The organism is Burkholderia sp. M6-3 (genome assembly GCF_050858985.1).
Classification (GTDB): domain Bacteria; phylum Pseudomonadota; class Gammaproteobacteria; order Burkholderiales; family Burkholderiaceae; genus Paraburkholderia; species Paraburkholderia caledonica.
This window is the reverse complement of sequence record NZ_CP110090.1, coordinates 3510281-3564883: the sequence shown is the minus strand read 5'-3', so window position 1 is coordinate 3564883 and position 54603 is coordinate 3510281. Positions and strand designations below refer to the sequence as shown.

64 protein-coding genes, 1 tRNA gene and 1 riboswitch (2 of these 66 only partly in view) are annotated in these 54603 nt (G+C 62.5%); of the genes, 47 read left to right on the top strand and 18 right to left on the bottom strand.

From position 1 onward, the window contains the following. Positions 1-670: the 5' portion of a response regulator gene (locus OH764_RS15610; protein WP_020070618.1), read on the bottom strand. The gene continues 71 nt to the left of window position 1, outside the view; the window shows 670 of its 741 coding nt (coding positions 1-670); it begins with the start codon at positions 668-670; its stop codon lies off the left edge, out of view. Between the two features lie 478 nt (positions 671-1148). On the opposite strand from OH764_RS15610, the gene OH764_RS15605 reads away from it, so the two are divergent. The 4 genes from OH764_RS15605 (at position 1149) to OH764_RS15590 (ending at position 3041) form a co-directional block, all read left to right on the top strand. Continuing rightward, complete coding sequence (locus OH764_RS15605) at positions 1149-1340, top strand: hypothetical protein (RefSeq protein WP_498847380.1); 192 nt, start codon at positions 1149-1151, stop codon at positions 1338-1340. A 15-nt stretch (positions 1341-1355) separates the two neighbouring features. Next, the gene (locus tag OH764_RS15600; protein WP_498847379.1) at positions 1356-1553 is read left to right on the top strand and encodes a DUF6726 family protein; all 198 of its coding nucleotides are present in this window, start codon (positions 1356-1358) and stop codon (positions 1551-1553) included. A gap of 3 nt (positions 1554-1556) precedes the next feature. Further along, complete coding sequence (locus OH764_RS15595) at positions 1557-2306, top strand: hypothetical protein (RefSeq protein WP_498847378.1); 750 nt, start codon at positions 1557-1559, stop codon at positions 2304-2306. A gap of 66 nt (positions 2307-2372) precedes the next feature. Then, positions 2373-3041, top strand: coding sequence for a flagellar basal body L-ring protein FlgH (locus OH764_RS15590; protein ID WP_498847377.1), 669 nt, complete (start codon positions 2373-2375; stop codon positions 3039-3041). A gap of 102 nt (positions 3042-3143) precedes the next feature. Here OH764_RS15590 and OH764_RS15585 read toward each other — a convergent pair whose 3' ends face one another. The 5 genes from OH764_RS15585 to OH764_RS15565 form a co-directional block, all read right to left on the bottom strand. After that, positions 3144-3887 (bottom strand): response regulator, encoded by a 744-nt coding sequence (locus tag OH764_RS15585; RefSeq protein ID WP_020070623.1) that lies wholly within the window; start codon positions 3885-3887, stop codon positions 3144-3146. 99 nt (positions 3888-3986) lie between these two features. Further along, the gene (locus OH764_RS15580; RefSeq protein ID WP_498847376.1) at positions 3987-4628 is read right to left on the bottom strand and encodes a hypothetical protein; all 642 of its coding nucleotides are present in this window, start codon (positions 4626-4628) and stop codon (positions 3987-3989) included. 85 nt (positions 4629-4713) lie between these two features. Beyond that, a complete protein-coding gene (locus OH764_RS15575; RefSeq protein ID WP_498847375.1) occupies positions 4714-5175 on the bottom strand; it encodes a hypothetical protein in 462 nt (153 codons plus the stop codon). A 209-nt stretch (positions 5176-5384) separates the two neighbouring features. Next, positions 5385-6227: an SDR family NAD(P)-dependent oxidoreductase gene (locus tag OH764_RS15570; RefSeq protein WP_498847374.1), complete on the bottom strand. Its 843-nt coding sequence runs from the start codon at positions 6225-6227 to the stop codon at positions 5385-5387. Continuing rightward, entirely contained in the window at positions 6224-7975 is a 1752-nt protein-coding gene (locus OH764_RS15565; protein WP_498847373.1) for an ABC transporter ATP-binding protein/permease, read from the bottom strand. The genes OH764_RS15570 and OH764_RS15565 overlap by 4 nt, the downstream gene beginning before the upstream one ends. A gap of 381 nt (positions 7976-8356) precedes the next feature. Continuing rightward, positions 8357-8480, top strand: a riboswitch (TPP riboswitch). Between the two features lie 218 nt (positions 8481-8698). Here OH764_RS15565 and OH764_RS15560 point away from each other — a divergent pair. The 29 genes from OH764_RS15560 (at position 8699) to tatC (ending at position 30954) form a co-directional block, all read left to right on the top strand. Next, positions 8699-9829, top strand: coding sequence for a glycine oxidase ThiO (locus OH764_RS15560; RefSeq protein WP_498847372.1), 1131 nt, complete (start codon positions 8699-8701; stop codon positions 9827-9829). 71 nt (positions 9830-9900) lie between these two features. Continuing rightward, positions 9901-10098 (top strand): sulfur carrier protein ThiS, encoded by a 198-nt coding sequence (thiS, locus tag OH764_RS15555; RefSeq protein WP_006052269.1) that lies wholly within the window; start codon positions 9901-9903, stop codon positions 10096-10098. A 34-nt stretch (positions 10099-10132) separates the two neighbouring features. Continuing rightward, on the top strand, positions 10133-10948 hold the full coding sequence (locus OH764_RS15550; protein WP_498847371.1) for a thiazole synthase: 816 nt from the start codon (positions 10133-10135) through the stop codon (positions 10946-10948). Beyond that, positions 10945-12057, top strand: a complete 1113-nt coding sequence (gene thiE, locus OH764_RS15545) for a thiamine phosphate synthase (RefSeq protein WP_498847370.1) — start codon at positions 10945-10947, stop codon at positions 12055-12057. The genes OH764_RS15550 and thiE overlap by 4 nt, the downstream gene beginning before the upstream one ends. A 93-nt stretch (positions 12058-12150) precedes the next feature. Beyond that, complete coding sequence (locus tag OH764_RS15540; RefSeq protein ID WP_498847369.1) at positions 12151-12972, top strand: ABC transporter ATP-binding protein; 822 nt, start codon at positions 12151-12153, stop codon at positions 12970-12972. Between the two features lie 8 nt (positions 12973-12980). Beyond that, positions 12981-13748: a lipid asymmetry maintenance ABC transporter permease subunit MlaE gene (mlaE, locus tag OH764_RS15535; protein WP_498848839.1), complete on the top strand. Its 768-nt coding sequence runs from the start codon at positions 12981-12983 to the stop codon at positions 13746-13748. Between the two features lie 84 nt (positions 13749-13832). Beyond that, positions 13833-14363 (top strand): outer membrane lipid asymmetry maintenance protein MlaD, encoded by a 531-nt coding sequence (mlaD, locus tag OH764_RS15530; RefSeq protein WP_498847368.1) that lies wholly within the window; start codon positions 13833-13835, stop codon positions 14361-14363. Positions 14364-14374: 11 nt separating this feature from the next. After that, positions 14375-15430 (top strand): MlaA family lipoprotein, encoded by a 1056-nt coding sequence (locus tag OH764_RS15525; RefSeq protein ID WP_498847367.1) that lies wholly within the window; start codon positions 14375-14377, stop codon positions 15428-15430. Between the two features lie 114 nt (positions 15431-15544). Beyond that, positions 15545-16177 carry an MlaC/ttg2D family ABC transporter substrate-binding protein gene (locus OH764_RS15520; RefSeq protein WP_498847366.1) on the top strand — a complete coding sequence of 211 codons (633 nt, stop codon included), beginning with the start codon at positions 15545-15547 and terminating at the stop codon, positions 16175-16177. Then, a complete protein-coding gene (locus OH764_RS15515; RefSeq protein ID WP_408201832.1) occupies positions 16174-16467 on the top strand; it encodes an STAS domain-containing protein in 294 nt (97 codons plus the stop codon). Before OH764_RS15520 ends, OH764_RS15515 begins: the two co-directional genes overlap by 4 nt. A 194-nt stretch (positions 16468-16661) precedes the next feature. Beyond that, positions 16662-17594: an ABC transporter ATP-binding protein gene (locus tag OH764_RS15510; protein WP_020070639.1), complete on the top strand. Its 933-nt coding sequence runs from the start codon at positions 16662-16664 to the stop codon at positions 17592-17594. Beyond that, positions 17591-18355 carry an ABC-2 transporter permease gene (locus tag OH764_RS15505; RefSeq protein ID WP_498847365.1) on the top strand — a complete coding sequence of 255 codons (765 nt, stop codon included), beginning with the start codon at positions 17591-17593 and terminating at the stop codon, positions 18353-18355. Before OH764_RS15510 ends, OH764_RS15505 begins: the two co-directional genes overlap by 4 nt. A gap of 14 nt (positions 18356-18369) precedes the next feature. After that, positions 18370-18609 (top strand): BolA family protein, encoded by a 240-nt coding sequence (locus OH764_RS15500; RefSeq protein WP_006052280.1) that lies wholly within the window; start codon positions 18370-18372, stop codon positions 18607-18609. A gap of 111 nt (positions 18610-18720) precedes the next feature. Continuing rightward, the gene (gene murA, locus OH764_RS15495) at positions 18721-19983 is read left to right on the top strand and encodes a UDP-N-acetylglucosamine 1-carboxyvinyltransferase (protein ID WP_204523740.1); all 1263 of its coding nucleotides are present in this window, start codon (positions 18721-18723) and stop codon (positions 19981-19983) included. After that, positions 19980-20678: an ATP phosphoribosyltransferase gene (gene hisG / locus OH764_RS15490; RefSeq protein ID WP_020070642.1), complete on the top strand. Its 699-nt coding sequence runs from the start codon at positions 19980-19982 to the stop codon at positions 20676-20678. Before murA ends, hisG begins: the two co-directional genes overlap by 4 nt. 61 nt (positions 20679-20739) lie before the next feature. Then, positions 20740-22062: a histidinol dehydrogenase gene (gene hisD, locus OH764_RS15485; protein WP_020070643.1), complete on the top strand. Its 1323-nt coding sequence runs from the start codon at positions 20740-20742 to the stop codon at positions 22060-22062. A 305-nt stretch (positions 22063-22367) separates the two neighbouring features. Beyond that, a complete protein-coding gene (gene hisC, locus OH764_RS15480; RefSeq protein ID WP_498847364.1) occupies positions 22368-23438 on the top strand; it encodes a pyridoxal phosphate-dependent aminotransferase in 1071 nt (356 codons plus the stop codon). An 87-nt stretch (positions 23439-23525) separates the two neighbouring features. After that, positions 23526-24113, top strand: a complete 588-nt coding sequence (gene hisB / locus OH764_RS15475) for an imidazoleglycerol-phosphate dehydratase HisB (protein ID WP_015003873.1) — start codon at positions 23526-23528, stop codon at positions 24111-24113. 51 nt (positions 24114-24164) lie between these two features. Continuing rightward, positions 24165-24785: a MarC family protein gene (locus OH764_RS15470; protein ID WP_020070646.1), complete on the top strand. Its 621-nt coding sequence runs from the start codon at positions 24165-24167 to the stop codon at positions 24783-24785. After that, positions 24782-25423, top strand: coding sequence for an imidazole glycerol phosphate synthase subunit HisH (gene hisH, locus OH764_RS15465; protein ID WP_498847363.1), 642 nt, complete (start codon positions 24782-24784; stop codon positions 25421-25423). Before OH764_RS15470 ends, hisH begins: the two co-directional genes overlap by 4 nt. Positions 25424-25637: 214 nt before the next feature. Then, positions 25638-26390, top strand: a complete 753-nt coding sequence (gene hisA / locus OH764_RS15460) for a 1-(5-phosphoribosyl)-5-[(5-phosphoribosylamino)methylideneamino]imidazole-4-carboxamide isomerase (protein WP_020070648.1) — start codon at positions 25638-25640, stop codon at positions 26388-26390. Positions 26391-26628: 238 nt separating this feature from the next. Further along, complete coding sequence (hisF, locus tag OH764_RS15455) at positions 26629-27402, top strand: imidazole glycerol phosphate synthase subunit HisF (RefSeq protein ID WP_020070649.1); 774 nt, start codon at positions 26629-26631, stop codon at positions 27400-27402. Position 27403: 1 nt separating this feature from the next. Continuing rightward, positions 27404-27814: a phosphoribosyl-AMP cyclohydrolase gene (hisI, locus tag OH764_RS15450; protein WP_020070650.1), complete on the top strand. Its 411-nt coding sequence runs from the start codon at positions 27404-27406 to the stop codon at positions 27812-27814. After that, positions 27811-28203 (top strand): phosphoribosyl-ATP diphosphatase, encoded by a 393-nt coding sequence (locus tag OH764_RS15445; RefSeq protein WP_087751734.1) that lies wholly within the window; start codon positions 27811-27813, stop codon positions 28201-28203. Before hisI ends, OH764_RS15445 begins: the two co-directional genes overlap by 4 nt. Positions 28204-28308: 105 nt before the next feature. After that, positions 28309-28704 carry a DUF4870 family protein gene (locus OH764_RS15440; protein ID WP_458035351.1) on the top strand — a complete coding sequence of 132 codons (396 nt, stop codon included), beginning with the start codon at positions 28309-28311 and terminating at the stop codon, positions 28702-28704. Between the two features lie 81 nt (positions 28705-28785). Continuing rightward, positions 28786-29151, top strand: coding sequence for a histidine triad nucleotide-binding protein (locus OH764_RS15435; protein WP_498847362.1), 366 nt, complete (start codon positions 28786-28788; stop codon positions 29149-29151). Positions 29152-29345: 194 nt separating this feature from the next. Then, positions 29346-29582, top strand: a complete 237-nt coding sequence (gene tatA, locus OH764_RS15430) for a Sec-independent protein translocase subunit TatA (protein ID WP_020070654.1) — start codon at positions 29346-29348, stop codon at positions 29580-29582. Between the two features lie 39 nt (positions 29583-29621). Continuing rightward, positions 29622-30140 carry a Sec-independent protein translocase subunit TatA/TatB gene (gene tatB / locus OH764_RS15425; RefSeq protein ID WP_498847361.1) on the top strand — a complete coding sequence of 173 codons (519 nt, stop codon included), beginning with the start codon at positions 29622-29624 and terminating at the stop codon, positions 30138-30140. A 34-nt stretch (positions 30141-30174) separates the two neighbouring features. Then, complete coding sequence (tatC, locus tag OH764_RS15420; protein WP_027779461.1) at positions 30175-30954, top strand: twin-arginine translocase subunit TatC; 780 nt, start codon at positions 30175-30177, stop codon at positions 30952-30954. Between the two features lie 197 nt (positions 30955-31151). Here the strand turns inward: tatC and OH764_RS15415 are convergent, their stop codons facing one another. Next, positions 31152-32366: a Do family serine endopeptidase gene (locus OH764_RS15415; RefSeq protein ID WP_027779460.1), complete on the bottom strand. Its 1215-nt coding sequence runs from the start codon at positions 32364-32366 to the stop codon at positions 31152-31154. Positions 32367-32385: 19 nt separating this feature from the next. Between OH764_RS15415 and OH764_RS15410 the strand changes: the two genes are divergently transcribed. The 8 genes from OH764_RS15410 (at position 32386) to OH764_RS15375 (ending at position 39029) form a co-directional block, all read left to right on the top strand. Further along, a complete protein-coding gene (locus tag OH764_RS15410; RefSeq protein ID WP_020070658.1) occupies positions 32386-33132 on the top strand; it encodes a Nif3-like dinuclear metal center hexameric protein in 747 nt (248 codons plus the stop codon). Positions 33133-33363: 231 nt separating this feature from the next. After that, positions 33364-33984: a ubiquinol-cytochrome c reductase iron-sulfur subunit gene (gene petA / locus OH764_RS15405; RefSeq protein WP_498848838.1), complete on the top strand. Its 621-nt coding sequence runs from the start codon at positions 33364-33366 to the stop codon at positions 33982-33984. Continuing rightward, the gene (locus OH764_RS15400) at positions 33984-35363 is read left to right on the top strand and encodes a cytochrome b (protein ID WP_027779458.1); all 1380 of its coding nucleotides are present in this window, start codon (positions 33984-33986) and stop codon (positions 35361-35363) included. Before petA ends, OH764_RS15400 begins: the two co-directional genes overlap by 1 nt. Positions 35364-35386: 23 nt before the next feature. Further along, a complete protein-coding gene (locus tag OH764_RS15395) occupies positions 35387-36142 on the top strand; it encodes a cytochrome c1 (RefSeq protein ID WP_027805049.1) in 756 nt (251 codons plus the stop codon). A gap of 96 nt (positions 36143-36238) precedes the next feature. Next, positions 36239-36850, top strand: a complete 612-nt coding sequence (locus OH764_RS15390; protein WP_006052302.1) for a glutathione S-transferase N-terminal domain-containing protein — start codon at positions 36239-36241, stop codon at positions 36848-36850. Positions 36851-36920: 70 nt separating this feature from the next. Further along, positions 36921-37439 (top strand): stringent starvation protein B, encoded by a 519-nt coding sequence (locus tag OH764_RS15385; protein ID WP_498847360.1) that lies wholly within the window; start codon positions 36921-36923, stop codon positions 37437-37439. A gap of 19 nt (positions 37440-37458) precedes the next feature. Beyond that, positions 37459-37534, top strand: a tRNA-Thr gene (locus tag OH764_RS15380). A 367-nt stretch (positions 37535-37901) separates the two neighbouring features. Further along, complete coding sequence (locus OH764_RS15375; RefSeq protein ID WP_498847359.1) at positions 37902-39029, top strand: class I SAM-dependent methyltransferase; 1128 nt, start codon at positions 37902-37904, stop codon at positions 39027-39029. A gap of 30 nt (positions 39030-39059) precedes the next feature. Here OH764_RS15375 and OH764_RS15370 read toward each other — a convergent pair whose 3' ends face one another. Then, positions 39060-40352, bottom strand: a complete 1293-nt coding sequence (locus OH764_RS15370; protein WP_498847358.1) for a Rossmann-fold NAD(P)-binding domain-containing protein — start codon at positions 40350-40352, stop codon at positions 39060-39062. 433 nt (positions 40353-40785) lie between these two features. Between OH764_RS15370 and OH764_RS15365 the strand changes: the two genes are divergently transcribed. Next, positions 40786-40995, top strand: a complete 210-nt coding sequence (locus tag OH764_RS15365) for a DUF1059 domain-containing protein (RefSeq protein ID WP_498847357.1) — start codon at positions 40786-40788, stop codon at positions 40993-40995. A gap of 117 nt (positions 40996-41112) precedes the next feature. Here OH764_RS15365 and OH764_RS15360 read toward each other — a convergent pair whose 3' ends face one another. Continuing rightward, entirely contained in the window at positions 41113-41433 is a 321-nt protein-coding gene (locus tag OH764_RS15360; RefSeq protein WP_013589753.1) for a type II toxin-antitoxin system HicA family toxin, read from the bottom strand. Positions 41434-41817: 384 nt separating this feature from the next. Between OH764_RS15360 and OH764_RS15355 the strand changes: the two genes are divergently transcribed. Further along, positions 41818-42660, top strand: a complete 843-nt coding sequence (locus OH764_RS15355; protein ID WP_027779452.1) for a class I SAM-dependent methyltransferase — start codon at positions 41818-41820, stop codon at positions 42658-42660. 1 nt (position 42661) lies between these two features. On the opposite strand, the gene OH764_RS15350 is transcribed toward OH764_RS15355, so the two are convergent. Continuing rightward, on the bottom strand, positions 42662-43216 hold the full coding sequence (locus OH764_RS15350) for a DUF1415 domain-containing protein (protein WP_498847356.1): 555 nt from the start codon (positions 43214-43216) through the stop codon (positions 42662-42664). Positions 43217-43381: 165 nt separating this feature from the next. Beyond that, a complete protein-coding gene (locus OH764_RS15345; RefSeq protein ID WP_498847355.1) occupies positions 43382-44050 on the bottom strand; it encodes a TetR/AcrR family transcriptional regulator in 669 nt (222 codons plus the stop codon). A gap of 151 nt (positions 44051-44201) precedes the next feature. Between OH764_RS15345 and OH764_RS15340 the strand changes: the two genes are divergently transcribed. Both OH764_RS15340 and OH764_RS15335 read left to right on the top strand, forming a co-directional pair. Next, a complete protein-coding gene (locus tag OH764_RS15340) occupies positions 44202-45485 on the top strand; it encodes an MFS transporter (RefSeq protein ID WP_020070669.1) in 1284 nt (427 codons plus the stop codon). Between the two features lie 164 nt (positions 45486-45649). Then, a complete protein-coding gene (locus tag OH764_RS15335) occupies positions 45650-46243 on the top strand; it encodes a nitroreductase family protein (protein ID WP_498847354.1) in 594 nt (197 codons plus the stop codon). 70 nt (positions 46244-46313) lie between these two features. On the opposite strand, the gene OH764_RS15330 is transcribed toward OH764_RS15335, so the two are convergent. Further along, positions 46314-47789, bottom strand: coding sequence for an MFS transporter (locus tag OH764_RS15330; RefSeq protein ID WP_498847353.1), 1476 nt, complete (start codon positions 47787-47789; stop codon positions 46314-46316). Next, positions 47786-48016 carry a hypothetical protein gene (locus tag OH764_RS15325; RefSeq protein ID WP_498847352.1) on the bottom strand — a complete coding sequence of 77 codons (231 nt, stop codon included), beginning with the start codon at positions 48014-48016 and terminating at the stop codon, positions 47786-47788. The genes OH764_RS15330 and OH764_RS15325 overlap by 4 nt, the downstream gene beginning before the upstream one ends. Between OH764_RS15325 and OH764_RS15320 the strand changes: the two genes are divergently transcribed. Further along, positions 48015-49265, top strand: coding sequence for an Hsp70 family protein (locus OH764_RS15320; protein ID WP_498847351.1), 1251 nt, complete (start codon positions 48015-48017; stop codon positions 49263-49265). The genes OH764_RS15325 and OH764_RS15320 overlap by 2 nt on opposite strands. Before the next feature lie 114 nt (positions 49266-49379). Here OH764_RS15320 and OH764_RS15315 read toward each other — a convergent pair whose 3' ends face one another. Continuing rightward, positions 49380-49583 (bottom strand): cold-shock protein, encoded by a 204-nt coding sequence (locus OH764_RS15315; RefSeq protein ID WP_007180251.1) that lies wholly within the window; start codon positions 49581-49583, stop codon positions 49380-49382. A gap of 427 nt (positions 49584-50010) precedes the next feature. Between OH764_RS15315 and OH764_RS15310 the strand changes: the two genes are divergently transcribed. Continuing rightward, a complete protein-coding gene (locus OH764_RS15310) occupies positions 50011-51606 on the top strand; it encodes an APC family permease (RefSeq protein WP_498847350.1) in 1596 nt (531 codons plus the stop codon). A 130-nt stretch (positions 51607-51736) separates the two neighbouring features. Here OH764_RS15310 and OH764_RS15305 read toward each other — a convergent pair whose 3' ends face one another. The 4 genes from OH764_RS15305 to prmC all read right to left on the bottom strand — a co-directional run. After that, entirely contained in the window at positions 51737-52522 is a 786-nt protein-coding gene (locus tag OH764_RS15305; RefSeq protein ID WP_498847349.1) for a DODA-type extradiol aromatic ring-opening family dioxygenase, read from the bottom strand. A 213-nt stretch (positions 52523-52735) separates the two neighbouring features. After that, complete coding sequence (locus tag OH764_RS15300; RefSeq protein WP_498847348.1) at positions 52736-53335, bottom strand: UbiX family flavin prenyltransferase; 600 nt, start codon at positions 53333-53335, stop codon at positions 52736-52738. A 40-nt stretch (positions 53336-53375) separates the two neighbouring features. After that, positions 53376-53687, bottom strand: coding sequence for a Grx4 family monothiol glutaredoxin (grxD, locus tag OH764_RS15295; protein WP_006052757.1), 312 nt, complete (start codon positions 53685-53687; stop codon positions 53376-53378). A gap of 138 nt (positions 53688-53825) precedes the next feature. Next, positions 53826-54603, bottom strand: partial view of a HemK/PrmC family methyltransferase gene (gene prmC, locus OH764_RS15290; protein WP_498847347.1) — the 3' portion only. Its footprint extends 92 nt past the window's final position; 778 of the gene's 870 nt are visible here — the last part of the coding sequence; the start codon falls outside the window, past its right edge; its stop codon occupies positions 53826-53828.

Below are 54603 nucleotides of genomic sequence, written 5' to 3'. Positions count from 1 at the left end.
CGCGCACTGTTTGCACATAGCACGGATTGGACGGATCGTCCTCGATCACGCGGCGCAGCCGCCAGATCGGCACATCAAGACTGCGGTCGCGGAATGCGAGATTGTCTCGATGCACGAGGTCGTGAATCAGCACGCGCGACAACACCTTATAGGGATTGTTCACGAAGATCTTCAGCAGCGCGAACTCACTGTCGCGCAACGGGAGCTTCGAGTCCGCACGCGAAAGCGAGCGCGTGGCGAAGTCCAGTTCGAACGGACCGAACTTGTACGGTTTGCGCGCTTCGGGTGCACTGGTAGTCGAAGGGCCGCGGCGGCGCAGAACGGTGTGGATGCGCGCGAGCAATTCACGCGGATCGAAGGGCTTGGTCAGATAGTCGTCTGCTCCGAGCGAGAGCCCGACTATGCGGTCCGCCACCGTGCCGCGCGCCGTGACGAAGATCACCGGAATGTCGTCACCGGCGGCGCGCAGCGCGGTGAGCGCGCGTAGGCCGTCGGTGTTCGGCATCATGATGTCGAGTACGACAACCGATGGCCGTTCGCGCTCGAGCCTGCGCTGGAGATGGGTGCCGTCATGCAGCACCGACGCGTCGAAGCCGTTCGACTGCAAGAACTTGCAAAGCAGATCGCGTACGACCGGATCGTCGTCGACGATAAGGACCTGTGGATTCATGGCGAAATTCTAGACTGACGCGCGCAACGCGCGGCCGACTGTTTTCTTACCAATGCTTACCCGGCGCTGCGCGGAATCGACGCGTTGGCGCGTAAGTCCCGTCACCCAAGGCACACAGCATATTTCACCGCTGCCATATTTGGCAACGCGGTTGCCAACGCGGTGACTCTGCGATGACCACGCGATGACCACGCGATGACCACGCGGCCGCCAACGTCGCGCATCGCGTCGAACGGCTTTCTCATGCCGCAGGCCGCTTTCCGGAAACAGTTTGCGCACACCGGGAAGTAGTGGCAATCGTTCGAAACCGGTCGTAAGAACCGCCGGAAAGCGCGTCTTTCTTCGTGCATCGCCACGGCCCCGGCGGCGCGAAGATTCGTCCTGCAATACGTAGCGCCACACGCCGCAAATGCTTAACGGCCCTGTCCGGCATAGACGGCGCAAGACCGACATTCCGCCAAACCATGCGAGGCTCATCATGACCGTTCCAGGCAACCTCAGTTCCACCCACTTCTCTGCAGTCGCGCCCACCAAAACGACGGAAAAGCCCACGTCTGCAGGCAATTCCGCAAGTATCGGCGGCGCGGCGCAAGCCAAGGCTTCCGCAACGCAGCCGCAGCCTTCGGCGCCCGCGGGCCTCGTCGGTCACCACGTCAACACGACGGCCTGATCTGCCGAGGCCCGCGTGTCGACTCCGAAAATCGTTGAGCGTTTCGTCCGCGCCGCTGTGTGGCTCGCGCTCGGCGCGGTGCTGTTGCCGCTCGGCGGCTGTGCCGTTGCCGCGCTGCCCTGCCGGCTCACTTCAGCCACGCTGAAAATCATCCCGGTCGTCGGCCATGCGGCGGCCAGCCCGTTCGACATGTGTTCATCCGCGATCGACTGAATCATGACTCCCCAACGGATTGCCTGCGCGTTGGCGCTCGTTTGCAGCACGTTTTCGCTGGCTGTGCCGGCGCAACCGGCGGCGCGCGAAGCCAGCGCGGCGGCTCCTGCGTCGAAGGACGCTTTGGCCGACGCGCGGCGGCGCGCGCAGGACACACCGTTCGCCTTCCGCGGCATTGCGCTTGGCATCACGCTCGACGAATTCCGCGCGGGCTCGAAGGTGCGCGCGACGCCGATCGGCAGCGTGCCGGTCTGCGAGACGGATGTGCAGGCGGGCGTGCTCGGCATGCGGCTGAAGTCGCACGAGAGTTTGACGGTCGCGTGCCGCTGGGCACATCGCGACGACAACGGTTGGGCGCTGTCGCAAGCGGTGGTCGATGGCGCGCCGGCGTCCGAGCACGTGCTGCGCTTCGCGCGTATCGGGGGACGAAGCGAAAGCAGGACCGAAACGCAGCGCGAAGAACAAAGCGCGCTGCGTCTGTACGAAATCTCATTCGTGATCGACGAAGTCACTGCCGAGGACTTGCGCGAGGCGCTAGCGGAGCGCTATGGCCCGCCGCGTCACGCGACTCAGAACGTGACGGCGCCAGGCGCGCTGCCGGTCTACGTATGGGAGAACGCGGTGAGTTCGATCACGTTGTGTTTTTTGCCCGGCACTCGCAACGGCACGCTGACTTACCTGCTCAAGGGTTCCGACGCGTGGGTCAAGTCGGTAGTGCGGCAGTGGCAGGCAAGCGATGCGGAAGCCGGTTGAGGCGCCATGCGCCCTTGACAGCCAATCCACTCGAAGATGAGGCCGATCAGGCCAGGGAGTAAAACAATGCCTAAGCTTCGTTTTTCCGCGGCGATGTGCGCGGTGGTGGGTCTATCGGCTTGCTCCAGCGGACAGAAGTCAATCGTCGAAACGCCGATGGCGCCGCCGCTCGTGTCCGCGCCGCTGAACGTCAACACGCAGGGCGCGATCTACCAGGCCGGCACGCTGATGGTGCTGTACGAGACGCCGCGCGCGCAGCACATTGGCGACGTGCTCACGATTCGCCTGTCGGAGTCATATAGCGGCAACAATAGTTCGACTGCAGCGGCAAGCCGTGCAAGCAGCATCACTGCGGATGCCGCCGATCATTCGACCGGAGCCGCCGCCCGGCTCGCAAGACTCTTCAACGTCGGTTCAGCAAGCACCGAGTTCAAAGGGCAGGGCAGCCTGACCGACGCGAGCGGCATGACCGGCACGCTCGCCGTCACGGTGATCGGCACGATGCCCACGGGCAACCTGGTCGTGTCCGGTGAAAAAATCATTTCGATGAGCGGCAACCGTGACCGGCTGCGACTGTCGGGCGTCATCAATCCTAAGGATATCGAAGCAGGTAACTACGTGGCTTCCAGCAAGGTCGCAAATGCACGCATCGAACAGGCGGGCGTGGGGATGCTCCCCGATGCGACCACCATGGGTTGGCTGCAACGAATGTTTCTTAGCGTGCTGACTTTTTGAAGTGGGCGCGACGCAACGCGGCGGGCTGTATTTGCGCCGCCTCTCTGTTATGTCCGCGTCGTGCTTGAGTCTAACCTCGTGTCGCTGCGGCGCTTGTCACGCTTACTGTGAAAGCGCAGTTGGGCCGCGCTCAGCCGCGCCGATCTCGCCGTCCGGGACGAACACGTAGCCGCGCCCCCACACCGTTTGCACATAGCGCGGCTCTGACGGATCGACCTCGATCAGACGGCGCAAGCGCCAGATCGACACATCGAGACTGCGGTTGCGATGCGCCTCGCTATTGCCGTGCAGTTTTTCGAGCAGCTGCGCGCGCGTGAGCACTGTCATCGCGTGCGTGACGAACACTTTCAGCATCGCGAATTCGCTCGAACGCAGCGTGATGCGCTCGCCGTCGAGGCGCAGTTCGCGCGCCGGGAAGTTGACTTCGAAGCGGCCAAAGCGATACGGCGCGCGCTGTTCCGGTGCGCTCGGCGCAACCGAGCCGCGACGCCGCAGCACCGTGCGAATTCGCGCCACCAGTTCACTCGGTTCGAACGGCTTGCCGAGGTAATCGTCCGCGCCGAGTTCCAGACCGATCACGCGGTCGATCGGATCCGCGCGCGCAGTGAGAAGGATCACGGGAATATCGTCGCCCGCGACGCGCAACGCGCGCAGCGCGCTGATGCCGTCGAGCTCGGGCATCATGATGTCGAGCACGATCAGCGCCGGGCGCTCGTCCTGAAGCTTGCGCTGCAGTGCCATGCCATGCTCGAGCGTGGCGACCTTGAAGCCGCGCCCTTCCAGATACTGGCTGACGAGCTCACGTACGACGGGGTCGTCGTCGACGACCAGAATGGATTGGTTCATTCAGATCATCTTAGTGATCGGCGCGAGCGCAGCAAAGCGGTTGATGCTTTCCAAACCTTTCCTGAGTAAGACAAACAGTGCGCGAGCAATGAGCGCTGTTCAATTGACCTGCGAGGTCTGAACTGTTTGCAGCGTCTGGCGGCTGAAGTCGGTCTGATCGACGACCATCTTGTCGATGAGGCCATTGAGCTTGGTCGACGCCGAAGAGAAACGGTCGGTGTTCAGGCCGCCCGTCTGATAGCGCGCGGTGACGAGGACGCGACCGCTCTGCACGAGCGTCAAGTCGATGATCGACAGGTACTGGATCGACTCGTCGCTGAACGAACGGCGGCCATAGTCGATCGCGGCGTTGTAGACGAGGCGCGCCTCGCAGCCGGCGGGCGAAGTACCGGGGTTGTAGACATCCGAACGAATGCCGCGCCGATCCAGCGCGAGTTGCAGCGCCGGCACGAAGTCGCCCACCGACACCGTCTGATTCACTTCGATGCAGACATGTCGCACATCGGCGGGACGGCCGTTCACGAAGGTCGGCGACGAATAGTTGGCGGCGATCGCATAGCCGGCCTGGATCACGGAGCCGGTGGCGTCGGCTGCCTGGATCAGCGTCCACGCGCAGCCGTTCAGCCCCACCGTCAGCGTGGTGCAGGCAACGAGCTTTGCGCTCGGCCGCCGCAACCTGGTCCAGGCCGCACGAGGTGCTCGCGTGAAGGCGTTAGCGCGTGTGCCAGGCAGGAAGGTCATGAAGCAGAGCCAGATGGCGATGAGGACAGGCAACAGAGATCGACCGTCTGCGCGAGACGCAGGAAGGCGCGCATCGTCCCGACGCCTAGCGCGAGACGCGAAGACGCAATTCGTTCTGCCCTTGCACGCTCGCCGTCACGTTGACGCGTCGCTCGGCGGTCGTGACGACGAAGTGCTGGCGTGTCGGCGTATTGACGTCGTGCACGACGTTCGGAAAGCAGGCGGCGATGTCCGCGCCGATTTCTTCGAGCGGATCGTTGACCACTCCGTCGGCCTGCCAGTGCGTGCGCCAGTGGCAGTCGTACGCGTGCGCGTTGGAGCGGCAATCTTCCGCACTTGCGACGCCCGGCAGTTGTGCGGCCGGTTGCGTATGCAACTGCTTGAAGTCGGACGCCTCGACGATGTGCTTGAGCGCAGGGCACACGTCAGCCGGTTCGTTGGGCGAAGTGGTTTGTGCTGCTTGCGCGGCGCTCGCGAGCAGCATGGCCGTGCCGAGAGCAAGCGCGAGGCGGTGAGTGAAATGAGGAGAGCGGCGATCGAGTGACATGAGCGAAGAGTCCGTTAGCAGTGAATGACTGCGGGCCGCGGGGACGGCTCGCACGACTATCGTCGCTGTTGTCGGCTCTTTTCAAAGGGCGGAAAAGCTCGCTCGCTTCGCAAATGCTTTCGAACGGTTCTTTCGTGTTTCCGGATCTTGCGCGGATGTGCGCCCGCGAGACGATCGCGTCGGTGGCGTCGGTGACTCAGCCCGGTGGTTCAACCCAGGGTCAAACCGCCGTCGACGTGAATCACCTGGCCGGTGATGTGACGCGCTTCGTCGGAAAGCAAAAAGGCAATCAGTGCCGCGACATCGGCCGGCTCGGCGATGTGGCCAAGCGGCGTCGCCTCGGCCGCGTGCGTCCACACCGCGGCGTTATCGGGGCTCGGCCCGCGATCCTTGCGCGTATAGCCTGGCGCCACGCAATTCACGGTCACGCCATGCGGCGCGAGTTCGGCGGCCGCGGTTTTCGCGAGCGATTCCAGCGCCGCCTTGGCGGCAGCTGTGGCGGCGAATGGCGCGTCGGCGCGATAACGGTGTGCGACAAATGAACTGAGCGCGACCACGCGTCCGCGCCTCGATGTTTCGAGTGCCGGCGTGGCGCGTTTCACAAGCGCTGCGAACGCGGCGGGCATCGCTGCGAAGGCCGCGCCCAACGTGTCGAGGTCGAGTGTCTGCAGCGTTTGGCGCTGCGCGTGGCCTGCGTTGGCGACCAGTTGATCCAGCGCGCCAAAGGTCGCGAGCGTTTGATGCACCACATGTTCGGCTGCGCCTCGCTCAGCGAGGTCGCCGAAGACGGTGGCGCAGGCCGCCCCGTTCGCGCTGCACTCGGCGGCAACTTGCGCGAGACGCTGACGCGATTCGTGATCGGCGCCGCGTGCGTGCAACATCAGCGCAGTGCGTGGAGCGCCGATCGCGGCGCTTGTCTCCTGCGCGACCATCCGCAGGGCGGCGAGCCGTCGGGCGAGCGCGGCCCCGATGCCCGACCCCGCGCCGGTGATCAGTACGACGCGCTCGAAAGCCGCGTTGCTGCCGCTCGTCGCACCGCTGCCGGAAGTCATGCGGCGACCGCTTCGCTGGCACGCTCGACTTCGAGCGTCTCGTCATGGAACGCAGCAAGCGATTCGCGGTGCGCGACGCTGACAATCGCCGCCTTCGGCAGGCGCTCGGTGAAGAGGCGATAGAGCCGCGCTTCGTTTTCGGCGTCGAGCGCGCTCGTCGCTTCGTCGAGGAACAGGTAGTCCGGCTTGTGCAGCAGCACGCGTGCCGCGGCAAGGCGCTGTTGCTCGCCCGGCGACAACATGCGCGTCCAGTGCCCAGATTCCTGCAAACGGTCCGCGTACTGCGACAGATGGCAGGTGACGAGCGCCTCGCGGCATTCCTCGTCGGTATAAGTGTCGGCTGCCGACGGATAGGTGAGCGCAGCCTTCAGCGTGCCGATCGGCATGTAGCTGACCTGCGGGATGAACATCATGCGGGCGTTGACCGGTGCGTCTATCGAGCCGTCGCCAAATGGCCAGAGGCCGGCGAGCGCGCGCATCAGCGTGCTCTTGCCCGAGCCCGACGGGCCGCGCACGAGCCACCGTGAGCCGGGTTCGATCGCGATATCGCGGATGCGCGATAGCGGAGTGCCGTTGGGCAGCGCGAGTTTGAGGCGGTCGGTGGTGAGCGAGTCGGCGTCGACGAAATGCAGGTTGATGCCGCCGTGCGCGGTGGCCGGCGACACCGATTCCTTCAGGTGCGGCGCATGCACGACCCGCTTGAATTCGCGCAACCGGTTCACGGTCGCGCGCCACTCGACGAGTGTCGAGTAACTGTTGATGAACCACGAGAACGAATCGCTGACGGTGCCGAACGCGCTCGAAATCTGCATCAGCACGCCGAACGTGAAGGCGCCCGCGAAATAACGCGGCGCGGCCACGACGAGCGGGAAAATAATTGCGATCTGGCCATAGAAGCTGAGCACGAAGGTCAATCGCTTCGTGTACTTCATGACCTGCCACCAGTTGTCGCGAATCCGGCCGAACAGCGAATGCGCGTTTTTCTTCTCCGTGTCCATGCCGTTGTAGAACGCGATCTGCTCCGCGTTTTCGCGCAGACGGATCAGGCCGAAACGGAAATCCGCCTCGACTTTCTGTGCCTGATAGTTGATCGGCACGAGCGGGTGGCCGACTTTCTGGATCACGAGCGATCCGACCACCGCGTAAAGCGCGGCCGCCCACACCATATAGCCGGGGATCTGCAGCGGTACGCCGCCGAGCGCGATGGTCAGCGCGCCGGCGAGCGACCACAGGATCGTGATGAACGACACTAGCGTGACGACCGTGGACAGCAGATCGAGCGTGAGCGACAGCGTCGTGGTGGCGAACGACTGAAGGTCGTCGCTGATCCGCTGGTCGGGGTTGTCGGCGAGGCGGTCGCGCTCGATCCGGTAGAACGCGCTGTCGTGCAGCCACTCGTTCAGATAGCGCGTGGTGAGCCACTGACGCCAGCGGAACCCGAGCATCTGCCGCATGTAACGCCCGTAGACCGCGAGAATGATGTAGCCGAAGGCGAGGCCCGAAAACACCATCAGCAGATGCGGGAAGTCGCGCACGTTCTTGGTTTGCAGCGCGTTGTAGAAGTCGGCGCTCCAGCGGTTGAGCCGGACGTTGATCCACACGACCAGCAGATTCATCACGATGATCGCGAGAAGCAAGGCCCACGCCGTCTTGCGTTCTTCCGACACCCAGTAGGGCTTGATCAGGCTCCAGGCGGAGACTTTCTCGTCTGGCGGCAGCGCGCGGCTGGCGGATGTATTCGTTGTCATGAGCGTCCTGAGGAGTGCTGTTCCATTCGGGCCGACCCACGCAGGCCGGCCCGTTGCGAATATTCGTGCGTGTGCGGGTGGCGTCACCCGGCAAGCACCACCGGTGCGATTGCCGATTCTGGCGCGAAGCCCTTAAGCGAAAATTAATGATCGGCGCGAGTTTTCCGGCGATCGCGCCGCGGGGGTTTCGCCTGCGTCGCCGCGACTTCGCGCCGCCAGGACTCGCGTCGTGCCGCGTTCGCCGCGCCATCTCTGCTGGCATTGTGCCAGAGCGCCGCGCCGCCGATATGGGTGACGCCCAACCCGGTGCCGGATCAAGGCGCGTGCAATGCCGCGCGCCGCTCGTTTGCGAGCGCCGCGCCTTTTATGGTCTAATGACCTTCGACGAAACAGGGGTGCTTCGCACTTGAGCGGCGTGATTTTCACGCTGCGGCAGCGAGGCTGAGAGAGACCCTTTGCACCCGATCCGGGTAATACCGGCGCGGGAAGTTTCCGGAAGCAACCAGTCTTCCATTCCCCGCCGGGCGGCGTTCTTCATTGAAGCACGCTATTGCCTGGCCGGCCTTGCCCGCCGGTTTCGTCCTGGGTACGCGCTTCTTTTTGGCCGTACGGAAAGGACTCGATGACCGCCTATTCTTCAGTTATGTTTCTTGCTCCTTGTCACGTCGCCGGTGGCGTGCACTGCGTTGCCGTTGCGCGGTGCATTGGATGGGAGTGCGCACGATGAGCCGCTCTGCACAACCCGATTTCGCAGTGCTCGGCGGCGGCCTGTGCGGACGCCTCGTCGCGTGGCGGCTCGCCGGGCAAGGGCATCGCGTCGCGCTTTATGAACGCGGCGACGCAGCCGGTTCGCAAGCCGCCGCGTGGGTCGCCGCCGCGATGCTGGCGCCGCTCGCCGAAGCCGCGAGTGCCGAACTTCTGATCACGCGATTGGGCGCGACTTCGCTCGATACGTGGCCGCAAGTGCTGGCTGAACTGCCCGAACCGGTGTTCTTTCAGCGCAATGGCACGCTCGTCGTCTGGCATCACGCGGATCGCACCGAGGCGCCATTGTTCGAACGACGCGTGCGCTCGAACGCGCCGGCCGAATTGCTGGACGGCGGCTTCGTCCCGCTGGCCGGCGCCCAGCTCGGTGCAGCCGAGCCGGCGCTGGCGGGACGCTTTAGTCAAGGGTGGCTCCTGCCGCGCGAGGGCCAGCTCGATAACCGCCAGGTGCTTCGCGCGCTTGCAGCGGGGCTTGCGCAACGCGGCGTTCAGACTCACTGGAATACACCTGTTAGCGACGCTGCGCTGCCGCCCGCTCGCGTCACGATCGACTGCCGCGGCCTCGGCGCAAAAGCCGCGCTGCCAACACTGCGGGGCATTCGCGGTGAAGTCGCACGCGTGCATGCGCCAGGCATTGACCTGACGCGCCCGGTTCGGCTGCTGCATCCGCGCTATCCGCTCTACATTGCACCGAAGCAGGACAATCTCTACGTGATCGGCGCAACCGAGGTGGAAGGCGAGGACATGTCGCCCGTCAGCGTGCGTTCCGCGCTGGAGCTTCTGAGCGCTGCGTTTTCCGTGCATCCGGGCTTTGGCGAGGCGCGCATTCTGGAGTTGAATTCGCAGTGCCGCCCGACCTTGCCGGATCATCGGCCGGCATTGCTGTGGGACGGCGCGCAGACGCTACGGGTGAACGGCCTTTACCGGCACGGCTACATGATCGTGCCCGAAGTCGCCGACGAAGCCGTGCGCTTCGCGTCGGCGCTGCTGGAGGGGCGCATCGGCAACGCCGACGCATTCGCGGACTGGCAGCGCGGCGCGCGCTGGAGCGAGCTTTTCCAGCACGATTGTGCGCGGGAGCCGGCATGAGCGCCGAACCGTGCAGCAGTGCCGTTAGCACGCTTGTGCTTTAGCCATCGACTGAACCGTATTCGAACATCATGGACATTCACATCAACCAGAAGCCGCTGTCGCTGCCAGAAGGCGCGACTGTCGCCGATGCGCTCGCTGCCTACGGCGCGCGGCCGCCGTTCGCCGTCGCGCTCAACGGCGATTTCGTCGCACGCACGCAGCACGCGGCGCGCGCGCTGCAACCGGGCGACAAGCTCGATGTCGTGCAACCCGTGGCCGGCGGCTAAGCCGCCACGCATTGCAGGAGACCAGGACATGCAAATGACTACCCCACAGGCCGCCGACGCGCTCGCGCTGTACGGCCAACCCTTCGCGAGCCGCGTGCTGCTTGGCACGTCGCGTTACCCGTCGCTGCAATCGCTGTCGGATTCCATCGACGCAGCCCGACCCGGCATGGTGACGGTCGCGCTGCGCCGGCAGATGAGCGAAGGCGGCGCGGAAGCCGGCTTCTTCGATCTGCTCAAGCGCCATGGCGTGCCGCTATTGCCCAATACGGCAGGGTGCCTGACCGTCGGCGAGGCCGTGGCGACTGCGCACATGGCGCGTGAAATTTTCGAGACCGAGTGGATCAAGCTCGAACTGATCGGCGACGATTACACGTTGCAACCCGATCCGGTCGGTCTGATCGAAGCGGCCGTGAAGCTCGTCAAAGACGGCTTCAAGGTGCTGCCGTATTGCACCGAAGACCTCGTGATCGGCCGCCGTCTGCTGGATGCCGGTTGCGAAGCGCTGATGCCGTGGGGCGCGCCGATCGGCACCGGCAAGGGTGTCATCAATCCGTACGGCTTGCGCGTGCTGCGCGAGCGGCTGCCGGACGTGCCGCTCATTGTCGACGCCGGACTTGGCGTGCCGTCGCATGCGGCGCAGGTGATGGAATGGGGCTTCGACGGGGTGCTGCTGAACACGGCCGTGTCGCAGGCCACGCATCCGGACGCGATGGCGCGCGCTTTCGCGCTGGGCGTCGAAGCGGGGCGCCAGGCGTTTCTCGCGGGACCGATGGCCGAGCGCGAGAGCGCGCACGCGAGCACGCCGGTGGTCGGCATGCCGTTCTGGCATCAGGACGGGAGCGCGGCATGACGCAAACATTGGCTTTGAAAGACCGCGACCTGTTCTGGCCGCCCGCCGACGAACTCACCGAGGCGACCGAGCGCATCCGCGCGCGCCTTGGCGACTGGCCGCCTACCCACGCGCCGTGGCGTATCTGTCTGACCGCGCCGGACGAGCCGAACGGCGGCGACCTGATCGTACTCACCGATGCCGCCCGACACGGCGAGCAGATGGCGCACTGGCTGGTAAAGGGCGCGGCGGTGGTCGAAGCCGCCGAGAACAAGGCCACGCTGCACCTGGGCGGCGAGAAATATCGCCTTGAAGGGCATCTCGCGGAAGACTGGATTCCCGCGCTGGCCGCATTTCTCGATTGCGGTTTCGATCCGCACGACGCGTTGGTGCTGGCGCTCGCGTGGCGCGACGGCGACGAAACCCGGACCAACGCCGCGGGTGACGCTTTCCCGTGCGATCTGGCCACTTTCCCTCGCCTCGCCGGTTTGCCGCAAGCGCCGGCCCAAGCCTTTCCGCGCTGCCCGGAGCGGCTCGGGCTCTATCCGGTTCTGCCGAGCGCTGAGTGGGTCGAAAAGGTGGTCGGCTTCGGCGTGAAAACGGTGCAACTGCGCCGGAAGTCCGCCCATCCCGCCGACGAACTTGAGCGCGAAATCGCTCGCTGCGTTGCTGCGGGGCGTCAACACGACGCGCAGGTGTTCATCAACGACCACTGGCAGGCCGCGCTCGATGCAGGCGCCTACGGCGTGCACCTCGGCCAGGAAGATGTGCATACCGCGGATCTGTCGGCGCTCGCCGCGGCGGGGGTACGGCTCGGACTCTCGACGCACGGTTTCTACGAAATTCTGAAAGCGCTGCATTTTCGCCCCAGTTACATCGCGTTGGGCGCGGTGTTTCCGACCACGACCAAGGTGATGCCCACAGCGCCGCAGGGCCTCAAGCGCCTCGCCCGCTATGTCCGGCTGCTTGACGGCGTCGTGCCGCTGGTCGCAATCGGTGGGATCGACCTGCAGGTCTTGCCCGAGGTGCTCGCGACCGGCGTGGGGTGCGCCGCAGTCGTGCGCGCAGTGACCGAAGCCGCCGATCCCGCTGCCGCAGTTTTCGCACTGCAGCAAGGGTTTACGCGATAATCCCGATGATTCGTTAAGGGACAGGGCACCTCACGGCAACTTTTGCATGATGGCCCTATAATTCGGCCTTCCGTGTAAAAGGACTGTCAGTCAGTGTCTTCCCCCTCCGAGACCTTACTCGAGCTGCGCAATGTCGACTTCGGTTACGGCGACCGGCTCGTCCTGTCGAACCTGAATCTGCGCTTCAAGCGCGGTCAGGTCGTCGCGGTCATGGGCGGCTCGGGTTGTGGCAAGACCACGGTGCTGCGGCTGATCGGCGGTCTGGTGCGCGCCCAGCGCGGCGAGATCCTGTTCGACGGCCAGAACGTCGGCGCACAGTCGCGCGAGGGCCTGTACGCGTTGCGCCGCAAGATGGGCATGTTGTTCCAGTTCGGCGCGCTGTTTACGGACATGTCGGTGTTCGAGAACGTCGCGTTTGCGCTGCGTGAGCACACGGAGCTTCCCGAGGAATTGATTCGCGACCTCGTGCTGATGAAGCTCAACGCGGTCGGCCTGCGCGGCGCGCGCGATCTGCTGCCCTCGGAGATTTCGGGAGGTATGGCACGGCGGGTGGCGCTGGCGCGCGCCATCGCCCTCGACCCCGAACTGATGATGTACGACGAGCCGTTCGCCGGCCTCGATCCGATCTCGCTCGGCATCACGGCGAACCTCATCCGGGCGCTCAATCAGGCGCTCGGCGCGACGTCCATTCTGGTGACGCACGACGTGCCGGAATCGTTCGCGATCGCCGATTACGTTTATTTCCTGGCCAACGGCGGCGTCCACGCCGAGGGCACACCTGCGCAACTGCGTGCGTCCACGGACCCGACGGTGCGGCAGTTTATCGACGGCGCGCCAGACGGCCCGTTCAAATTTCACTATCCGAGCAAGACGCCGTTGGCGGCGGACTTCGGCGTCGGCGGAGGTCAGTCATGATCGGTTCACTGATCAGCTCGGTCGGCCGCTCGGTGCTCGACGTGCTCGGCACGGCCGGCTATGCGACGCGCTTTTTCCTGCGCCTCGTGCTCGAGTTTTTCCCACTGCTGCGCCGCCCGCGTCTTGTCACGAAGCAGATCCACTTCGTAGGTAATTATTCGCTGGTGATCATCGCGGTGTCGGGGCTGTTCGTCGGCTTCGTGCTCGGCCTGCAGGGTTACTACACGTTGAATCGCTACGGCTCCGAGCAGGCGCTTGGGCTGCTAGTCGCGCTGTCGCTCGTGCGCGAACTCGGGCCGGTAGTCACGGCGCTGCTGTTCGCCGGTCGCGCGGGCACCTCGCTCACTGCTGAAATCGGCCTGATGAAGGCCGGCGAGCAATTGACCGCGATGGAAATGATGGCGGTCGATCCAGTCAAGGTCGTGGTCGCGCCGCGCCTGTGGGCCGGCATCGTTGCCATGCCGATTCTCGCCGCGATTTTCAGCGCGGTAGGCGTTGCGGGTGGCTATGTGGTCGGCGTGCTGCTGATCGGTGTGGACGCCGGTGCGTTCTGGTCGCAAATGCAAGGCGGCGTGGATGTCTGGCGCGACGTGGGCGCGGGTGTCGTCAAGAGCGTGGTGTTCGGTCTCGCGGTGACGTTCGTGGCGCTCTTTCAGGGCTATGAAGCCAAGCCGACGCCGGAAGGCGTGTCGCGTGCCACGACGAAGACCGTTGTGTACGCGTCGCTTGCGGTGCTCGGCCTCGATTTTCTGCTGACCGCGCTGATGTTCAGCTAAGACTGCGCTGCATGTTTTCCGCTGCGGCGCGTCAGTGGCGCGCGCGGCGGAGTAACGGCGCGGCAGATTCACTTTGGGATGACGATGAAAAAGACTGCTCTCGACTTCTGGGTCGGCCTGTTCGTGGTGTTGGGTTTTGTGGCGTTGCTGTTCCTCGCGCTCAAGGCCGGCAACATGAGCTCGCTGTCGTTCCAGGCGACCTATCCGGTTAAGCTGAAGTTCGACAATATCGGCGGATTGAAGGCGCGCGCGCCCGTGAAGAGCGCGGGCGTGACGGTTGGCCGCGTCGGCTCGATTGGTTTTGACAGCAACGCCTATCAGGCGGTCGTTACTATCGACATCGACAAGCAATACCAGTTTCCGAAAGACACGTCGGCAAAGATCCTGACCTCGGGCCTTCTCGGCGAGCAATACATTGGCCTGGAGCCGGGCGGCGACTCCGAGATGCTCAAAGCCGGCGACACGATCTCGATGACGCAATCGGCAATCGTGCTCGAAAACCTGATCGGACAGTTCCTCTATAGCAAAGCGGCTGATTCGGGGGCGTCGAAGCCCGGCGCGGGATCCGCGGCCTCTGCGGCGGCTTTGCCTGCTTCCGGCTCCGCCGGTCAATAAGGAGAACAATAATGCAGACCACACACGCTGGGAGCGCTGGCGCCTTCCGGGTGGCCAAACTGGCCGTCGCTGCCGCGCTGCTCGCGGGCTGTACCACGGTGCAGACGCCCACCAAGGGCGATCCGCTCGAAGGCTTGAACCGCACGATCTTCACGGTCAACGACAAGCTGGACCAGTACGCGCTGAAGCCGGTCGCAAAGGGTTACGTGTTCATCACGCCGCAGCCGATTCGCGACAGCGTGACTAACTTCTTCTCGAACATCGGCGACGTCTACATCGCGGCGAACAATCTGCTGCAGTTGAAGATCACCGACGGCGTGCAGGACATCATGCGGATCGTGATCAACACGGTCTTCGGTGTCGGCGGTTTGTTCGACGTGGCGACGCTCGCCAAGCTGCCCAAGCACGACAACGACCTCGGCCTGACGCTCGGCCACTATGGCGTGCCGGCAGGTCCGTACCTGGTGCTGCCGCTGTTCGGGCCGAGCACGGTGCGCGACGCGGTGGGTTCCATCGGCAATTACTATGTGAACCCGCTCAGTTATGTGGATCCGGCGGGTTTGAGCTGGGCGCTGTACGGCCTCAACATTGTCAATACGCGCGCGAATCTGCTTAACGCAAGCGATGTGCTGGAAGGCGCTGCGCTCGACAAGTATTCGTTCGTGCGTAACGCGTATTTGCAGCGTCGTCAGTATCTGCTGTCGGACGGCAAGCAGTCGCAGGCGTTGCCGAACTATGGCGACGAAGCGCCGCTGCCGAAATACGAAGACGTCGACGGCACGGCCGCCGGTGCGCCGGCAGGCGCGGTGACGGGAACGGCGGGCGCGGCTGGAACGAACAGTGCTGCCGCAAAGGCGTCGGCCGCGTCGGGTGCGAGCGCCGCCACGCCGCCGCAAGCCGCTTCGGGAACCGGAACGGCTAACAACGCCGCGGCGCCCGAGTCCGCTTCGGGCAGCTCGGAAACGCCGCCGCTCGATTTGAACGGCGGCCCCGAAACCACGCAGATCCCGGCGGGACAGCTTGTGCCGCCCACACGGTTCAACATCCCGTCATTCAAATTGCGCTGACCGCGTGGCCGTAACAGATCGATACGACTCTCGCAGTTTGCGCATGGATTGCCGCTGAACTCGCGTGTTAATGTCGGTTCAAACGGTTGCACTATTTTTTACGCAAGGCTCGATATGAAAAAATTTTTCCTGATTCCGTTGTTTGTTGCGCTGTTCTCGTTCACGAGTTTGGGTGCCTCTGCGCAGACTGTCGACAGTAGCGCGCCGGACGTTCTGGTCAAAACAGTCACGCAGCAGGTGATCGACGCCGTACATGCCGACAAGTCGATCCAGCAGGGCGACATCTCGCACATCACGCAACTCGTCAACCAGAAGATCCTGCCGTACACGGATTTCCGCCGCACCACGCAGCTGGCAATGGGCCGCAACTGGCGCACGGCGACGCCTGAGCAGCAGAACCAGGTCGTCGAACAGTTCAAGATGCTGCTGATTCGCACGTATTCGGGCGCGCTTGCTCAGGTGCGCGACCAGCAGATCCAGTACAAGCCGTTCCGCATGAATCCTGATGACACCGACACGGTGGTTCGCTCCGTCGTGTTGAACAACGGCTCGCCGATCCAGCTCGACTATCGTCTTTACAAGACGCCGCAAGGCTGGCGTGTCTATGACATCAACGTGCTCGGCGCGTGGCTGATCCAGGCGTATCAGCAGCAGTTCAACGAGCAGATCCAGCAGAAGGGCGTGGACGGGCTGATCCAGTTCCTCACGCAGCGCAATCAGCAACTCGCCGCGGGCAAGCAGTCGTGAGCGAAGTGCTGAGCCCCGTCGCAAATCGCTTTGCGAGCGGCGCAACGCTGACCCACGCGAGCGCGAATGCCGCGCTTGCGGCGGGTCTTGAGCGCATTGCCGCGGGCGCGGGCGCGGTCGATTGCGCGCCGCTTACGCAGTTCGATTCGTCGGCGCTCGCCGTGCTCCTCGCATGGCAGCGAGCCGCTCAGGCTCGCGGCGCCGCCTTCCAGATCCTCAATTTGCCGGCTGGCCTTGCCAGTCTTGCGCAAGCCTACGGCGTCGATACGCTGCTGTCGGCGCGACATTGACGCTCTCCTGAAGCGTTCATCGCGCCGTTCCGCACTCCCCGCTACTGAGATAGGGCCTTTGCGTTTTGCCCTATAATCAAGCGTTTTTTGGGGCGCGGTTCGGACCGCCTAACCGGCCCCAATTCCGTTTCTTTCCCGCATTTTGCGCCCGCCCAGGGCTCCTTTAAGCGCCGCGTCGCACGTGGCGCACTGTCATGTCAGCCATAGAAATTCGTAACGTCAAAAAGCGCTACAAAGACTTGCAGGCGCTCAAGGGCGTCAGCCTCTCGGTGGAAGAAGGCGAGTTCTTCGGGCTCCTCGGTCCGAACGGCGCGGGCAAGACAACGCTCATCAGCATTCTCGCTGGCCTCGCGCGCGCCGACGAGGGCAACATTGCCGTGCGCGGCCACGACGTGGTCGGCGACTTCCGCGCGGCTCGCCGCGCGCTCGGCGTGGTGCCGCAGGAACTGGTGTTCGATCCGTTCTTCACCGTGCGCGAAACGTTGCGTATCCAGTCGGGCTATTACGGGCTGCGCAACAACGACGCGTGGATCGACGAGATCATGGCCAATCTCGATCTCACCGACAAAGCCGACGCCAACATGCGCGCACTGTCAGGCGGCATGAAGCGCCGCGTGCTCGTCGCGCAGGCGCTGGTGCACCGCCCGCCCGTGATCGTGCTCGACGAGCCGACGGCCGGCGTCGACGTCGAGTTGCGCCAGACGCTGTGGAAATTCATCTCGCGCCTGAATCGCGAAGGCCACACCATCGTGCTGACCACGCACTATCTGGAAGAGGCCGAATCGCTGTGCGACCGCATCGCGATGCTGCGCCGCGGCGAAGTGGTAGCGCTCGATCGCACGAGCACCTTGCTGCAACGCTTTGCCGGCATGCAGTTGTTCGTGCGCTTCGCACAAGGCGTGCTGCCGGCCGAACTGCGGCCGCTCGAAGCCGAGGGCGGCGCGGGCAATGGCAACGGCCGTCAGCACTTGCTGCGTCTCACGAGCTATGACGAGGTCGAGAAAATCCTCGCGCAATGCCGTGCGGCGGGTTGCACATTCGAAGAAATCGAGGTCCGCAAAGCCGACCTCGAAGACGTTTTCGTTCAGGTGATGAACGGTCCGGAAGTGATCGAGGGGCTCGCATGAGCGGCTATAGCGGTTTCGGCACGCTGTTCTACAAAGAAATTCTGCGCTTCTGGAAGGTGTCGTTCCAGACGGTGTTGGCGCCCATCATCACCGCGCTGCTGTATCTGACCATTTTCGGCCACGCATTGCGCGACCATGTACAGGTCTATCCGGGCGTCGAATACACGAGCTTCCTGATTCCAGGCCTCGTGATGATGAGCGTGTTGCAAAACGCGTTTGCGAACAGTTCGTCGTCGCTGATCCAGTCGAAAATCACCGGTAATCTGGTGTTCGTGCTGTTGCCGCCGTTGTCGCATTACGAGATGTTCGGTGCCTACGTTCTCGCGGCGGTCGCGCGTGGGCTTGCGGTCGGCTTCGGTGTGTTCATCGTGACGATCTGGTTCGTGCCGATCAGTTTCGTCGCGCCGCTATACATCATTCTGTTCGCCATTTGCGGCGCTGCGATTCTCGGCACGCTGGGTCTGATTGCGGGTATCTGGGCCGAAAAGTTCGACCAGCTCGCCGCGTTCCAGAACTTCCTGATCATGCCGCTCACGTTTCTCTCGGGCGTGTTCTACTCCACACATACGTTGCCGCCGGTATGGCGCGAGGTGTCGCGGCTCAATCCTTTTTTCTACATGATCGACGGCTTTCGCTACGGTTTCTTCGGGATGTCGGATATCAATCCGCTCGTGAGCCTCGCGATTGTCGCCGGTTTCTTCGTGGTGCTGGCCGTGGTGGCGATGCGCATGCTCGCGTCCGGCTACAAGCTGCGCCACTGACAGGAGCTTTTCTCATGTTGCCGACTCCCGAACAGGTCAAGCAATACATCGCCGCTGGGCTTGCCTGCCAGCATCTCGAAGTCGAAGGCGACGGTCAGCATTTCTTTGCGACCATCGTTTCCCCGAGCTTCGAGGGCAAGCGGCTGATCCAGCGTCATCAACTCGTGTATGCGGCACTCGGTGACCGCATGCGCGAAGAAATCCACGCGCTCAGCATGAAAACGCTGACGCCCGCCGAATGGCAGAACGCGTAATCTGGAAATTTAGTGCGAATTACTCAGGAAGGGCGCGACGCCGGCAGCGGCGCGTCGAACACATTCAAAGCAGTCCCGGCTGAAGTCCGGGTCGATCAGGAACAGACAGGCATGGACAAACTCGTCATTGAAGGTGGCTACCCGCTGTCGGGTGAGGTCGTTGTCTCGGGCGCGAAGAACGCGGCGCTGCCGATCCTGTGCGCCAGTCTGCTGAGCGCGGAGCCGGTGGAACTGGATAACGTGCCGGATTTGCAGGACGTGCGCACGATGCTCAAGCTGCTCGGCCAGATGGGCGTGCGCATTGAAAGCGGCAACGGGCGCGTGTCGCTCGACGCATCGAAGGTGGATAACCTCGTCGCGCCGTATGAGATGGTGAAGACCATGCGCGCGTCGATCCTGGTGCTGGGCCCGCTGGTCGCGCGTTTCGGCCACGCGCGCGTGTCGCTGCCAGGCGGTTGCGCGATCGGCGCGCGCCCGGTGGATCAGCACATCAAGGGCCTGCAGGCCATGGGCGCCGAGATCACCATCGAGCACGGCTTTATCGAAGCGCGCGCGGAGCGCCTGAAGGGCGCACGCATCATCACCGACATGATCACGGTGACCGGAACCGAAAACCTGCTGATGGCGGCGGTGCTTGCGGAAGGCGAGACGATCATCGAAAACGCGGCGCGCGAACCCGAAGTCGGCGACCTTGCGCATCTGCTCGTGCAGATGGGCGCGAAGATCGAGGGCATCGGCACTGACCGCCTCGTCATTCAGGGCGTGGACAAGCTGCACGGTGCAAAGCACACCGTCATTCCGGACCGGATCGAAGCCGGCACGTTCCTGTGCGCGGTGGCCGCGGCGGGCGGCGACGTCACCTTGCGCCACGTGCGTCCACAGATTCTGGAAGCGGTGACCGACAAATTGCGCGAAGCCGGCGTGACAATCGAGGAAGGCGACGACTGGATGCGCGTGCGCATGGACAAGCGTCCGAATGCCGTGTCGTTCCGCACTTCCGAGTACCCGGCGTTTCCGACCGACATGCAGGCGCAGTTCATGGCGCTGAATACGGTGGCGGACGGCAAGGCGCAGGTTGTCGAAACGATCTTCGAAAATCGCTTCATGCACGTGCAGGAGTTGAACCGTCTCGGCGCCAACATCACAACCGACGGCAAGACCGCGCTCGTGACCGGCGTCGACAAGCTCTCCGGCGCCAAGGTGATGGCAACGGACCTGCGCGCGTCGGCCAGTCTCGTGATCGCTGCTTTGCGTGCGGAAGGCGAGACGCTGATCGACCGCATTTATCACCTCGACCGCGGCTATGACCGCATGGAAACCAAGCTCAACGCGATTGGCGCAAAGGTGCGCCGCATCGCCGGGAGCCAGGCATGAGTTCGATGCCGCAAACGTCGAGCTCGCCGGCGGTCAGCGCGCCGCTTACGCTTGCTTTGTCGAAGGGGCGTATCTTTGAGGAAACGCTGCCGCTACTGGCTGCAGCCGGCATAGAAGTAGCCGAAGATCCGGAGACCTCGCGCAAGCTGATTTTGCCGACTACCGACGCTAATCTGCGCGTGATCATCGTGCGCGCGACCGATGTGCCGACCTATGTGGAATACGGCGCGGCCGATTTCGGCGTGGCCGGCAAAGACGTGTTGCTCGAACACGGCGGCAGCGGCCTGTATCAGCCGGTGGATCTGGACATCGCGCGCTGCCGGATGTCGGTCGCGGTTGCGGCGGGTTTCGATTATGCGAACGCGGTGCGCCAGGGCGCCCGCTTGCGCGTGGCAACCAAGTACGTCGAAACCGCACGTGAGCATTTTGCCGCCAAGGGTGTTCACGTCGACCTGATCAAGTTGTACGGTTCCATGGAACTGGCGCCGCTCGTCGGACTCGCGGACGCCATCGTCGACCTGGTCAGTTCGGGCAACACGTTGCGCGCCAACAATCTCGTGGAGGTCGAGGAGATCATGCAGATTTCGTCGCGCCTCGTTGTGAACCAGGCGGCGCTGAAGCTCAAGCGCGCCGCATTGCGGCCGATTCTCGACGCGTTCGAACGCGCGACGAAAGCCGGTCTTGCCGCGGCCTGACAGGCGGATCGAGCCAGTTTGACTTTGCTCTAAAGCGCGCCTTACCGAAACGGATACCCGTATGTCTATCAAGATTCGCAAACTCGATTCCACTGCTCGCGACTTCCAGAAGTCACTGCATGCGGTGCTCGCGTTCGAGGCGAGCGAAGACGAAGCAATCGAGCGCTCGGTCGCGCAGATTCTCAGCGACGTCAAGGCGCGCGGCGACGCGGCGGTGCTCGAATACACGAACCGCTTCGACCGCCTGAGCGCGAACAGCGTTGCCGCGTTAGAGCTGCCGATGTCGGAACTCGAAGCGGCGCTCGAAGGTCTCGAGCCGAAGCGGCGCGCGGCGCTCGAAGCGGCGGCGGCGCGCGTGCGCGGCTATCACGAGAAGCAGAAGATCGAGTGTGGCAGCCATAGCTGGCAATACACGGAAGCCGACGGCACCGTGCTCGGCCAGAAGGTCACGCCGCTCGATCGCGCGGGCATTTACGTGCCGGGCGGCAAGGCAGCGTACCCGTCGTCGGTGCTGATGAATGCGATTCCGGCGCGCGTGGCCGGTGTGCGCGAAATCGTCATGGTGGTGCCCACGCCGGACGGCGTGAAGAACCCGCTCGTGCTGGCGGCGGCCTTGCTCGGCGGCGTGGATCGAGTATTCACGATTGGCGGCGCGCAGGCCGTCGGCGCGCTCGCGTACGGCACGCAAACCGTGCCGGCTGTCGACAAGATTTGCGGTCCGGGCAATGCGTATGTGGCATCGGCCAAGCGGCGCGTGTTCGGCACAGTCGGCATCGACATGATTGCGGGGCCATCGGAAATTCTCGTGCTGTGCGACGGTACGACCGACCCGCGTTGGGTCGCGATGGACCTGTTCTCGCAAGCCGAGCACGACGAGCTCGCGCAGTCCATTCTGCTGTGCCCGGACGACGCGTTCATCGGCCGCGTGAACGACGCGATCAACGAACTCTTGCCCACCATGCCGCGCCGGGATGTTATCCAGGCGTCGCTGGAAGGGCGCGGCGCGCTCATCAAGGTGCGCGATATGGCGGAGGCTTGCGCGATCGCCAACGACATCGCGCCGGAACACCTCGAAATTTCGGCGCTGGAGCCGCATCAGTGGGGGCAGTTGATCCGCCACGCGGGCGCAATTTTCCTCGGTCGCTATACGAGCGAGAGTCTCGGCGACTACTGCGCGGGGCCGAACCACGTTTTGCCCACGTCTCGCACCGCACGGTTCTCGTCGCCGTTGGGCGTCTACGATTTCTTCAAGCGCTCGAGCGTGATCGAAGTGAGCGCGGAAGGCGCGCAGACGCTTGGCGAGATCGCCGCCGAACTGGCTTACGGCGAGGGCTTGCAGGCGCACGCGCGCAGCGCCGAGTACCGGATGCGGCATAGCGGCTGAGCGCGGCTGGAGCGGCAAGGCGGCTACGCGAATCGGTTGACCGGCTGATCACAGCGGCGGCGATCGAAGCGGCCTATGCAACTCGAGTGACCGGCGCCCGAACTGCGCACAAGGCGGGAACGGTACGCAGCCAATGCATCGATGCCGCACGGTTCGCCGCTTACCGCGCAACTCCTGTTGACGAACTCGTATCCAATAACGACAACGCAGACCAACCCGACGCGGCGAGCCGCTGCAAAACAAGGCGCGTCCGACGCGTTTCATGCGCCAGACGCGTGCGACACGCGCGGCCAGCCAACTGACCTATGACGACACCTCAAGACATCATCCGACGCGACGTGCTCGCGATGACGAGCTATCCCGTTGCAGACGCGACCGGCTACATCAAGCTCGACGCAATGGAAAACCCGTTTCCGCTGCCGCCGGTGCTGGCCGCGCATCTTGGCGAGCATCTGGCGGGCGTCGCGCTCAACCGTTACCCGGCGCCGCGCCCCGAAGCGCTGATAGAGAAAATCAAGCGCGTAATGGGTGTGCCGGCCGGCTGCGACGTGCTGCTCGGCAACGGCTCCGACGAGATCATCAGTATGGTGTCGATCGCGTGCGCGAAGCCGGGCGCCAAGGTGCTGGCGCCGGTACCGGGCTTCGTCATGTATCAGATGTCGGCGAAGCTCGCGAATCTGGAGTTCATCGGCGTGCCGCTGAACGCCGACTTCACGCTCGACACGCAAGCCATGCTCGCGGCAATCGCGGAACACGAGCCAGCGGTCGTCTATCTCGCCTACCCGAACAACCCCACGGGCACGTTATTCGACGATGCCGACATGGAGCGCATCATCGCCGCAGCGACGAAAAGTCTCGTGGTGATTGACGAAGCGTACCAGCCGTTCGCGCAGCGAAGCTGGCTGCCGCGCGCCGACGCGTTCGACAACGTCGTCGTGATGCGCACGGTGTCGAAGCTGGGTCTCGCCGGCATCCGTCTCGGTTATCTGGTCGGCAAGCCCGCCTGGCTGACCGAACTGGACAAGGTGCGCCCGCCCTACAACACCAACGTGTTGACCCAGGCGGCGGCGGACTTCCTGCTGGATCACGTCGACATGCTCGACTCGCAAGCCGCGCAATTGCGCGACGAGCGCACGAAACTCGCGCAGGCCGTGGCCGAATTGCCGGGCGCCGAAGTGTTCCCGAGCGCCGGCAACTTTCTGCTGGTGCGCGTGCCCGACGCTTCGGTTCTGTTCGAAACCCTGCTCGCCGCGCGGGTTTTGATCAAAAACGTGAGTAAAATGCATGCACTGCTCGCCAATTGTGTGCGTTTGACCGTCGGTTCTCCCGAAGAAAACGCCCAATTGCTCGCCGCGCTGAAACTCGTGCTGCACTGAGCGAACGGCGACAAGCCGCGGCAAGCAGCGGCTCGCCGCTCCCACCCCACACTACTATCGCTTCACAGCTAGATTCGAGGAATTACCATGCGCCTTGCGGAAGTCGTTCGCAATACCAGCGAAACGCAGATCCGTGTCAAGATCAATCTGGACGGCACCGGTCAGCAAAAGCTGGCCACCGGCGTGCCGTTTCTGGACCACATGCTCGACCAGATCGCGCGGCATGGCCTGTTCGATCTCGACATCGAAGCGCATGGCGACCTGCACATCGACGACCACCATACTGTCGAAGACACCGGCATCACGCTCGGTCAGGCCGTGGCAAAAGCAATCGGCGACCGAAAGGGCATTCGCCGCTATGGCCACTCGTATGTGCCGCTCGACGAAGCGCTTTCACGTGTCGTAATCGACTTTTCCGGCCGTCCGGGACTCGAATTTCACGTGCCGTTCACGCGCGCGCGCATCGGCACGTTCGACGTCGATCTGTCGATCGAATTTTTCCGCGGCTTTGTGAACCACGCGGGCGTCACGCTGCATATCGACAACCTGCGCGGCCTGAACGCTCACCATCAACTGGAAACGGTGTTCAAGGCTTTCGGTCGTGCGCTGCGCATGGCTGTCGAGCTGGACGAGCGCGCGGCGGGACAGATTCCGTCGACCAAGGGCAGCCTTTAAGCGACGCATTTACCAGGACCGGGGTCGCGCAATCCGCGCGCCCGGTGTTCAATGGATATTCTGAAGTCGTTTATCTCGCTGCTCGCGCTGATCAATCCGATCGGCGCCATTCCGTTTTTCATGAGCCTGACGGCGAATCAGAGCGACGTCGAGCGGCGCAGAACGATTCGGATCGCGGCGATCTCGGTGTTCTGCGTGATTGCGATAACCACGATGCTCGGGCAGCAGATCATCAGCTTCTTCGGCATTTCGGTCGGTTCGCTCGAAGTAGGCGGCGGGATCATCATGCTGCTGATGGCGATCAACATGCTGAACGCGCAGATCGGCAATAGCCGTTCGACGCCCGAAGAACGCCACGAGGCAGAGCAGAAGGACAACATCGCGGTCGTGCCGCTGGCGATCCCGCTGTTGACCGGCCCGGGCGCGATCAGCACCACGATCATCTATGCAGCCGGCTCGCCGCACTGGTACGACCGGATCAGCCTGATCGTGATCGGCGCGGTTCTGGCGGCGATCTGCTTTTTTTCGCTGCGTCTTGCCGAACCGATTGCCCGCTGGGTTGGTCGCACGGGTATCAACATCGGCACGCGGCTCATGGGTTTGATGTTATCGGCGCTGGCGGTGGAATTCATCGTCGATGGATTGAAGGCTTTGCTGCCTAACTTGAAATGAAAACTTCGATAGCGATTGTGGATTACGGAATGGGCAACCTGCGCTCGGTGGCGCAGGCCTTGCGCAAGGCCGCGCCGGAAGCGGATGTGGCGATCGTCGACAAGCCCGAAGCGATTCGTGCGGCCGATCGCGTGGTGTTGCCGGGCCAGGGCGCAATGCCCGATTGCATGCGCAGTCTCGCGGAGTCCGGCTTGCAGGAAGCAGTCGTGGAAGCGTCGCGCGTGAAGCCGCTGATGGGCGTCTGCGTCGGCGAACAGATGCTGTTCGACTGGAGTGCGGAGGGCGACACGCCAGGCCTCGGACTGTTGCCGGGCAAAGTGCTGCGTTTCGATCTGGAAGGCCAGGTGCAGGACGACGGCTCGCGCTTCAAGGTGCCGCAAATGGGCTGGAACCGCGTGCGTCAGGCGCTGCCGCATCCGCTGTGGGACGGCGTGGCGGACAACGCATTCTTTTACTTCGTGCACAGCTACTACGTGGTGCCGGAAAATCCCGCGCATACGTCCGGCGAAACCGTGTACGGTGTGCCCTTTACCTCGGCGGTGGCGCGGGATAACATCTTCGCGACCCAATTTCACCCGGAAAAGAGCGCCGACGCGGGGCTGCGCGTGTATCGCAACTTCGTGCACTGGAACCCGTGAGCGCCTTTGTCCGTTCCGTTGCCGTGCATCGTTCCGCCACGAGCGGGACCCCTGCCGCGCGCCACAGCTTTTGCACCGTGATTTCGCGCGGCCCTGCCAGTACGCAAGGCCGCCGAAAGAGTTGTACTAAACTAGCGAGACGGCGTTCTGGCGAGCTGACCTACCAGCCGCTGCCGCCGACCTTCAACCCCTTCCCACACAACACCCGATTGCTATGCTGCTGATCCCCGCCATCGACCTGAAAGACGGTCAGTGTGTACGCCTCAAACAGGGCGATATGGACCAGGCGACGATATTCTCCGAGGAACCGGCGGCTATGGCCCGACATTGGGTCGAGCGCGGCGCGCGCCGTCTGCACCTCGTCGACCTGAATGGCGCGTTCGCCGGCAAGCCGAGGAACGAAGAAGCGATTCGCGCAATCATCGAGGAAGTGGGCGGCGAGATTCCCGTGCAGCTCGGCGGCGGCATCCGCGACCTGAACACGATTGAGCGCTATCTCGACGACGGTCTGGAGTACGTGATCATCGGCACCGCGGCGGTGAAGAATCCGGGCTTCTTGCAGGACGCGTGCACGGCGTTCGGCGGCCATATCATCGTCGGTCTGGATGCGAAAGACGGCAAGGTCGCGACCGACGGCTGGAGCAAGCTGACGGGCCACGAAGTCGCCGATCTCGCGCGCAAGTTCGAGGATTACGGCTGCGAGTCGATCATTTACACGGACATCGGCCGCGACGGCATGCTGCAAGGCATCAACATCGAAGCGACCGTGCGTCTTGCTCGCGCGGTGAAGATTCCGGTGATCGCGAGCGGCGGGCTGTCGAACCTGACCGACATTGAATCGCTATGCGAAGTCGAGGACGAAGGGATCGAAGGCGTGATCTGCGGCCGGGCAATCTACTCGGGCGACCTCGACTTTGCGGCTGCGCAAACACTGGCGGACCGGCTGCGCGAATCGGACGACGCCTGAACCGTGGCGCCGCTGTCGTCGCGATGCGACTGGCAGGTTTGACGCGTTCGCGCCCGGATTTCTTTCCGGCACTCGAGCGCACTTGGCGGCGTGTTCCAGCGGCGCGCTCCCGTAGCGGTTCGAGGCTCGGTTGCGCGGAATACATCCGGCGTGGCGCGGCCTCCCGCGCCGGACCATGCCGCTCGCTTCAGTCCGAAGTGAGCGGCCTCATCAGCGGTATTGGCAGAATTGCAAGATCATGGCTCTAGCTAAACGCATCATTCCCTGTCTCGACGTCACCGCTGGCCGCGTGGTCAAGGGCGTCAACTTCGTCGAATTGCGCGACGCGGGCGACCCGGTCGAAATCGCGCGGCGTTACGACGATCAGGGCGCGGACGAACTCACTTTCCTCGATATCACCGCTACCTCGGATCAGCGCGACCTGATCCTGCCGATCATCGAAGCGGTCGCCTCGCAGGTCTTCATTCCGCTGACGGTCGGCGGCGGCGTGCGCGCTGTCGAAGACGTGCGCCGTCTGCTGAACGCGGGCGCGGACAAGATCAGCATGAACTCGTCGGCGGTCGCGAATCCACAGCTTGTGAAAGACGCTACCGACAAATACGGCTCGCAATGCATCGTCGTCGCGATCGACGCCAAACGCGTTTCGGCGGACGGCGAGACGCCGCGCTGGGAAGTCTTCACGCACGGCGGACGCAAGGCCACCGGCCTAGAAGCGGTCGAATGGGCGCGCAAGATGGCCGAACTCGGCGCGGGCGAAATCCTGCTGACCAGCATGGACCGCGACGGCACGAAGAGCGGCTTCGACCTCGCGCTCACGCGCGCGGTGTCCGACGCGGTGCCGGTTCCGGTGATCGCGTCGGGCGGCGTGGGCAATCTGCAGCATCTCGCCGACGGCATCACGAGCGGCCACGCGGACGCCGTGCTTGCCGCGAGCATCTTCCACTATGGCGAGCACACAGTGGGCGAGGCCAAGCGCTTCATGGCCGAGCAAGGCATTTCGGTGAGGTTGTGACGTGGTGAATCCAACGGCAGTCAATTGGCTCGACAAGGTCAAATGGGACGCGAACGGCCTCGTGCCGGTCATCGCGCAAGAAGCGTCGACGAACGACGTGCTGATGTTCGCGTGGATGAACCGCGAGGCGTTGGCAAAGACCATCGAACTGGGCCGCGCGGTGTACTTCTCACGCTCGCGCCAGCGCTTGTGGTTCAAAGGCGAAGAGTCCGGCCACGTGCAGCATGTGCATGAAGTGCGGCTCGATTGCGACGAAGACGTCGTGCTGCTGAAAGTGGAGCAGGTGTCCGGCATTGCGTGCCACACCGGCCGTCACTCGTGCTTTTTCCAGAAATTCGAAGGCACGGCCGAAGATGGCGACTGGATCGCCGTCGATCCCGTGCTGAAAGACCCCGAACACATCTACAAATGACGCAGACCACGCAAGTTACACCGTCCACGCCGTCCACGACCGACACGCTGATGCGCCTCGCGGCGATCATCGACAGCCGCAAGGGCGGCGATCCCGACGTGTCGTACGTCTCGCGCTTGTTCCACAAAGGCGACGACGCGGTGCTCAAGAAAATCGGCGAAGAGGCCACCGAAGTCGTGCTGGCAGCCAAGGACACGCGCCATGGCGGCGCGACGAAGGCGCTCGTCGGCGAGGTCGCGGACCTGTGGTTCCACTGCCTCGTGATGCTTTCGCACTACGATCTGAGCCCGGCCGACGTGCTCGCCGAACTCGAGCGTCGCGAAGGTATGTCCGGCATCGAAGAAAAGGCGCTGCGCAAGAGCCGCGAGCGCGAACAGAACGGCGACTGAACCTCATTCTTCGTCGATGTTTTCCCGTACTGTCTTGAAGTGGCGCGCGCCGGAGCCCACATTGCACTGAACGCATCGCAAACGCATCCTCGGGAGGACGCAAGCATGGAACAGTCGCATGAGAGTTATCCGCGGCCGGCGTATCGCCACGCGATGGAGCCGGAGCGGGAACGCAGCCTGCGCACGCTGACGCACGTGCTGTACGCGCTGTATGCGGTGCATTGGCTGACGGGCGGGCTGACCATCCTCGTCGCGATCATCATCAACTATGTGAAGCGGAGCGACGCCGCGGGCACGCCGTATGAAGCCCACTTCGAGTGGCAAATCCGCACGTTCTGGATCGGCCTGCTGGGCTATGCGATAGGCGGGCTGCTGCTGTTCGTGGTGATCGGTGTTGCGGTGCTGTGGGCGGTGAGCATCTGGATGTTGTACCGTATTATCAAAGGGTGGCTGTATCTGTACGATAACAAGCCACTCGCGAATCCGCGTTCGTGGTTCTGAATTCGTCTGACGTTAAGGACGATTGCGGAGCCGCGACGGACCGCGTCCAGTCATGCTTGGCATTACCGCGTTAGGAATACGATGAGCCACGACCCGAACTGTCTCTTTTGCAAGATCGCCGCCGGCGAGATTCCGTCGACTAAAGTCCACGAAGACGACGAGTTCGTCGCCTTCCGCGACATCCGTCCGGCGGCCGAGACCCATGTGCTGGTGATCCCGCGCAAGCACATTGCCACCCTCAGTGACTGCACCGAGAGCGATGCGCCGCTGCTTGGTAGAATGCTTGTTTTGACGGCGCGTCTTGCCGACCAGTTGGGCGTGTCGTACACAGGTGGCGAAACGGGCTTCCGCACGGTCATCAACACGGGGCCGGGCGGTGGGCAGGAGGTTTATCACCTGCACGCGCACATCCTGGCGGGGCCGCGCCCGTGGCAGCGCATGGGCTGACTGCGAAGATCGGGCGAGCGGCCCATGGGGTCGGCGTTGTTTTTGCTGCGTTGTAATTTCGGCGACGCGATCGCATGGCCACAATATGCACTGTGCCGCTGTAACGTAGAAGAAGCGCATCTGCTTCGATTCACGCCGCAAGGCAGACGATTTTTGCCGCATCACGTGCGGCGTCGGGGTTAAGGAGAGTAGTCATGGGTTCGTTGAGTATTTGGCATTGGTTGATCGTGTTGCTGATCGTGGCACTCGTGTTCGGCACGAAGAAGTTGCGCAATATCGGCGGCGACCTGGGTGGCGCCGTAAAGGGCTTCAAAGAAGGCATGAAGGAAGGCGAAACACCGGCCGAGACGCAGCAGCGCGAACTGCCGCGCAACGGCGCCGTCGATGTGGAAGCAAAGGAAAAGGCCCCGCGTTCGGGCGACTACCGCTAAGCCGCGGGCCAACCGCGTTACTGACGGACATTTCCCTCCATGCTGGACCTCGGTCTAACCAAGATGGCGCTGATTGGCGTCGTCGCGCTAGTCGTGCTCGGCCCTGAGCGCTTGCCGCGCGTCGCCCGCACGGCCGGCGCCCTGTTCGGTCGCGCTCAGCGGTATATCAACGACGTCAAGTCGGAAGTCACGCGGGAAATCGAACTCGACGAACTGCGTCGCATGAAAACCGAGTTCGAGACGGCGGCCAGCAATGTCCAGACCTCCGTGCAGGAAAACCTGCGCAAGCACGAGACGGAACTGAACGACGCGTGGAACAGCGGCACGTCGGTGTCGCCGAGCATTGCGGGCGGTGCGGTCGAAGACGCCGTCAATACTCCGTGGCAAGGCAGCGCGCCAGCCGGTGCGCTCAAGCGCAAGAACTGGCGAGTCAAGCAAACCGCAATGCCAACCTGGTACAAGCGCGCAACCACGCGCCGCACGCGCGTGCAGTCGGGCGCGGCGCGCGTCGCGCGGCATACGCCCGCCAGCATGCGTCGTCCGACGCGGTTTTTCTGATGACCAGAACGACAATCTCTAACCGAGGGCCGGTGTGAGCGACCCCCAGAAAAGTCAGGACGAAGGCGCTGAAGAGACCTTCATTTCTCACCTCGTTGAATTGCGCGACCGGATTATCCGCGCGGGCCTTGCCGTCATCGTGGTGTTTGTCGGCCTGGTGTATTGGGCGCCGGATATCTTCCGGCTGCTGGCGCGGCCGCTGATGCAGAACCTGCCCAAAGACGGCAAGATGATCGTGACCGACGTCACCGGCTCGTTCTTCGTGCCGATGAAAGTGACCATGCTGGTGGCTTTCGTGATCGCGCTGCCCATCGTGCTTTATCAGATCTGGGCGTTTGTCGCACCGGGTCTTTATCAGCATGAAAAGAAGCTGGTCGGGCCGTTGGTCGGCAGCAGCTATACGCTCTTTCTGTGCGGCATGGCGTTCGCGTACTTCGTCGTGTTCCCGACGATCTTTCGCGTAATGGCCCATTACAACGCGCCATTGGGCGCGGAGATGACGACCGATATCGACAACTATCTGAGCTTCGTGCTCACTATGTTCATTGCGTTTGGCGTGACGTTCGAAGTGCCGATCGTCGTCGTGCTGCTGGTGCGCATGAACGTAGTGACGCTGAAGAAGCTCAAGGAGATCCGGCCGTATGTGATCGTCGGCGCGTTCGTGATTTCGGCGGTGGTCACGCCGCCAGACGTGTTCTCTCAACTTATTCTCGCCATTCCGCTGATCGTGCTGTACGAGGCGGGGATCATCGCCGCGCGGTTGATCGTCGGCAAGCAGCCCGCGGTTGTCGAAGACGCGACGCCGCCGGCCTGAAGTGAACCCGCTACGGTGTTGCCGTGGCTCTGTCGATCGGTGACAGGCTAGCGGTGAATTGGTGTCGATCTTGCGGTAGTACCGCGGCAGCAATTACACAGCGCGGCCAAAACAAAAAGGGCAGTCCGTCATGGGCTGCCCTTTTTTGTGTTCCGCGTTCTGCCTCAATCCCACATGGCTTCGGCACCCGGCAGAGCTCAACCGCCGTCGTCGTCCTGCTGGTCGCTGTCTTCGACGGGTTGTTTCGGCGGCGGCGGGCGCTTGCCGATGGTCACGTCGAGATCGAGCTCGCGGTTCTTGCGCACCAGGTGCACCTTCGCGGCCGTGCCCGGCTTGATCTGCGCGATCACATTGAGCAAGCGGGTCGTGTCGGTGATTTCCTGGCCGTTCACGCTCATCAGAATGTCGCCTGGCTTGATACCGGCGCGGTCGGCCGGACCGTTCTTCAACACGCCCGCGACGATCGCGCCCGACTTCTGTTCGAGCCCGAACGACTCGGCAATTTCCGGTGTGACATCTTGAGGTTCAACGCCGATCCAGCCGCGCGTGACCGAACCCGTGGTGATGATGCTCTCGAGCACGCTGCGCGCCGTTGACACCGGAATCGCGAAGCCAATGCCGAGCGAACCGCCGGAGCGTGAATAAATGGCGGTGTTGATGCCGAGCAGATTGCCGTTCACGTCGACCAGTGCGCCGCCCGAATTGCCGGGATTGATCGCCGCGTCGGTCTGAATGAAGTTTTCAAATGTATTGATGCCGAGATGGTTGCGACCGAGCGCGCTGACAATGCCCATGGTGACCGTCTGCCCGACGCCGAACGGATTACCGATCGCGAGCACGACGTCGCCAACGCGGGTCTGTTCCATGCGACCCAAGGTGATGGTGGGCAGGTTGGTCATGTTGACCTTCAGCACGGCCAGATCCGTTTCCGGGTCGATGCCGATCACCTTGGCGTTCGTGGTGCGGCCGTCGGCCAACGCGATTTCGATCTGATCGGCGCCGTCGACCACGTGCTGGTTCGTTAGAATGTAACCTTCCGAACTCACTATCACGCCGGAGCCGAGGTTCGCGGCCGGCTGCTCGCGCTGCTTGCGATTGTTCTTGTCGCCGAAGAAGTAGCGGAACAGCGGATCTTTCGCGCGCGGATCCGGCGGCAGCGAGCCATCTTTGCTGGAAAAGACATTGACGACCGCAGGCATGGCCTTTTGAGCGGCGTCTGCATAAGACGCCGTTGCGGGCCCGCTACCCATGCCAGGTGCCACTTCCCGCAAGGCGACGATCGGTTCGGCAAGTTGCTTGCCGAATTGCCCTTGACGCTGGAGCCACTGCGGTTTGAGGGTCGCGATGATGAACATCAGCGCCAACAGCACAGTCACCGCTTGGGCAAAGAACAGCCAAAAGCGTCTAAGCATCTGAAGACTAGAGGTTTATATGGATCGGATCGAACTTGAATTGTACTTGAACAATCTCCTTGAAACCGCGCGCTTCAAGGACTATTGCCCCAATGGCCTGCAAGTCGAAGGGCGTCGCAAGATCAACAAGCTCGCAACGGGCGTGACCGCCTCGGTGGCGTTTCTGGAGGCCGCGCTGGACTGGGGCGCGGACGCCGTGCTTGTCCATCACGGCTATTTCTGGCGCAACGAGGCGCCGCAGATCACCGGCCGCAAATACGCGCGCCTGAAACTGCTGCTCGCGAACGACCTGAACATGTTCGCTTATCACTTGCCGCTCGACGACCATCCCGAACTGGGCAACAACGCGCAGATAGGCGCGAAGATGGGCTGGATCAGCGACGCGCGCTTCGGCGAGAACGACCTCGGCTGGCTCGCCACCTTCGCGATGCCGATCACGCTCGCGCACTTCACCGCCGAGATCGAACAGACGCTTGGCCGCACGCCGCTCGTGTTTGGCGACCCGGATCGCAGTCTGCGCCGCGTCGCGTGGTGTACGGGCGCTGCGCAAGGCATGTTCGACGCGGCGATCAACGCGGGCGCCGACGTTTATCTGACCGGCGAGGTGTCGGAGTCGGTCATGCACACGTCGGCGGAAAGCGGCGTCGCGTTTCTCGCGGCCGGGCATCATGCGACGGAGCGCTTCGGGGTGCAGGCGGTGGGCAAGCACTTGTCCGAGCAGTTCGATATCGAACACCTCTTTATCGATATCCCTAATCCGGTTTGATTCGCTTGAATCAGCAAATAGGCATTAGCTAAGCAAAAGGCACGAATAACGGAGGGGACACTTAAAAGGAGGTGCGAAAAAGTTTGCGATCCGTACGGAGAAACCCTTACCTATCAAGGGCTTCGCACGGTTTTTGGCAATCGGCCCTTGTAAATGGCGACTCCATTCGAGCAAACTAGCGGCGGTAGAAGCGACGTGAAGGAAAAATCCAACTCAGAAGTGGGGCGTGTGATGCGAGACAAGGAAGATGAACGCGTCGACGGCAGCCGCCGTAGCTGGCTGATAGCGACGACCGTAGCAGGTGGCATAGGAGGCGTTGCCACTGTCGTACCCTTTGTTAGTTCGTTTGCACCATCTGAAAAGGCCAAGGCAGCAGGTGCCCCGGTCGAAGTGGACATCAGCAATCTGAAGCCCGGCGACATGATGACCGTTGCATGGCGCGGCAAGCCGGTGTGGATCATCAACCGCACCGACAAGATGCTTGCCGATGTCCAGAAAGCCGATAACGAAGTAGCCGATCCCCACAGCAAGAACGTCTTTTCGATGCCATTGCCGGAGTACTGCAACAACGAATTCCGTGCACGCACCGACCGCAAGAACATATTTGTCGCCGTTGCCGTGTGCACCCATCTGGGCTGCACGCCAACGCCGCGCTTCATGGAGGGCGCGCAGCCCAATCTTCCTGACGACTGGCCAGGCGGCTTTCTGTGCCCGTGCCACGGTTCGACCTATGACATGGCCGGCCGCGTCTTCAAGAACAAACCTGCGCCGCAGAACCTCGACATCCCGCCTTACATGTTCACGGGAGCCAACGGGCTCGTGATCGGCAAGGACGAGAAAGGAGAAGCGTAATGGCGATCGAACACGAAGTAGAGACGACCGGGCTGGTCGGTTGGATCGACCGGCGCTTCCCCCTAACGTCCACCTGGAAAAAGCACGTCTCCGAATACTACGCACCGAAGAATTTCAACTTCTGGTACTTCTTCGGCTCGCTGGCGCTGCTGGTGCTGGTCAATCAGATCGTCACCGGCATTTTCCTCACGATGAACTACAAGCCCGACGCGACGCTCGCGTTCGCGTCGGTCGAGTACATCATGCGCGAAGTGCCGTGGGGCTGGCTGATCCGCTATATGCACTCCACGGGCGCGTCGATGTTCTTTGTCGTCGTGTATCTGCATATGTTCCGCGGCCTCATGTACGGCTCATATCGCAAGCCGCGCGAACTCGTATGGATTTTCGGCTGCGCGATCTTCCTGTGCCTGATGGCCGAAGCGTTCTTCGGTTACCTGCTCCCGTGGGGCCAGATGTCGTTCTGGGGCGCGCAGGTTATCGTCAACCTGTTCTCGGCGATTCCGTTCATCGGGCCGGACCTGTCGCTGTGGATTCGCGGCGACTACGTGGTGTCGGACGTCACGCTGAACCGCTTCTTCGCGTTCCACGTGATCGCGATACCGCTGGTGTTGCTTGGGCTCGTCGTCGCTCACCTGGTCGCGCTGCATGAAGTCGGGTCCAACAACCCGGACGGCATCGAGATCAAGGCGAAGAAAGACCCGGACGGCATTCCGCTCGACGGCATCCCGTTTCATCCGTACTACTCGGTGCACGATTTCTTCGGCGTGTCGATCTTCCTGATGATTTTCGCGGCGATTATTTTCTTCGCGCCGGAAATGGGCGGGTACTTCCTCGAGGCCAACAACTTCGTCCCCGCGAATCCGCTGCAAACACCTCAGGAAATCGCGCCGGTGTGGTACTTCACGGCCTTTTACGCGATGCTGCGCGCCACGACCGATCCGTTCAAGATCGTGCTGATGATCGTGATCGCGTTGCTCGGCCTGCTCGCGCTGGTGCGCGCCCGCGGCAAGTGGAAACTGGGTTTGCCGGTGCTTGCGGTGCTCGTGATTCTGGCAATGGCCTTCACCGAGTCGAAGTTCTGGGGCGTGGTTGTGATGGGCGGCGCGGTGATTTCGCTCTTCTTCCTGCCGTGGCTGGACCGCTCGCCGGTCAAGTCGATTCGTTACCGGCCGTTCTTCCACAAGGTGTTTTACGGGATCTTCGTGCTCGCTTTCCTGACGTTGGGCTTCCTCGGCACTAAACCGCCGTCGCCGGCCGCCACGTTGATTGCGCAGGTGTGCGCGCTGATCTACTTCGCGTTTTTCCTCGGCATGCCGTTCTGGACGAGGCTTGGCACGTTCAAGCAGCCGCCCGAGCGGGTGCGGTTCAAGTCCCACTAATGGCGAGCGAGGAGAACACGAAGATGAAGAAACTGCTTTCGACGTGCGCGCTGATCGGCGCGACACTGCTCGCGGTGCTGAGCGGCCCGGCGTATGCGGACGAGAATGTTCATCTCGACCGCGCGCCGGATAACGCGGACAATTTCGCTTCTTTGCAGCACGGCGCGCAATTGTTTGTAAACTACTGCCTGAATTGCCACAGCGCGAATCTGGTGCGCTACAACCGGCTGACCGATCTCGGCATTGCGCCAGCCGAGATTCAGTCGAACCTGCTTTTCACTACCGACAAGGTCGGCAACACGATGACCGTGGCAATGCGCCCGGACGACGCGAAGGCGTGGTTCGGCGCAAGTCCGCCGGATTTGTCGGTGGAAGCGCGGGCGCGCGGCAAGGACTGGCTCTACACGTATCTGCGCAGCTTTTATCGCGACAATACGCGGCCGACTGGCTGGAATAATCTGGTGTATGAAAACGTGAGCATGCCTCACGTGTTGTGGCAGCTTCAGGGGCAACGTACCGCGAAGTTCGGTGAAGAAGTCGACGAAAAAACGGGCGAAACGGTGCACAAATTTGTGGGTTTCCAGCAGGTCACTCCGGGGACGATGTCGCCGGTAGATTATGATTCTGCTGTGGCCGACCTTGTGTCGTATCTGTCCTGGATGTCCGAGCCGACTCAGAAAACCCGCAAACAGCTTGGCGTGTGGGTGCTGATGTTCCTCGGTATTTTGAGCTTTTTCGCCTGGCGACTGAACGCCGCGTACTGGAAACATATCAAATAATCACGCCGCTACACGGCGTGGGGCCGGCGCCAGGAAAAACCTGTTGAACGGTTTTTCCGCGCGCTGGCCCTTCAGCTTTTTGAGGAAACGTAAATCATGATGGTTCTGTATTCCGGCACAACTTGCCCGTTCTCCCAGCGTTGCCGGCTGGTGTTGTTCGAAAAGGGCATGGACTTCGAGATCCGCGACGTCGACCTGTTTAACAAGCCGGAAGACATCGCCGTGATGAATCCGTATGGTCAGGTGCCGATTCTCGTCGAACGGGACCTGATTCTGTACGAATCGAACATCATCAACGAATACATCGACGAGCGCTTTCCGCATCCGCAACTGATGCCGGCCGACCCGGTTCAACGCGCGCGTGCCCGTCTGTTCCTGCTGAACTTCGAGAAGGAACTGTTCGTCCACGTCGGCACGCTCGAAAACGAAAAGGGCAAGGCCGCGGAGAAGAATCACGAGAAAGCGCGCCTCGCCATCCGCGATCGCCTGACGCAACTCGCGCCGATCTTCCTGAAGAACAAGTACATGCTCGGCGAAGAGTTCTCGATGCTCGACGTCGCGATCGCGCCGCTCCTGTGGCGTCTCGATCACTACGGCATCGAACTGTCGAAGAATGCGGCGCCGCTGATGAAGTACGCCGAGCGCATTTTCAGCCGTCCCGCTTATATCGAGGCGCTGACGCCGTCGGAAAAGGTGATGCGTCGTTGAGTGTGGCTTTGGGTTGCGGGCTTCGCGCGGCGTCTCGCGCGCGGGTCCGCGCCCGGTAAGAGGACTGCTGATGCAAGAGATTTCCACCAAGCCGTACCTGCTGCGAGCGCTGTACGAATGGTGCACGGATAACGGCTACACGCCGCATATCGCAGTGCGCGTCGACAATCAGACGCGTGTGCCGCGGCAATTCGTGCGCGACAACGAGATTGTGTTGAACATCAGCTTCGAGGCTACGAGCCAGCTGCAAATGGGCAACGAGTGGGTCGAATTCAGCGCGCGTTTCTCCGGCAAGTCGCACAAGATTGAGGTGCCAGTCGCCAATATCCTCGCGATATACGCGCGCGAAAACGGGCAGGGCATGGCATTTCCGGTCGAGTCGACCGGAGGCGAGGCGCAGGATTCGGGCGCCGACGCCGAGACGGTCGAGCCGGCCGCCGCGCCGGTCGCTCCCAGTGCGCCTCGTGCGGTCGAAAGTCCGTCCGCACCTGACAGCGCCGCCAAAGCTGACCAGACGCCGGAGGGCGACCAGCCCGACGACGACGGTTCAAAAGGTGGCGGTAGGGCTCGCCTTAAGATCGTAAAATGAAGTAGAATCACGGCCTCATGCCGGCTTAGCTCATCAGGTAGAGCGCTTGACTTGTAATCATGAGGTGGCGGGTTCGAGTCCTGCAGCCGGCACCAGTAGTACGAAACGGGGTTTCTGTTCAGTCAGAAACCCCGTTTTTTATTTGGCGCTCATTGGGCACCTGGTCGGTCGCTACGAGGCCCACACGCGAACCATCACCGTTTTTCGCTTCTCGGTGAGCGGTTTTTAAGCCTCAAAATCGCCATATCTCTTTCACCTTGTCGATCGTGGACAAAATCGTCTACGTTCGCTGCGAACGGCGTGGCGAATACGATGCCGTGAGGCGGGGCGGCAGGGGTTACTATTCGGGTCGGGCCGGCACTACAGTTCGCTCATGCACGCTGCCCGCGCACACCAGCGCATAGCGCCGTCCAACCAAGCCACGTCTTACCGCGTCGCTCTCGCAACACGACCCACCTCATCATGACCAGCCCTGCAAGTATCACCTGGCCCGAAGCCGACGGCCCCCGCACCGCGCGTTGGCGCTCCGAAGCGGCGGTGCCCCCGCCCAAACGCGTGATCGTCGCCGACGACCGGACCACCGCCGACTCCGCCTACCGGCTCGCGTGCGAAGGCACCGCGCTTCTGTGGAACGGGGATTTCCAGAACGCGCGGCAACTGTTGCAGGCGGTGACGCGACGTCTGGAACGCAAGCCGCGCAAGCAAGGCGCAACGCCGCTGGAGGCGTTCAATCTGCACCGGCAGACGCAGTCGCAACGTGCGCGCACGCTCGGCATGATCCTGATACCGCTTGACGCGTCATATGTGATTCCGCTGCGCCGCGCGCCCGACGTGCAACAGGCGTGCATCGAGACCTATGGACCGCCGACCAATGAAGCGTCGGTCGTGTCGTTGCGCGAACTGCTCGGACTGATCGGCGCGCACGAGTGGCGCAAAAAGGGCGTGGAAATTCCCGCGCTCGGCGATCGCATTCATCCTTATTACGGCGTGTTTTCGCCGGTGCGCGGTGAATACGTGGATCTCGTTGCTCGGACTGCGCTGCCTTCGTTGAACAAGGCGTTCGATATCGGCACCGGTACTGGCGTGCTGTCGGCGTTGCTGGCAAAGCGCGGCGTGAAGAAGATCGTCGCCACCGACCAGGACCCACGAGCGCTTGCTTGCGCTCGGGAGAACATTGCGCGCCTCGGCTACGAACAGCAGGTCGAGGTCGTTCAAGCGGATCTGTTCCCTGAAGGCCGCGCGCCGCTGGTGGTTTGCAACCCGCCGTGGGTGCCGGCGCGGCCCGCATCACCGATCGAATATGCGGTCTACGATCCGGAAAGCCGAATGCTACTGGGCTTTCTCAACGGCCTGGCCGAGCATTTGTCGCCGGGCGGCGAAGGCTGGCTCATTTTGTCGGACTTCGCGGAGCATCTCGGTTTGCGCACCCGCGAGTGGTTGCTCGCCGCGATCGACGAGGCCGGCTTAACTGTGATCGGGCGCGAGGACATTCGTCCGAGGCATCCCAAATCTACCGACGAGACGGACCCGTTGCATGCAGCGCGGGTGGCCGAAGTTACGTCGCTGTGGCGGTTGAGGGCGCGCCCCTGACGCGAGTTTGAATCTGACGCGGCGCCCGCTTTACTGCGACGCGCCGCGCGCCCCTGCGAACGCTGCGGCGCCGCGCCCAGCGACGAGACCGCTCGCAAAGCACGCAGTCAGCAGATAGCCGCCTGTCGGCGCTTCCCAATCCAGCATTTCGCCCGCGCAGAAAACACCGGGCAAATGCTGGATCATCAAATGATGGTCCAGCGCTTCGAACGGAATGCCCCCGGCGCTGCTGATCGCTTCTGCAATCGGCCGGGCGCGTAAGAGTTTCACCGGGAGCGCCTTGATAGCGTGCGCGAGACGTGGGGCATCCGCGAACACGTCTTTCGGCAGCATCTCGTGCAGTAATGCGAGTTTGACACCGCTAATCCCAACCCTTCCCTGCAGATGACTTGATATCGACCGCGAGCCGCGCGGCCTCGTGACTTCTGACATCACTCGCTCCAAAGGCAAGCCTGGCGCCAGGTCCAGGGCGATAGTGAGTTCTCCGTCAGCACGAATTCGCTCGCGAATCGCGGCGGAAAGCGCATAGATCAGGCTCCCTTCGAGGCCCGTTTCCGTCAAAAGTATTTCACCTTGTCGATTGTGGACTTTTCCGTCTACATCGGTGAGTGAAATGGCGACGGACTTCACCGGCTGACCGGCGAAACGCTCGCGCAGGTAAGGGCTCCAGTCCGCGTCGAAGCCGCAGTTTGCAGGTTGCAGTGGCCGAACGGGTACGTCGCGGGAGGTGAGCAACGGAACCCAGGCGGCATCCGATCCGAGGCGAGGCCAACTTGCGCCGCCAAGTGCCAACACGACAGCGTCATAGGTCACGGCCCGCTCGCCGTCGGGCGTGGCGAACACAAGGGTATGCGCGGAGTGCGCCGCCGACGGCGCGTCGGCGGTCGCATCTTCGATCTGCCAGCCGATCCATTTTTGCCGCATGTGGAAGCGCACGCCTGCATCCCTCAATCGATGCAGCCAGGCGCGCAACATTGGCGCCGCTTTCATGTCGGTGGGGAAAACGCGTCCCGAACTGCCGACGAACGTCTCGACCCCAAGCTCTCCCAGCCAGCCGCGCAACGCGTCCGGCCCGAACGTCTGCAGCAGCGGCGCAATCCATTCGCGGCGGCGGCCGTAGCGATCGAGAAACGGCTCGAGCGGCTCCGAATGCGTGATGTTCATGCCGCCTTTGCCAGCCATCAGGAATTTACGGCCCACCGAGGGCATCGCGTCATGGACGTCGACCTGTACGCCTTGCAGGCGAAGCGCCTCGGCGGCCATCAGGCCAGCGGGTCCGCCGCCGATGACGGCGACGCGGGCGGAATCGAGGGAAGAGGACATGCGAGCCTGCAGATGAGCGAAAGAGGCGGCGCGCCGGCAGCGCTAACGCGTGCACGGTGCGAAGGGTGTGACAAACGACTACGGTGGCAGTGCGGAGGCGCTGGACCCTCAACAGCCCACGAAGCCCGCTATTTTCACACCGCATCCAGCGCGGAGCAAACGCACCTATCGCTAACCGGGCGTCAGAACGCTACATTCAGGCGCGCCTGGTCCCGGGCTTGTCCGCTCCACGGCTTTGTTATTCAGCATCGCCAACTATAATTTTTGGACACCTTCCATTGGGCGCGTTCGTGTCATTCCCCGCGCCATTCCCGCGTCAATACAAGCGACCGCGCTGTCCGGGCGCCGCATGCCATGGCATCGGGAGCGGTGCGCTTCGGTTTGAGCCTTGTGCCAGCGTGGATGGTCACACATATCGATCAAGGAGACTGCCATGACCCGCAAATACATCGACTGCCGGGAGTTCCCGAGCGAAACGAACTGCACGGTCGCACTATCGGCCGATAGCGAAGACGAGTTGCTCAACGCAGCCGTGCAACATGCCGTCAGCGTGCACAAGCACGACGACTCGCCTGAACTGCGCCAGCAATTGAGGACGCTTTTCCACGATGGCACGCCGCCGGTGGAAGCGCCGCGCGCGTGAATCGAGTGTTCTGGAAGAAGGAGCCACCACGGTGACTCGCAGGGGAGGCGAGCGGCGGGTGGCCGCTCGCGCGAGTCGCTATGTGGGTTCGATATGTCCGCGATTCCTCGCCGGACCTCAGCTCGGATAAGCCTCGTCTACCTTGAGGCCCGCAAGCTTGAAGATGACCCGCAGCGTTTGCGGTTTGATATCGCGCCGTGAAGCCAGCGTCGTCATCACGAAGTCGAGCACTTTCGCGTATTTGAGCAGTGTCAGACACGTTTCCATGTCGACGCTCCCGTCCCGCATGACTTCCGCGAGGCGAAGCATTTCGGTGGAGATGTCGCGGGCCATCTCGAGTTCAAGCTGCTGCTTTTCCGACCAGGCGGGCATGGCGGTGAGCTTCGCCATCATTTCCTGGAACTTCTGTTCGACGTTTCCGTTGGGTACCGTATCCATTGCTGCCTCTTCTATTATCCGGGCGCACGTTCAGTTGAGATCGCGGCGCGCTGCCGGTGACGTAACGTTCGGCCCATCTCACTGGGCCGCCCTCCCCACTTGCATCAGGGTCGTGTGTCCGTTACCACGACCGACAGCTTATTGTTATAGGCACCACGGCTTACGTTCTTGGGACTCCGGCAGCGCGAATCGGTTTCTGCGCCATACGTGAACGTCCCGCGTCGTGCCTGGCGAGCAGGAAGTGTTCCAGGATTGCTGCACTTCCTGCAGGTTTTTCGCGGCTCTTCGGTGAGCGGGCCGCGGTTTGGGTAAACTGGCAGCAACTTCTTCCTTTTTCCGTCACCTGACGCACGTTCGCGTCGCAATTGACGCCGGTCCCCCACGATGTCCAGCAAAACCCACGAAATCCGACCGAACCAGTCCATCGAATTGCTCAAGGAGCTTCACATCCTGACGCGCGACGGCAAGATGAACCAGGACAGCCGCCGCAAGCTCAAACAGGTCTACCATCTGTTCCAGTTCATCGAGCCGCTCCTCAAGGATCTGAAGGACCAGCAGGGGGCAATCACCCTTGTCGATCACGGCGCGGGCAAGTCATATCTAGGTTTTATCCTGTATGACCTGTTCTTCAAGGAATTTCAGGATGCCGCGGGTGGGGCGTCGCACATTTACGGCATCGAAACGCGCCAGGAGCTTGTCGCGCGGTCGGAGGAATTGGCGGCGCGCCTTGGCTTCAAGGGTATGTCGTTCGTGAATCTGTCGGTGGCGGAATCTATTACGTCCGACCGCTTACCGTCGCGGATCGATATTGTTACCGCGCTGCACGCCTGCAATACCGCAACGGACGACGCGATTCGCTTCGCCCTCGAAAAGAACGCGAAATATATCGTCGTCGTGCCGTGTTGTCAGGCTGAGGTAGCGGGCGTCTTACGTCAAAACAAAAGTAAATCGCTCGCCAGTGCGTTGACTGAAATCTGGCGGCATCCGTTGCATACGCGGGAATTCGGCAGCCAGATTACCAATGTGCTGCGCTGCCTTCAATTGGAGGCGCACGGTTACCAGGTCAGCGTAACCGAACTCGTGGGTTGGGAACATTCGATGAAAAACGAGCTGATCATCGCCCAATTCAAGGACCTGCCGCGGCGGCGCCCGGCGGAGCGGCTCAACGAGGTCATGCAAACGCTCGGTATCGAGGAATTGAAAGAGAGATTCTTCGTTTCCGCTTGAATCACGTTTTCATTAATTTATTCCAGCCGACCAGCCCTATTCGCCGAAGCGTTTCCTGATTGCGCTCATAAATAGCTTCCGGATCGGGAAATGCCTCAACCGCGCGTTCAATACTGTCTTCTCGAAGCAGATGAAAAATCGGGTAGGGCGCGCGGTTGGTGTAATTCTCGATATCGTCCGGCTCGGTGCCTTCAAACTGATAAGACGGGTGAAAGCTGGCGATCTGGATAATGCCAGTCAGGCGAAGCTGCTTCAGCATTCTTTCTGCGAAAAAAAGTGCGTCGTTATATTGCAGAAAATCTTCTAGCGCTTGAGGCACGATCAGTAGGGTGGTATCTACAGCGGCGGGGTCGCCGGCGGCGAGACCGTTGAGCTCGGTTTCTAGGTCGGCTAGCACACCTTCCAGATCGGTCGCGGCGCTAACCGCGTAGCGGATTTGTCCCTTCACATGGACGGCCTTTGTGAACGGACACAGATTGAGTCCGATCACGGCTTCCGTCAGCCAGTGACGGGTGGCGGCAACGACAGCGTCGTGCGATTCAGGGGACAACGTCATGGCAGGCTGCGAAAAGGGAAAAGACGGCAAAGAGCCATTCTAACGGCGCGTGTGCCGAGCCAGTGCGCGATTGCCTCGAGCAACGCCGCGGAATAAACGGCACAACGAAACGGCCAACGAAGCCGCGAAAGAGCCAAAGCCGGGCCACGCGCAATCCGCTGCCGGCTAACGCCCCGTTTTCCCGCCACACGCCGCGGCGATAAGCTGCGCGGCGGCTTTCGGCGCGGCGTGCACGGGACTCGATCCAGCGCGGTAGGTCTGACTCGCCGCATACACGCCCTCGATCAACAAAGCCAGGGAACTGGCGAGCATCTCAGGATCGTCAGCGCCTGCGGCACCTGCTAACTCCGTCAGGCGTGCCAGCAAACGCTCCTTGTTCCGGAACACGAATTGCCGTGCAGGATGCGCGGTATCGGGGAACTCCACCGCGACGTTCACGAACGGACAGCCGCGATAGCCTTCCGCCGACGCCCGCGCGGCGAGATCGTCGAAATATTGCTGCAGCTGCTTTGCGGGCTCTCCGGAATGCTTCGCGAAGCTCGCTTCGACATAGCCGAAGAACTGAGCCTCTTTGCGCTCCAGATAAGCCATCACCAGATCGTCTTTCGACGAGAACTGGCGGTACAGACTCATCTTGTTCACGCCAGCGCGCTCGACGACCGCATCGACGCCGACCGCGCGCACGCCTTCACGGTAGAACAGTTCATCCGCCGCGCGTAACAGATGCTGTTGCGCCTCCGGCCCAGTTGTGTGGCCACCGCGTGCTCGCCGCGAGCGGGACGAAGCAGCATTTCCCGCTGTAGAGCCTCGCTTGGAGCCTTCGCTGTCAGACATGGGTGCTCCCAAATTCAATTGACGCCTTGACATGTTACCGACCGGTAACTAAGATCGCAACACTATTGTGACTGATCTGTCACAAGTCCCTTACTCAAACCGTAATAATGCGAACGGCGCGGCGAATCTGACGACGCCGACAGGAGAGCCGATGAACTGGGCAGCGAGACTGATAGGCAGGCGTTTCCACTACGGCTGGTTGACCGTGGCCGTGGTGTTTCTGGTGCTTCTGGCGGCGGCGGGCACGCGCGCTACACCGAGCGTGATGATGGTCCCGCTCGAGCATCAGTTTGGCTGGAGCCGTGGCACCATTTCGCTGGCAATCTCCGTGAACATCGCGCTATACGGGCTAATGGGGCCGTTTGCGGCTGCGGCGATGCAGCGTTTCGGCGTGCGCCCCACGCTGCTCATTGCGCTCGGCACCATGGCGGCGGGCGTCGCCTTGTCGTCGCTCATGACACACCCTTGGCAGATGATCCTGATCTGGGGCGTGATGGTTGGCGGTTCGACGGGCGTGGCAGCGCTGTCGTTGTCGGCGACCGTCGTGACACGCTGGTTCACCACGCATCGCGGACTCGTCATGGGGATTCTGACCGCCAGTTCCGCGACCGGCCAACTCGTGTTCCTGCCGATGCTCGCGGCCATCGTCGAGCACTACGGCTGGCGCCAGGTGGTGTGGGTCGTCGCGGCGGTTGCGGCGATCGTGCTGCCGCTGGTTGCGTTCCTGCTCCCCGAACGGCCGTCCGACGTCGCGCTGCGCCCTTACGGCGAGCCGCACGACGCACCGGTGTCCGCGACGGCGACAAAACAGAATCCGCTCGCGATCGCCTTCGGCACACTCGCCATGGCGAGCAAAACACGCGATTTCTGGCTGCTGTTCTTCAGCTTTTTCATTTGCGGGGCGAGCACGAACGGCTACGTCGGCACGCACCTGATTGCGATGTGCGGCGATTACGGCATGTCGGAAGTGCAGGGCGCGTCGCTGCTTGCCGCGATGGGCATCTTCGATCTGTTCGGCACGACGCTCTCCGGCTGGCTGTCCGATCGCTTCAATAGCCGCGTGCTGCTGTTCTGGTACTACGGACTGCGCGGCTTGTCGCTCATGTATCTGCCGCACGCTTTCGGCATCGACTTTTTCGGTTTGCCGCTCTTTGCTGTGTTCTACGGGCTCGACTGGATTGCGACCGTCCCGCCGACCGTGCGTCTCGCGACGGACGTCTACGGCAAGGAGGCGGCTCCCGTGGTGTTTGGCTGGGTGGTTGCCGGGCATCAACTCGGCGCGGCGTTCGCGGCGCTCGGCGCGGGCATGCTGCGCGCGAGCCTCGGCACCTACACCGTGGCGTCGATGATTTCCGGCGGTCTGTGCCTCGTGGCCGCCGTCATCGTGTTGCGCATCAATCGTCCCGCCAAGGCGCCGCAGCCTCAGGCGGCCTAGACCGGTTACACGGAAAGACGCGGCGCACGGCAGAGCGCCTGCGCCTTTCCACGCTACGGAAAATCTATCCGCTCGCTTCATGCAGCGCGCGCGCCGAACCCCGGTTATGCTATGTGACCTTCGGGCAGCCGCCCGCGATCATGAATTTCTACCGAGAGAAGCGCATGGCCCACAAACCCGCCCCTTCCGCAGTTGCCATTCACGAGCTGATTGCCGGTCGCTGGAGCCCGCGCGCGTATTCGAGCGAGCCGGTGAGCCGCGAGAACCTGCACGCGGTGCTGGAAGCGGCACGCTGGGCACCTTCGTCGTATAACGCTCAACCGTGGCGTTTTCTTGTGTTCGATCGCAGCGTCGACGAAGTCGCGTTCAAGCAGGCGTTCGCCACCCTCGTGCCGTTCAACCAGGCCTGGAACGCGCCCGCGCCCGTGCTGATCGCCGTTACCACACTCACGCGCACGAACAAGGGCGAGGTGAACCGCTGTGCTCAATACGACGCAGGCGCGGCCGCGATGGCGCTCGTGTTGCAAGCGCACGCGCTCGGCCTCGCCGCGCATCAGATGAGCGGCTTCGACCCGAACGCGTTTCGCAAGGCTTTTGACCTCCCGACCGACGTCGAACCGATCGCCTTCATTTCGCTGGGCCATTTCGGCGATGTCGAGAAGCTCGACCCGGTTTTGCGCGAACGCGAAAAGTCGGTGCGGCAGCGTCTGCCGTTGGCGGAGATCGCCTACGGCGGCGGCTGGAAGAAGCCGTTCTGAGCAAGTCCGTCAGCTTCAACCGTTTTACAGGAACGCGCGGCGCAGACCGCGCGTTTTTGCGTCGACGTTTCTACGGCGCGTCGTCGGTTACGCTCGAAAGCGGCGCCGCCACATGTTCGAGAGATTTGCGCTCCGCGTCCACGCCCCACACCGCCGCGATCACGGCCGCCGCGAGCATCAGCGCCGACCCGACCAGATAGCCCGAAAACACTTCGCTGCGTTGATGCGTGTCGATCAGCCGTCCGAAGAAGGCCGGTCCGGCAATCCCGCCGAGCGCCGTGCCGAACGCATAGAACACGGCGATCGCGAGTGCGCGGATCTCCAGAGGAAACGATTCGCTGACCGTCAAATAGGCCGAACTTGCCGCGGCGGACGCGAAAAAGAAAATCACCATCCACGCAATCGTCTGGGTGACGACCGTCAGCATGTGTTGCTCGAAAAGGTAGCCGCTGACTGTCAGCAGAATCGCCGAAATTGCGTAGGTCGACGCGATCATCTTGCGCCGCCCGATCACGTCGAACAGCCGGCCAAGGAGCAACGGTCCAAGAAAATTGCCGAGCGCGAAAGGCAGCAAGTACCAGCCGATGTGGTCGCCGGGCACGCCGTAGAAATCCGTCAGCACCAGGGCATAGGTGAAGAAGATTGCGTTGTAGAAAAACGCCTGCGCGGTCATCAGCGACAGGCCGAGCAGCGCTCGCCGCCGGTGCAGATTGAACAACGTGTGGAACACTTCGCGCAGCGGCGTGTATCCGCGCGCGCGCAGACGCAGACGCGTGAGACCAAGCGTGGAAAGCGTGTGGCCTTCGTTGCGAAAGCGCGTTTCGATTCCGTCGACGATCGCGTGCGCGTCCCGCTCGTTGCCGTGGGTGAGCAGCCAGCGCGGGCTTTCCGGCACCCAGATACGCATTGGCAGCACGATCAGCGCGAGCGCCGCGCCGATGAAAAAGCACGCACGCCAGCCCCAGTCGCCCGGCACCACGTGAGGATCGAGCAGAATCAGCGAGCCCGCCGCGCCGAGCCCGGCGCCGACCCAGAAGGTACCGTTGATCGCCAGATCGACCCAGCCGCGCACGCGAGGCGGCGTGAATTCCTGAATCGTCGAATTGATCGCGGTGTATTCGCCGCCAATGCCCGCGCCCGTCAAAAAGCGGAACAGCAGAAAGCTGGCGAGATTCCACGAAACCGCGGTCGCAGCGGTCGCGGCGAGATACAGCCCCAGCGTAATGAAAAACAGCTTCCGACGGCCCAGGCGGTCCGTGAGCCAGCCGAAGCCGAGCGCGCCAAGTACGGCGCCGGCGATGTAAGCGCTGCCGGCGAGACCCACGTCCGCATTGGTGAAACGCAGCGCCGGACTCGCCTTGAGCGCGCTCGCGACCGCCCCGGCCAGTGTTACTTCGAGTCCATCGAGCAGCCATGTCACGCCTAGTGCTATGACGATCAGCGTGTGGAAGCGCCCCCAAGGCAGCCGGTCGAGCCGCGACGGCAGATCGGTTTCGATAGTCGCTGTTGTTTTGCGCTCGGCATCGGCGACAGGCGGCGCGCTCATTGCTGAAGGTCTCCTTGGTGGCGATAATTTTGCGGCGACACTTTGCCGGTGAAGTCCGGTTGACTCAGTGCCCCGAATTCGGCACTCAGGCAGCAGGAGGCAGCAATTTGTATTCCGCAGTTGCCAGCTTGCGCTTCTATTGGCAAGTTGATGCTGATCCGGCTTTCGTGATACAAAGCCGCTCCCCCTTCCTGTCCGCGCCAGCCGTTAGCGGCGATTCCTGCCATGAACTATTGCGCGATTGACTTCGGTACTTCCAACTCGGCCGTAGCCGTTCCCGACGGCGCTGCGCTCAGGCTCGCGCCGGTCGAAGGCGCCTATACGACGCTGCCCACGTCCGTTTTCTTCAATACGGACGAGGACACGCGCGAATTCGGGCGTGCGGCGCTTGCGGCGTACATCGACGGTTTCGACGGCCGGCTGATGCGCTCGATGAAAAGCATTCTGGGCTCGCCGCTTGCCGACAACTCGACCGATCTCGGCGACGGCTCCGCGATCAAGTACACCGATGTGATTGCGATTTTCCTCGACCATCTGAAACGCTCTGCGGAAAAAAGCGCCGGGGCGCCGATCGATCGCGCGGTGCTCGGCCGCCCGGTTTTCTTCGTCGACGACGATCCGCGCGCCGATCAGATGGCGCAAAAGCAGCTTGAAACGGCGGCGCGCGCGGTCGGTTTGCGAGACATTCACTTTCAGTTTGAGCCGATCGCCGCCGCATTCGACTACGAATCGCGTCTCACGCGCGAGGGGCTCGTGCTGGTGGCCGACATCGGCGGCGGTACATCGGACTTTTCGCTGGTGCGCGTCGGCCCCGAGCGGATGAAGCGCGTGGAGCGCAAAGACGATGTGCTCGCCCACCACGGCGTACACGTCGCGGGCACAGACTTCGACCGCCGCGTCGAATTAACGACCATTCTGCGCGAACTCGGCTATCAGACGCTCGATCCGGAAGGCCGCGAGATTCCGAACCGCGTCTATTTCGATCTGGCGACCTGGCATCTGATCAACACCGTTTATGCGCCGAAGCGCGTCAGCGAGTTGGGGCTCATGCGGCACCTGTTCACCGAGGTCAAGCACCATGACCGCTTGATGCGCGTGGTGGAGCGGCGCCTTGGGCATGCGCTGGCGGCGCACGCGGAAGAAGCGAAGATCGGCGTCGCGGCAGGCGGCGAAACCGTGATCGACCTCGACGAAGTGGAGGACGATCTGCGTCTTGCATTCGACGAAGCTCAGCTTATCGAAGCGGGTCAGGAAGAAACGCGCCGCATCGTGGCGGCTGCGCGCGACACGGTGCAGGCGGCCGGTGTTTCGATCCGCGACGTAAGCGCGGTTTACTTCACGGGCGGCTCGACGGGGCTCGCGTTTCTGTCCGGCGCATTGGCGCAGGCGTTTCCGGATGCGGAAGCAGTATTCGGCGATCGTCTGGCGAGTGTCGCAACGGGACTCGGTATTCACGCGCAACGCGTGTTCGCATAAGCGGAAATCATCGCTCGCATACTGCGAAGATAATCACCGCTTGCAATGGAGACCGATATAAAAAAACCCCGCCATGGCGGGGTTTTTTGCGTCCAGAAGGAAGCAGCGTAGCGCTTACACCGGCTTGATGTTCGCAGCTTGCTTGCCCTTCGGGCCCGTCTTCACTTCAAACGTGACCTTTTGATTCTCTTGCAGCGTCTTGAAGCCTTCCGTGCGGATTTCCGAGAAATGCGCGAACAGATCTTCGCCGCCGCCGTCAGGCGTGATAAAGCCGAAGCCCTTTGCGTCATTGAACCACTTGACGGTACCGGTTTCCATATTACTTGTTCCTAAAGATGGTAAATAAGGCCGAAGCCCAATGGGTGCATGAAAATCAAGGAAGGGGGTAATGGGACCAACCGGAGTACCGTTGATGGGCGAACTACGAAAGACCAATTCACTCGCCGCTTGAAATCCTGCCCGAACGTTATACGGCGATTTCGAGAGAAGGTCAACACTCGGGCGGCAACTTTACAAAATTTCGCGATAGCGCAATGAAAAGTTGCTTACAAACCTTGCTGGATGGGCGTCTTTTTTGCTAGGGAGAACCCTGAGTTTCACTGCAGGCGCCGGGTGCAACCGTTAAACTACGCGCCCGCGCCGGTTGCACCTAGGATAACCGCCGCGCATACATGCGTGTCACCCGTTTTCAGCGCCACGAGCGCCGGTCGTAGGGTGCCGACATGGTTCTGAAACAGGAGAAGACGTGAAAAGTTCTATACAACGGAACATCGGGCCGTTCGCACTCATGCTGACCGGCTTGGGTTCGATCATCGGCTCCGGCTGGCTGTTCGGCGCCTGGAAGGCCGCGAAAATCGCGGGCCCGGCATCGATCTGCGCGTGGATTATCGGCGCTGTCGTAATTCTCGCTATTGCACTGACCTACGCCGAACTCGGTGCAATGTTTCCTGAGTCCGGCGGGATGGTGCGTTACGCCCGGTATTCGCACGGCGCGCTGGTCGGTTTCATTAGCGCATGGGCGAACTGGATCGCCATTGTTTCGGTGATTCCGATCGAAGCCGAGGCATCCATTCAATACATGAGCACGTGGCCCTACGAGTGGACGCACGCGCTATTCGTCGATGGCTCATTAACAACGAACGGGCTGCTGCTCTCGGCGGCCCTCGTGATCGTTTACTTCCTGCTGAACTATTGGGGCGTGAAACTCTTCGCGCGCGCCAACTCGGCAATCACCATCTTCAAGTTCCTGATTCCCGGCGCGACGATTCTCGGCCTGATGCTGACCGGCTTTCACAAGGAAAACTTTGGTGAAACGAGCACCTTCGCGCCCTACGGCTGGTCGGCTGTGCTGACCGCAGTTGCGACGAGCGGCATCGTGTTCGCGTTCAACGGTTTCCAGAGCCCGATCAACCTCGCCGGTGAGGCACGCAATCCGGCCAAGAGCGTGCCGTTTGCGGTGATCGGCTCGATCTTGCTCGCGCTCGTGATTTACGTGCTCCTACAGGTCGCGTATATCGGCGCGGTGAGCCCCGCCGACGTAATGAAGGGCTGGAGCCACTTCAATTTCGCTTCGCCGTTCGCGGAACTGGCAATCGCGCTGAATCTGAACTGGCTGGCCATTCTTCTGTATGTCGACGCGTTCGTTAGCCCGAGCGGCACCGGCACGACCTACATGGCGACCACCACGCGCATGATCTACGCGATGGAGCGCAACAACACCATGCCGAAGATTTTCGGCAACGTGCATCCGTTCTACGGCGTGCCGCGGCCGGCGATGTGGTTCAACCTACTGGTCTCGTTCATCTTCCTGTTTTTCTTCCGCGGCTGGAGTTCGCTCGCGGCGGTGATTTCCGTTGCGACCGTGATTTCGTACCTGACCGGCCCGATCAGCCTGATGGCGCTGCGCCGCGCGGCGACCGACCTCGAGCGCCCGCTGCATATCCCGGGTATGCAGGTGATCGCACCGTTCGCGTTCGTGTGCGCATCGCTGATTCTCTATTGGGCCAAATGGCCGCTGACGGGCGAGATCATCCTGTTGATGGTTGTCGCGCTGCCCGTGTACTTCTACTTCCAGGCGAAGTCCGGTTTTGCCGGCTGGGGCCGCGATCTGAAGGCGGCATGGTGGCTGGTCGCCTATCTGCCGGTGATGGCGATTCTGTCGCTGATCGGCAGTAAGGAGTTCGGCGGCCACGGCATCCTGCCGTACGGCTGGGACATGCTGGTCGTGATTGCGTTCTCGCTCGTGTTCTATTACTGGGGCGTGCACAGCGGCTACCGCTCGGAATATCTGGAAGAGCGTCAGACACACGACGAAGTGCTCGAGGGAATCGGCGCGCATTAAGGCGCTGCCCAGGCCGTTCAAGGTCCTGCATGACGTAAAAAACCCCGCCTGAGTTCTGCTCAGGCGGGGTTTTTTGTTTTGCAGCGGTTTGCCTGGTCTGCGCTTGCGGCGCACGCGGCCATGTCGCCGATCAGGCTGTTCCAAACACGTAGTTCGTCATGGCAAGCGAACGCTGATACGTGCCAAGCGATTGAACCGTCAGCGAATAATCGTCGTCGGCCGCGCCTAGCGCTGCGAACACCGGGAGGAGATGCTCGTCGGTCGGGTGCATCAACACCGCGTGCGGCGCCTGACGGCGGTAGTCGAGCAACGCGTCGATATCATGCGCGGCGAGCCTCGCTTCGAACCAGTCGGTGAACTCGGCGACGCGCGGGTCGGCATCTTCGGGTCGCGCGGAGAAATCCGCGGCGCGCAGATTGTGCGTGATCTGTCCGGAGCCGATCACCATCACGCCTTGCTGCCTGAGCGAGCGCAGCGCGCGGCCGACGCGAAAGTGATGTTCAGCGTCCAGGTGCGGCTGGATCGACAACTGTGCGACGGGCACATCGGCGTCGGGGAACATTAGCAACATCGGCACCCATGCGCCGTGATCGAGTCCGTGCGGCTGTACGTCGGCGTGAATGCCGCTATCGCCGAGCAAAACGGCTGCACGTCGCGCGAGGTCGGGCGCGCCCGGCGCCGGATAGTGAATCTCATACAGCTGGCGCGGAAAGCCGTAAAAGTCGTGGATGGTTTCGGGTTCTGTCGATGTGCTCGCGACCGGCTGCGCCGTGCCCCAATGGGCTGACAACATCAACACGGCCTCAGGCCGCGCCAATTGCGAACTGAGCACGCCGAATTCAGCGGACGGCAGCGATGGGTCGATCGGCAGCGTCGGCGCGCCGTGGGAAAGAAAAAGCGACGGTAAGCGGTTCATGGCAGCGGGGCGCCGTGAGGCGCGCTCGAAAGTTCGGTTACTGCCAATATAGAGCCGCACCGCTGTTTGATAAACGGCTCAAACCGGATTTGATTATCTTCCAACGGTTGGCAATGATCGACCGCAAGCGCTGCGGCCGGCATTCCCGGCAAGCGTATCTGGAACCGTGAAGACGCGCCCGCCGCGAATCCATACGCGAAAGCCGAGCGGGAATTACTCGTCAGCGCCGCGCAGTCCCGCCCACGCAGGCGACAAGGCGGGCCCGAGCGCGAACAGATCGAGCACGCGGGAAACAGTGTGATCGACCATCTCGTCGATGGTGGCAGGTTGGTTGTAGAAAGCAGGCAAGGGCGGAAAAATCACGCCGCCCATTTCGGTGACCGCGGTCATATTGCGCAAATGCGCGAGATTGAACGGCGTTTCGCGCACCAGCAGCACGAGCCGGCGGCGCTCTTTGAGGGTGACGTCGGCGGCACGAGTGATCAGATTGTCGGACAGACCGTGCGCGACGCTCGCGAGCGTTTTCATCGAACACGGCGCGACGATCATGCCGTCGGTCGCGAAAGATCCAGACGCAATGCTTGCGCCGACATCGCGCACCGAATGGACCACATCGGCGAGCGGATGGACGTCTTGCTTGCCCAGATTCAATTCGTGCTGAATGTTCAGCCACCCGGCGCTGGAGATCAGCAGATGGCTTTCAACGCCGCCGAGCTTGCGCAGCGTCTGCAGCAGACGGACGCCGTAAATGGCGCCCGTCGCGCCGGTGATCGCGACAATCAGCCGGCGGGGCGCCGCAGCGCGTGTTTCCATGGCTCGCGGCGCCTTCCAGGATCGGCTTTGAAGCAGACGGTCAGGCTGCGGCAAACAGTTGCTGCAATTCGCCCGATTCGTACATTTCCATCATGATGTCCGAGCCGCCGACGAATTCGCCCTTCACGTAAAGCTGCGGAATGGTCGGCCAGTTCGAGAACTGCTTGATGCCCTGACGGACTTCGTCATCTTCGAGCACGTTGACCGTCTTGAATTCGTTGACGTTGCATGCCTTCAGAATCTGGATTGCGCGGCCCGAAAAGCCGCACATCGGGAACTGGGCGCTGCCCTTCATGAAGAGCACGACGTTGTTTTCGTCGACGATTTGCTTGATGCGTTGTTGCGTATCCATGACTGACCTTGCGGTTCCGGTATGTGTAGAGAATAGGCTGAAATGATAGCGGATTTCGCTTGCGCCAGCCGACGACCGCTTTGCCCATTTGCTCGTCGCGGCTATTGCGACGGCTGTGGCGACTGACGCCAGGCTTTGTCAGTCAGCGAGCCGACCGCCGGTTATCCGCTCGATGCCCGCAAGATCGCGCTGCGATTGGACCTGCGTGAAACCTTGCGCGATCAGGAGCGCGCGCACGGCTTCAGCCTGATCGTAGCCGTGCTCCATCCACAGTACGCCGTTTGCGGCGAGACGACGAGGCGCGCCCGAGACGATCGCCCGGATCGCGCTGAGGCCGTCGGCTTCGTCGGTGAGCGCGCCGCGCGGTTCATAGCGCAGATCGCCCTGCAAAAGATGCGGGTCGCCGCTCGCGATATACGGCGGATTGCTCACTATCACCTCAAACCGAAGTGCCGCGTCAAGCGAGTCGTACCAGTCGCTTTGTGCGAATGTCACGGCGCCGCCTGGCCGGTTCGGATCGAGCAGGCGCGCGGCGTTGCGCGAGGCGACGGCAAGTGCCTCCGCCGAACGGTCGAGCGCGCTGACTCGTGCGTCCGGACGCATCGACGCGATCGCCACCGCGATTGCGCCCGTGCCGGTGCCCAGATCGAGCACGCGCGGGCGTGCAAGGTTTTCCATCGCGATGAGTGCCGTTTCGACCAGCAATTCGGTTTCGGGACGGGGAATCAGCACATGCGGCGTGACCTCGAACTCGAGCCCGAAAAATTCGCGGATACCGACAAGTTGCGCCACCGGCTCGCCCGCTACGCGACGCGCTTGTAATGCCAGATAGCGCTGAACTGATTCGCTATCGAGCGCTTCGTCGGCGCGCGTAATCAGTTGCGTTTGCCGCCAGCCGAGCACATGCGTGAGCAGA

Bases quoted from the DNA above. Each gene is read 5' to 3' on its own strand.
- OH764_RS15605 (WP_498847380.1), top strand. From the start codon at position 1,149: ATGACCGTTCCAGGCAACCTCAGTTCCACCCACTTCTCTGCAGTCGCG.
- OH764_RS15595 (WP_498847378.1), top strand. From the start codon at position 1,557: ATGACTCCCCAACGGATTGCCTGCGCGTTGGCGCTCGTTTGCAGCACG.
- OH764_RS15590 (WP_498847377.1), top strand. From the start codon at position 2,373: ATGCCTAAGCTTCGTTTTTCCGCGGCGATGTGCGCGGTGGTGGGTCTA.
- OH764_RS15585 (WP_020070623.1), bottom strand. From the start codon at position 3,887: ATGAACCAATCCATTCTGGTCGTCGACGACGACCCCGTCGTACGTGAG.
- OH764_RS15580 (WP_498847376.1), bottom strand. From the start codon at position 4,628: ATGACCTTCCTGCCTGGCACACGCGCTAACGCCTTCACGCGAGCACCT.
- OH764_RS15575 (WP_498847375.1), bottom strand. From the start codon at position 5,175: ATGTCACTCGATCGCCGCTCTCCTCATTTCACTCACCGCCTCGCGCTT.
- OH764_RS15570 (WP_498847374.1), bottom strand. From the start codon at position 6,227: ATGACTTCCGGCAGCGGTGCGACGAGCGGCAGCAACGCGGCTTTCGAG.
- OH764_RS15565 (WP_498847373.1), bottom strand. From the start codon at position 7,975: ATGACAACGAATACATCCGCCAGCCGCGCGCTGCCGCCAGACGAGAAA.
- OH764_RS15560 (WP_498847372.1), top strand. From the start codon at position 8,699: ATGAGCCGCTCTGCACAACCCGATTTCGCAGTGCTCGGCGGCGGCCTG.
- thiS (WP_006052269.1), top strand. From the start codon at position 9,901: ATGGACATTCACATCAACCAGAAGCCGCTGTCGCTGCCAGAAGGCGCG.
- OH764_RS15550 (WP_498847371.1), top strand. From the start codon at position 10,133: ATGACTACCCCACAGGCCGCCGACGCGCTCGCGCTGTACGGCCAACCC.
- thiE (WP_498847370.1), top strand. From the start codon at position 10,945: ATGACGCAAACATTGGCTTTGAAAGACCGCGACCTGTTCTGGCCGCCC.
- mlaD (WP_498847368.1), top strand. From the start codon at position 13,833: ATGAAAAAGACTGCTCTCGACTTCTGGGTCGGCCTGTTCGTGGTGTTG.
- OH764_RS15525 (WP_498847367.1), top strand. From the start codon at position 14,375: ATGCAGACCACACACGCTGGGAGCGCTGGCGCCTTCCGGGTGGCCAAA.
- OH764_RS15520 (WP_498847366.1), top strand. From the start codon at position 15,545: ATGAAAAAATTTTTCCTGATTCCGTTGTTTGTTGCGCTGTTCTCGTTC.
- OH764_RS15510 (WP_020070639.1), top strand. From the start codon at position 16,662: ATGTCAGCCATAGAAATTCGTAACGTCAAAAAGCGCTACAAAGACTTG.
- OH764_RS15505 (WP_498847365.1), top strand. From the start codon at position 17,591: ATGAGCGGCTATAGCGGTTTCGGCACGCTGTTCTACAAAGAAATTCTG.
- OH764_RS15500 (WP_006052280.1), top strand. From the start codon at position 18,370: ATGTTGCCGACTCCCGAACAGGTCAAGCAATACATCGCCGCTGGGCTT.
- murA (WP_204523740.1), top strand. From the start codon at position 18,721: ATGGACAAACTCGTCATTGAAGGTGGCTACCCGCTGTCGGGTGAGGTC.
- hisG (WP_020070642.1), top strand. From the start codon at position 19,980: ATGAGTTCGATGCCGCAAACGTCGAGCTCGCCGGCGGTCAGCGCGCCG.
- hisD (WP_020070643.1), top strand. From the start codon at position 20,740: ATGTCTATCAAGATTCGCAAACTCGATTCCACTGCTCGCGACTTCCAG.
- hisC (WP_498847364.1), top strand. From the start codon at position 22,368: ATGACGACACCTCAAGACATCATCCGACGCGACGTGCTCGCGATGACG.
- hisB (WP_015003873.1), top strand. From the start codon at position 23,526: ATGCGCCTTGCGGAAGTCGTTCGCAATACCAGCGAAACGCAGATCCGT.
- OH764_RS15470 (WP_020070646.1), top strand. From the start codon at position 24,165: ATGGATATTCTGAAGTCGTTTATCTCGCTGCTCGCGCTGATCAATCCG.
- hisH (WP_498847363.1), top strand. From the start codon at position 24,782: ATGAAAACTTCGATAGCGATTGTGGATTACGGAATGGGCAACCTGCGC.
- hisA (WP_020070648.1), top strand. From the start codon at position 25,638: ATGCTGCTGATCCCCGCCATCGACCTGAAAGACGGTCAGTGTGTACGC.
- hisF (WP_020070649.1), top strand. From the start codon at position 26,629: ATGGCTCTAGCTAAACGCATCATTCCCTGTCTCGACGTCACCGCTGGC.
- OH764_RS15445 (WP_087751734.1), top strand. From the start codon at position 27,811: ATGACGCAGACCACGCAAGTTACACCGTCCACGCCGTCCACGACCGAC.
- OH764_RS15440 (WP_458035351.1), top strand. From the start codon at position 28,309: ATGGAACAGTCGCATGAGAGTTATCCGCGGCCGGCGTATCGCCACGCG.
- OH764_RS15435 (WP_498847362.1), top strand. From the start codon at position 28,786: ATGAGCCACGACCCGAACTGTCTCTTTTGCAAGATCGCCGCCGGCGAG.
- tatA (WP_020070654.1), top strand. From the start codon at position 29,346: ATGGGTTCGTTGAGTATTTGGCATTGGTTGATCGTGTTGCTGATCGTG.
- tatB (WP_498847361.1), top strand. From the start codon at position 29,622: ATGCTGGACCTCGGTCTAACCAAGATGGCGCTGATTGGCGTCGTCGCG.
- OH764_RS15415 (WP_027779460.1), bottom strand. From the start codon at position 32,366: ATGCTTAGACGCTTTTGGCTGTTCTTTGCCCAAGCGGTGACTGTGCTG.
- OH764_RS15410 (WP_020070658.1), top strand. From the start codon at position 32,386: ATGGATCGGATCGAACTTGAATTGTACTTGAACAATCTCCTTGAAACC.
- petA (WP_498848838.1), top strand. From the start codon at position 33,364: ATGCGAGACAAGGAAGATGAACGCGTCGACGGCAGCCGCCGTAGCTGG.
- OH764_RS15400 (WP_027779458.1), top strand. From the start codon at position 33,984: ATGGCGATCGAACACGAAGTAGAGACGACCGGGCTGGTCGGTTGGATC.
- OH764_RS15395 (WP_027805049.1), top strand. From the start codon at position 35,387: ATGAAGAAACTGCTTTCGACGTGCGCGCTGATCGGCGCGACACTGCTC.
- OH764_RS15390 (WP_006052302.1), top strand. From the start codon at position 36,239: ATGATGGTTCTGTATTCCGGCACAACTTGCCCGTTCTCCCAGCGTTGC.
- OH764_RS15385 (WP_498847360.1), top strand. From the start codon at position 36,921: ATGCAAGAGATTTCCACCAAGCCGTACCTGCTGCGAGCGCTGTACGAA.
- OH764_RS15375 (WP_498847359.1), top strand. From the start codon at position 37,902: ATGACCAGCCCTGCAAGTATCACCTGGCCCGAAGCCGACGGCCCCCGC.
- OH764_RS15370 (WP_498847358.1), bottom strand. From the start codon at position 40,352: ATGTCCTCTTCCCTCGATTCCGCCCGCGTCGCCGTCATCGGCGGCGGA.
- OH764_RS15365 (WP_498847357.1), top strand. From the start codon at position 40,786: ATGACCCGCAAATACATCGACTGCCGGGAGTTCCCGAGCGAAACGAAC.
- OH764_RS15360 (WP_013589753.1), bottom strand. From the start codon at position 41,433: ATGGATACGGTACCCAACGGAAACGTCGAACAGAAGTTCCAGGAAATG.
- OH764_RS15355 (WP_027779452.1), top strand. From the start codon at position 41,818: ATGTCCAGCAAAACCCACGAAATCCGACCGAACCAGTCCATCGAATTG.
- OH764_RS15350 (WP_498847356.1), bottom strand. From the start codon at position 43,216: ATGACGTTGTCCCCTGAATCGCACGACGCTGTCGTTGCCGCCACCCGT.
- OH764_RS15345 (WP_498847355.1), bottom strand. From the start codon at position 44,050: ATGTCTGACAGCGAAGGCTCCAAGCGAGGCTCTACAGCGGGAAATGCT.
- OH764_RS15340 (WP_020070669.1), top strand. From the start codon at position 44,202: ATGAACTGGGCAGCGAGACTGATAGGCAGGCGTTTCCACTACGGCTGG.
- OH764_RS15335 (WP_498847354.1), top strand. From the start codon at position 45,650: ATGGCCCACAAACCCGCCCCTTCCGCAGTTGCCATTCACGAGCTGATT.
- OH764_RS15330 (WP_498847353.1), bottom strand. From the start codon at position 47,789: ATGAGCGCGCCGCCTGTCGCCGATGCCGAGCGCAAAACAACAGCGACT.
- OH764_RS15320 (WP_498847351.1), top strand. From the start codon at position 48,015: ATGAACTATTGCGCGATTGACTTCGGTACTTCCAACTCGGCCGTAGCC.
- OH764_RS15325 (WP_498847352.1), bottom strand. From the start codon at position 48,016: ATGGCAGGAATCGCCGCTAACGGCTGGCGCGGACAGGAAGGGGGAGCG.
- OH764_RS15315 (WP_007180251.1), bottom strand. From the start codon at position 49,583: ATGGAAACCGGTACCGTCAAGTGGTTCAATGACGCAAAGGGCTTCGGC.
- OH764_RS15305 (WP_498847349.1), bottom strand. From the start codon at position 52,522: ATGAACCGCTTACCGTCGCTTTTTCTTTCCCACGGCGCGCCGACGCTG.
- OH764_RS15300 (WP_498847348.1), bottom strand. From the start codon at position 53,335: ATGGAAACACGCGCTGCGGCGCCCCGCCGGCTGATTGTCGCGATCACC.
- grxD (WP_006052757.1), bottom strand. From the start codon at position 53,687: ATGGATACGCAACAACGCATCAAGCAAATCGTCGACGAAAACAACGTC.